This is a genomic window from Vibrio cholerae ATCC 14035 (assembly GCF_000621645.1).
Classification (GTDB): Bacteria; Pseudomonadota; Gammaproteobacteria; order Enterobacterales; family Vibrionaceae; genus Vibrio; species Vibrio cholerae.
Genome location: NZ_KK211323.1, coordinates 1 through 57,671 on the forward strand (window position 1 = coordinate 1; position 57,671 = coordinate 57,671).

A 57,671-nucleotide genomic window follows, 5' to 3' on the forward strand; every position below is an offset into this window, starting at 1 on the left:
TGGTGGAGGGGGACGGATTCGAACCATCGAAGGCGGAGTCGGCAGATTTACAGTCTGCTCCCTTTGGCCACTCGGGAACCCCTCCAGGGTGTTTTCTTTTCATTTTCTGAAAAGCTTAAGTGATGTTTTCCCAACACATCGCTCAAGTGCGGAGCGCATCTTATCAAACTCGCTCTCTCTGTAAACTGTTTTTTTAGCAAATTGAATCGAATGATGGCTTTTTGGGCAAAGACGCAAATAATTGACCATTTTAGCTGCTTAAGTCACAGCGAACCTTACACTTTTACTGGCAATCTTTACGTTCCTTGACGTTTCAGTTGCGTATAACTCGCTACAATATAAACGGATTTTTTAGACACTAAGCCAAATCATGAACAAAAACACTGTACTTTCATTGACCTTACTGACCCTGCTAATGAACAGCGCTGTGCTATCGGCCAAAGAGCCGAACCAGCCGCCCGCGATTTCTGTTGTGACAGAGTCGGTTCAATCTCAGCAAATTTCTCAATCTCTTTCTGTTGTGGGTAAGCTTAAAGCCGAGCAATCGGTCGACATTGCCGCTGAAGTGGCGGGTAAAGTGGACATGATTGCGGTGCAAGCCAATCAGCAAGTTAAAAAAGGTCAGATTCTGATCAAATTGGATGATGACAAAGCTCAAGCGGCCTTGGTGGAAGCTAAAGCTTATTTACAAGATGAGCAGCGTAAACTGACGGAATACGAGCGCTTGCTAAAACGTAATGCGATTACGCCCACGGAAATTGATGCACAGCGCGCCCGAGTGGAGATTGGTCAAGCGAGATTGAATGCCGCTCAGGCCAATTTGGCCGATTTACACATTACTGCTCCTTTTGATGGCACGGTTGGGTTTATCGATTTTAGCCGCGGTAAGTGGGTGAGTGCGGGCTCTGAATTACTGACGCTGGATAATCTTTCCTTGATGCGGCTCGACCTGCAAATTCCAGAACGTTATCTGCCACAGTTAAGCAAGGGCATGAAGGTGCAAGGCAGTAGCGAAGCGTGGCCAAACGTGCAGTTTGAAGGTTCGGTGGTGGCTGTGGATTCGCGTATCAATCAAGAAACCTTAAATTTACGAGTGCGCGTGCATTTCCCCAATCCAGATCAGCGCCTCAAGCCGGGCATGTTGATGTCGGCACGCATCCATTTCCCCGCTATTAGTGCGCCGATTATTCCTGTGCAGGCCCTTGAGTACTCCGGCACCAAACGTTTTGTTTACGTGATTGGTGAAGACAATGTAGCCAAACGACGTGAAGTGAGCCTGGGCGCTCGGGTTGAAAATCAGGTCGTGATTGAGAAAGGCTTACAGATTGGCGAGAAAATTGTCGTTCAAGGCATAGTCAATATGCGTGACAACGCGCGTGTTAGCGAAGTCACCGTAGAAGGGCGTCCGCTGAAGAAGGATGACAAATAATGTGGTTGTCAGATGTATCGGTAAAGCGCCCTGTCGCAGCGTTAGTACTGAGTATGTTGCTGTGCGTGTTTGGTGTGGTCTCTTTCACTAAACTTGCAGTACGTGAAATGCCGGATATTGAAAGCCCTGTGGTATCGGTTTCCACCCGTTATCAAGGCGCTTCGGCCACCATTATTGAAAGTCAGATCACCAGCGTGCTAGAGGATCAATTAGCGGGCATCAGTGGGATTGATGAGATTACCTCAGTTAGCCGCAACGGAATGTCTCGTATCACGGTGACCTTCGAGCTTGGTTATGATCTCAATACCGGTGTGAGTGACATTCGTGATGCGGTGGCTCGGGCGCAGCGTTCACTGCCTGAAGAAGCGGACGATCCGCAGGTGTTCAAGAATAATGGCTCTGGTCAGGCGTCGGTCTATATCAATCTCAGCTCCTCAGAAATGGATCGCACTCAGTTGACCGATTACATCGAGCGGGTGTTGCTCGATCGGTTTAGCTTGATCTCCGGTGTGAGTTCGGTGGATGTCTCTGGCGGCCTCTATAAAGTGATGTATGTACGCATCAAGCCAGAACTGATGGCGGGGCGCGGCGTTGCGACCAGCGATATTTCTGATGCACTCAACAAAGAGAACCTCGAAAGTCCCGGAGGTCAGGTTCGCAACGATTCGACCGTGATGTCGGTGCGTACCGCGCGCGGTTATCAATCTGCTGAAGATTTTGAGTATCTGGTGGTGAAACGTGCCAGTGATGGTACCCCCATCTACCTCAAAGATGTCGCGGATGTGTTTATTGGGGCGGAAAACGAAAACTCGACCTTTAAAAGTGATGGCATCGTCAACGTGAGCATGGGGATTGTGCCGCAATCCGACGCGAACCCGCTGGAAGTGGCGAAGCGCGTGCATGAAGAAGTGGATAAGGTTCAGCAGTTTTTACCCAAGGGTACCCGTTTAGCCATTGACTATGACTCAACGGTGTTTATTGAGCGCTCAATAAGCGAGGTGTATAGCACACTCTTTATCACGGGTGGCTTAGTGATTTTGGTGTTGTACATTTTTATCGGCCAGTTGCGAGCCACCTTAATTCCTGCGGTAACGGTTCCGGTTTCGCTGATCTCGGCCTTTATGGCTGCGTACTACTTCGGATTTTCTATTAACCTCATCACCTTAATGGCGCTGATCTTATCGATTGGTCTGGTGGTCGATGATGCCATCGTGGTCGTTGAAAATATTTTTCACCACATTGAACGGGGCGAAAAACCTCTTTTAGCCGCCTACAAAGGTACACGAGAAGTTGGCTTTGCCGTGATAGCCACGACTTTGGTACTGGTGATGGTGTTTCTGCCGATCTCGTTTATGGACGGGATGGTCGGACTCCTGTTTACTGAATTCTCCGTACTACTGGCGATGGCAGTGATTTTCTCTTCTCTGATCGCGTTAACGCTGACGCCAGTGCTTGGCAGTAAGCTTTTAAAAGCCAATGTAAAACCGGGACGCTTTAATCAGTTGATTGATAGGCTGTTCGCACGACTGGAATCGGGCTATCGCCAAGTGGTAAGCCGAGCCATTCGTTGGCGTTGGGCGGCGCCGGTTGTGATTGCGGCTTGTATTGGTGGTAGTTATGGTTTGATGCAACTGGTGCCAGCTCAGCTAACCCCTTCCGAAGATCGCGGTGTGATTTTCTCTTTTGTGCGTGGTGCTGATGCCACCAGTTATAACCGCATGGCGGCTAATATGGATTTGGTTGAGCAGCGGTTGATGCCCTTATTGGGTCAAGGCTTTTTGAAATCGTTTAGTATTCAATCACCTGCTTTTGGTGGTAACGCCGGTGACCAAACCGGTTTCGTGATCATGATCCTTGAGGATTGGAATGATCGCACCGTTACTGCTCAGGAAGCATTAAGCCAAGTACGTAAAGCCTTAGCGGGCATTCCTGATGTGCGGGTATTCCCATTCATGCCCGGTTTTCGTGGGGGCTCTAATGAGCCTGTACAGTTTGTGCTTGGTGGCTCGGATTATAGCGAGCTCAAAACGTGGGCTGAGAAGTTAGAAGAGGAAGCGGAGAAGTCACCGTTTATGACGGGGGCTGATATCGATTACTCAGAAAAAACGCCAGAGTTGGTGGTGACGATTGATAAGCAGCGCGCGGCGGAATTAGGAATCAGCGTAAAATCGATCTCCGATACACTAGAGGTGATGCTGGGTGGCAAAAAAGTGACGACCTTCGTTGAGCGTGGTGAAGAGTATGATGTGTATCTGCGTGGGGATGAAAACAGCTTCAACAATGCGGCGGATTTAAGCCAAATCTATATGCGAACCGCAACCGGTGAACTGGTGACACTGGATACGGTGACGCGTATTGATGAAGTGGCGTCAGCGATTCGTTTGGCGCACTACAATAAACAGAAATCCGTTACCATTACCGCAAACCTAGAAGCTGGGTACACGTTAGGGCAAGCGCTCGATTTTCTTGACCAAAAAGCGCAAGAGATACTGCCAAATGATATCTCCGTTAGCTACTCGGGGGAGTCGAAAGATTTCAAAGAGAACCAATCAAGCGTAGCCATTGTGTTTGCTCTGGCGCTGCTGGTTGCTTATTTGGTGCTGGCTGCTCAGTTTGAAAGCTTTATCAACCCGCTGGTGGTAATGCTGACGGTACCTATGGGAGTATTTGGCGGTTTCCTTGGGCTGTTTGTTATGGGACAAGGGATGAACATTTACAGCCAGATTAGCATGATCATGCTGATTGGTATGGTCACCAAAAATGGCATTTTGATTGTCGAATTTGCTAACCAACTGCGTGATCGCGGTGTTGAGTTTGAAAAGGCGATCATTGATGCATCGGCGCGCCGTTTGCGTCCAATCCTGATGACGGCTTTTACGACACTGGCTGGCTCTATTCCTTTGATCGTCTCAACAGGTGCAGGCTATGAGAGCCGAATTGCGGTCGGTACGGTGATTTTCTTTGGGATGGGGTTTGCAACCTTAGTGACCTTGTTGGTGATTCCTGCCATGTATCGCTTGATTTCCGGTTCAACCCAAGCCCCCGGTCATGTTGAAGCAGAGCTCAACCATGAGCTGCAACAAGATGTGAAAGGCCGCGCTCAACACTAAAATTGGTTATCCCATCGCTTTGTACGGTGGGAAGATTTATATCTGCTGCAATGGATGGATATTGTTGTATTAGCAATATCCATCCATTTTTTGTTTTCCTATCCTTATCCTATTGATGCAGCCGTGTTATTTACGTTGATGATTATGCACTCGATGACCACCTAGCTGCAACTTTAAGTCTTTTGGGCATTTAACGAAGATGTCAACCTTCATTTATTAGTAAATATGCCCTGTCGTATTATTGATTCAAATCGATGGCTTTTAATACTAATACAATAAATAAAACTACTTTCATTTTACTGCTTTAGTTCTAATTAATATCCAGCTCAATTATGAGACAGACATTATTGGTAAGCTTGGGATACTCTGATAATGAGTAGATTGCGTATTACTTTAACAATATTAAATCATGTGCGTAGTTAGGGTATGAAGGTTAAAGGTTTATCAGTATTAGTCGTGTGTACAGGTAATTTGTGTCGTTCGCCAATGGCAGAGATTATTTTACGCGATAAGATTCGGCAAAAACGCTTGAATATCCAAGTGCGTAGTGCTGGCACGCTAAAGACAGGAAAAACAATGCCTGATGATAAAGCGTTACAAGCGTTACAGGATTATGGGTATCACCCTATGGTCAACCCAGTCCAGCAAGTGACTCAACAAGACTTTATCGAGCATGATTTTATCTATGCAATGGATAGGACCAATCTTGCTGATTTACTCGATATTTGTCCTGCTGAGCATAAAAACAAGCTGGCTCTTTTTCTTAGCAAGGCGAATCGACAAGAAAAAGAAGTACCCGATCCTTATCGGCGTAGTAGTGAATTTTTCCAACGTACAGCTTTGTTGATTGAATCTGGAGCGGTGGCTTTGGTTGATTCTTGGCAAGAGCAGGGGATAAATGCGTGCAACGAAAATTTATCTCAATAACTTAGTCGCTTTTGGGTGTGTCTAAAAGATAAGTTGGAATGAAAATAAACTAAAGTTTATATCGCGCTTAAACTATATGTTTATTTTTCTGTTCCTTTAAGAAGGCCATAAATTTTCAAGTAAATAAGATTGTTTATAACGACGAATTTAAATAATAAGCTGACATACATGGGTAATCTCCCTCGTTGAGATTTAATACAACAACACGAAATAATTCAGTGTTCGCTTATGTATATGTTCCTCATTTAAGGAGCAGTGGGACTTTATTGCTTGAATTTTGTGAAATTTCTTTTTTAAAGAGGATGTGGGGAAGTGAAAAAAGTTCTCATCGTATTTGGTACGCGCCCAGAGGCAATCAAAATGGCACCTCTGGTGCAGCAACTCTGTCAAGACAATCGTTTTGTCGCCAAGGTATGTGTAACGGGCCAACACCGTGAGATGTTAGATCAGGTATTAGAGCTGTTTTCGATTACGCCTGATTTTGATCTCAACATCATGGAGCCTGGGCAAACACTCAATGGCGTGACCAGCAAAATTTTGCTCGGTATGCAGCAAGTGTTGAGTAGTGAACAGCCAGATGTGGTTTTAGTGCATGGTGATACCGCTACCACGTTTGCTGCCTCTTTAGCCGCGTATTATCAACAAATTCCGGTAGGTCATGTTGAAGCGGGTTTGAGAACGGGCAATATCTATTCCCCTTGGCCTGAAGAGGGCAACCGCAAACTCACGGCCGCACTCACGCAGTACCACTTTGCACCTACAGATACTTCGCGTGCCAATCTGCTGCAAGAAAACTACAACGCAGAGAATATTTTCGTCACTGGTAATACGGTGATTGATGCGTTGTTGGCTGTGCGTGAAAAGATCCATACCGATATGGATCTGCAAGCCACTCTAGAGAGTCAGTTTCCAATGCTTGATGCGAGCAAAAAGCTGATTCTGGTAACAGGACACCGCCGTGAAAGTTTTGGTGGTGGCTTTGAGCGTATTTGCCAAGCGCTGATCACTACCGCAGAGCAGCATCCCGAATGCCAAATTTTGTATCCCGTGCATCTCAATCCGAATGTGCGTGAACCGGTCAATAAGCTCCTAAAAGGTGTCAGCAATATTGTCTTGATTGAACCGCAGCAGTATTTGCCTTTCGTTTACTTGATGGATCGCGCACACATTATTTTGACTGACTCTGGCGGCATTCAAGAAGAGGCGCCCTCGCTGGGTAAGCCAGTGCTGGTGATGCGTGAAACGACTGAGCGCCCTGAAGCGGTGGCTGCGGGCACGGTGAAATTAGTCGGTACCAACCAACAACAAATTTGTGATGCGTTAAGCTTACTACTGACTGACCCACAGGCTTATCAAGCCATGAGTCAGGCACACAACCCTTATGGGGATGGTAAAGCCTGTCAACGTATTGCGGACATTTTAGCGAAATAGACTCATCAGGGGATGACAGATGTTTAATAAAGTTTCAGTGATTGGCCTAGGTTATATTGGTCTGCCAACAGCAGCCGTTTTGGCCTCTCGTGGTTTGGATGTGGTCGGTGTTGATGTCAACGCCCATGCAGTGGATACCATCAACAAAGGCGAGATTCACATTGTGGAGCCGGATCTTGATATCGTGGTACGCAGTGCTGTCATGACCGGGAAACTCAAAGCGACATTAACAGCTGAGCCTGCCGATGCGTTTTTGGTGGCCGTTCCTACACCTTTTAAAGGGGATAACCACGAACCTGATCTTAGCTACATTGAAGCGGCGGCAAAAACCATCGCTCCCGTTCTTGCTAAAGGGAACTTGGTGGTTCTAGAGAGTACTTCCCCAGTAGGCACAACCGAAAAATTGGCGCAATGGCTTGCAGAAGCGCGTCCGGATCTGACGTTTCCTCAGCAAAAAGGCATCGCTGCGGATGTGAAGATTGCGTACTGCCCAGAGCGTGTGTTGCCGGGTTATGTCCTACAAGAGCTTGTGAGTAATGACCGCGTGATTGGTGGCGTGAGTAAGGCTTGTAGCGAAAAGGCTGTTGCCCTGTACAAAACCTTTGTAAAAGGTGAGTGCATTGTCACCAATGCGCGTACGGCGGAAATGGCTAAATTAACCGAAAACTCATTCCGTGATGTCAACATTGCCTTTGCCAATGAACTCTCTTTGGTGTGCAACAAATTGAAAATCAATGTATGGGAATTGATCCGCTTAGCCAACCGCCATCCTCGTGTGAGTATTCTTAACCCAGGTCCTGGTGTCGGTGGCCACTGTATTGCGGTTGATCCGTGGTTTATCGTTAATAGTTGTCCAGATGAAGCGCAATTGATCCGTACTGCACGTGAAGTCAATGATGGCAAACCTCATTGGGTTGTGGATCAAGTTAAACAAGCGGCTGACCAATTCAAAAAGCCAATCATTGCTTGCCTAGGCTTAGCGTTTAAAGCGGATATTGATGATCTGCGTGAAAGTCCAGCCTTGGATATCACTAAACATCTGGCTGAAAGCAAAGTGGGTCAGTTGTTGGCGGTTGAACCAAATATTACTGAACTACCTAGCAAACTTGCGAAGCAAGGTATCGAGTTGGTTTCTCTAGAGCGCGCGCTTGAGCTCGCCAATATCGTTGTCGTGCTGGTCGATCACAAAGAATTTAAAGCGGCGGATAAAACCGAGTTTGCTAAGAAAGTGGTGATTGATACTCGCGGAGTGGTGGCATGAGTTCACCTTGGGAGCTGATTAAAGCTGATCTTTATCGGCATACTGGGCAGGTAAGTATTGGGTTAGTCGTAAAGCACCTACTACTCAATGCGGGTTTCGCCTACATGTTCTGGTTTCGGTTATGTCGTAGTAAGAATGTGTTGATCCGCACTGTAGCTCGTCTTATGCATCGCATTCTGTCAGTGCGTTATCAGATCCAACTCCCAAAAGAGACTCAAGTCGGCCCGGGGTTATACCTCGGGCATGCCACTGGGGTCATTGTTAATAGTACCGCTAAGATTGGTGCCAATTGTAATTTGAGTCCCTTTACTGTGATTGGCTCAAATCAAGGACAAGCCGCAACGGTAGGGGACTGTGTATATATTGGTCCGCATGTCTCGATCGTTGAAGATATCACGATTGGCGATGGTTCTATCATTGGTGCGGGGAGCGTCGTCATTCGTGATGTTCCCCCAAACTCGGTAGTCGTGGGTAACCCCGGACGCGTACTAACAAGACCAAGCCATAAAACCTATATTCGCCACCCCGCGCCATTGGAAAGTAAGTCATGAGTAAAATATTGCTTATCATGCCACTCTCTACGCTCAATTGGGGGGAGAAAAATCTTGGTGGTGTGGATTCAGTATGCCAAATGTTGGTACGTCAACTCGCTCAGCAAGAGCGTCCATACCATTACCGAGTGTTAGCGTTTGATCCGCTCAACAATCACTCTTATTCAGGCGAGATTATCCAGTTGTCAAAACATCTGGAAGTGGTGATTTGTCCGTTGCGGGAAAAGCGATTTGGGCTGCCTTTGCCTAGCTTATTATCCAATTGGCTCCGCATCCAAGAGCAACTGAAAGACTATCAGCCAGATTTGGTTCACTCTCATCTCAACAGTTGGATGATGGGACTTGGGCAGAAAACTCGTAATGTGTTGACCTTGCATTCTTATCGCAAGATTGGGCGTAAGCCAGTTTCAAAACTCAATGATTTTGTTTATGAACAAATCATTCCATGGGTAAGTCATTTTTCCGTCGATTTTTATACTTGTGTTGGCGAAGAGTTGCGTCAAGCGTTATCTCTGGAGACGAATAAGTCAATTCAAGTGATTGGCAATCCAGTCGATCCTGACTATTTCTCTGCCAACTCTGCGAACCAGAATCTGCCCCAGAATGAAGTCAATTTAGTCACTTGTGCATTGATTACTCGACGCAAGCGTATTGATCGAGCCATTGTATTACTGCGTGAGCTAAAACAGCGAGGGCAAGCGGCTACTTTACGTATTATCGGACTCAATATGGATTCTGCTTATTACGCGCAATTGCAGCAATTGATCAAAGAGTATGAGCTTGAACAAGATGTCATTTTTCTTGGCAAACTTAATCAGCGTGAAATTGTACAACAGTACCAACAAGCGAATATTGGAATATTTACGTCACAACAAGAAACGTTCGGCTTAGCGCCATTGGAAATGATGGCGGCGGGCTTGCCATTAATTAGTACTCCTGTCGGGATTTTAGGTGAACGGCAAGCAACGTTTGACCAGTTAGGGGTGGTTTTTATGCAAGAAGGGCAGGAAGCGATGATTGCTGAGCGAATCAGTCAGATAAAAATAACGGATACTCAAGCGATTCAAACCTATTTGCGCGATCAATTCGCAGTAGAAAATGTGATTGAACATTACCAGAATCTATATCGAGAGGTACTGAGTTGATTGCTAGTCTACTCAAATATGCTCCTGTTCAGGTCTTTTCCGCTCTGAGTGTCTTTGCTCTGATCGCTGTACAAACTCGCTTTCTCTCTCCGGAACATTATGGTGTGTTGGCGGTAGCGATGGTGGTGCTCGAACTCGTGCGTGCTTTTAGTGCTCAGTGGCTCAACACGTCGATGTTACGTCTTTACCCTGGGTATTCAGATAGGGAGCAAGTCCAACTCGTTCAAAGCATTTCACTGCTGGTCATCATCGGATCTTTGCTTGGCTTTATTGTTATTGCCGCGACTTTATTTATCAGCAATTGAATTGGGAACGATTATTGGTACTGAGTGCTTTATTGTCGGTTAAATCGATATTTCAATACCAGTTAGAATTAAGTCGCTTAAATGAGCGATTGAGCGTTTATCGTCAAGCGACCGTATTGCAGTCAATTTCAGCGGTAGTGCTCTCCATCCTTTCGCTCTCTTGGGCGGCGACTATTGAGTCTGCGTTATTTGCTTTAACCTTGAGCTTTGGCATTGGGGCTTTGTGTCTGGGTTTACCTCAGCGGCCTAAATGGCATATTGCAATGTTAAAGCGTTTGCTTGCTTATGGTATTCCGATCATGTTGGCTGGGGGAATTGGTGTACTGGGTGGACGAATCGATCGTTTATTTATCGCTCATTTTGTTGGGATGAATGAAACCGGTGTTTATGCTGCGCAAGCTAACTTATTGATGGGGGTTTTGGGGCTCGTTTTTATGGTGATTTCTATGCCTCTCTACCCTAACTTAGCCAAACATGCGGAAGATAAAATCGCTCTTGTGAGTCAGCATAAAACCTATCTGCATTTACTGGTTACCCTTACTTTTCCAGCTTTACTTGGTCTTGGCATATTACAAGATGAGATCATTAGGCTCTTTTTGGGTGAGCAATATCTGAGTCGTTCTAGCGAACTATTCTGGGTGTTAGCGATCGCTGTTTATCTGATTAATTTTAAAGGTCATTACCTTGATCATGGTTTACAGTTTCTATTACAGACTCGCAAGCTGCTATGGGTTTCTCTCTCGGGCTTAATCGCGAGCATTTTCCTACTACCTTTGATGCTCAATCAATTTGGCATGTTCGGCGCGGCTATCACCTTGCTTATAGTGAGTGGCTTAGTCGCAATACTCTCTTTTATTAGCTCATGGCGATCGGGGTATCGTTATGCTATCGGCATGGATGGCATCAAAGTGATCATTTCGGCACTGCTGATGGGTGGCTACTTATACCTAGTGAAACAGTGGCCATTGGCGATCCATTCGTTATTCGCTCTAGCCTTTTATGTCACTACCTCATTGTTGTTTTATGGTATCTGTTTGTGGTGCTTGAATGCTTTTAATGCACGTCAGCGTTTATTCTCAATCTGGAGGCCTAATTGAGCGAACGTAATCTCAATCGATGGATGATTCTGATTATCCTCAGTGCGTTTCTGTTGGGGGCTTTTTTACTCGAAAATATGGGTATTCAGTACGTTTCAGAAGGCGGAAGCCCCATACTCAAAATTCATGTCTATTCCTATTTGACTATGGGGATTTTTGCCCTGTTGATATTATGGGTAGGACTTTTCAATCTTATTAAGCCTTTGAATGAGCTTAAAAAGGCATGGTGGCTGGCCATGGTATCGATGCTGGCCGTTATTTTATACGGCTTTATGCGATTCGGTACGTCGGGACTCGCTTATCTTATCGATACGATTTTTATCCCTTTGGTTTTGGTTCCTATTGTATACGGGTTATCCGATACAGCTAAAAATCGATTACTTGCTCTACTCGGCTATCTTCTATTTCTTAATGCTTGTATTGCTATTATTGAGCTTATATTGGCGCAGAGTATTGTGGCGGTAGAGATTGGAAGTTTTTCAACTTTCCGTTCGACCGCCTTTTTGGCGCATCCACTGAACAATGCGCTCATTACGGCGTCATTAACGCCGATTGTGATGCGTTATACACGAATTCCGGTGGCTTTGTATGTCTCTGTTATCGTGCTAGCCCTGTTTGCTTTTGGAGGGCGAGCTGCGTTGGGGATTTTCCTATTGGGGAATTTTCTGATGCTGTTGCCTAAATTACGTGACTTTTTAGGCCAAGGCATTCGTTACCATAAGTTGAAATTCGCTTATCTGCAGGCCTTAGTCTATTTCTCTGTAATTGCCGTTATTTTGACCCTGGTGTTAAGTCCTATAGGTGAGCGAATACTGTCTAAATTGTATCTCGACAAAAGCGCCGAAGCGCGATTCGATGTTTTTATTTTGCTTGAACAGCTTTCACCTTCGGAGTGGGTATTTGGAGCCTCTCATGGATTACTGAGTGATATTGCCTTTTATATCGGGATCAATGTCGTGGAAAATTATTTAATTGGCTGGGTTCTTAACTTTGGCTTACTAGGGGCGATCGGCTTATTACTGGCAACTTACACTGTTCCAGTGCGCTTGATTTACCGACAAGAACTTCCTGCTCAAGTTGCTTTACTCAGTTTTATGTTGATATCACTGACTAACAATGCGCTAACGGTGAAGACTCCTGCACTCGTGTTATTCGTTGTCGCTTTAGTTTGTCGTTATCGTTCATCTGATCGTTCGTTGGCGAGCAAGAGTCATTAGGAGATAAGAAATGTGGTTGTACCGTGTTGGCCATTTCTTCCATAAGCGCCGCATACCTCTATTACCTCAGGTCTGTAATGGTTTGATTCGTTTGGTTCATAATTGTGCCGTCTATAGTCAGTCTGAAATTGGTAAAGGGACTGTCTTTGGCTATGGAGGGATTGCAGTTGTAATTCATAAGCGCTGTGTAATCGGTAAAGAGTGTGTGATTGGGAGTAATGTGACTATTGGTGGCCGTTCTCGTTCACACAATGTTCCAGTGATCGGTAATTATGTCTATATCGCCACTGGGGCAAAAGTACTGGGTGATATTCGAGTCGGTGATGGAGCCGTGATTGGTGCGAATGCTGTGGTACTTGAAGATGTCCCGCCTTACAGCGTTGTAGTCGGAATGCCCGCCAAAGTGATCAAAACAAATATTAATCCCAAGGACTTTTACTGATGTTTACCAGTTCACTTTATGTTAAAGCACCAATCTGGCTGCAAAATGTCATGCTTTCTGTGCGGGCGCTGTCACGCCAAATGGTCAGAGAAAATGGTGAGATGCGTGCGGTGTTGCAAGAGATCCAAGCTAACGAGTTTTCACGTACTCATTTAGCGGATTATCAACACAAGCAGCTAAAAAAAACCTTGGAGAATGCTCGTAACCATGTGCCGTTTTATCAGGATTTAGAGGTGCCTAATCTTGAGCTTGAGGCCTTCCCTTATCTGGATAAATCCGTATTACGCCGTGATCACAAACAGTTTATCTCACAAAATAAACCGTCAGTGGTGGTGAAAGGGGCGACCAGTGGCACAACGGGTACACCTCTGACTATTTTGCAAGATAGGCATTCGGTTATTCGTGAACAAGCCTTTGTCGCAAGACAGTTGGCTTGGGCGGGATATCGTAAAGGGGATAAACGAGCGTGGATCCGTGGCGATATGGTGGTGCCATTAAGTCAAAAGCAAGGACCATTCTGGCGCTACTCTTGGTTTGAGCAGATGATAGTGTTGTCCTCTTTCCATCTGACACCGAAAACGATGTCGAGTTACCTGCAAGCCATGGTCGATTTTGGGGTTGAAGTGATTCAGGCATACCCTTCTTCGATTGCTACGTTAGCCCGCTATTTAGAAGCCAACCAAAGTTATTATCCGGCGAAGCTCAAATCGATTATGACTTCATCAGAATCGTTGTCAGCAGAAGATAGACAGGTGATTGAGACACGCTTTGGCTGCAAAGTTTTTGACTGGTATGGCCTATTTGAGCGAGTGGCTGCGATAGGGCAGTGTGAGCATGGTCGCTACCATTTGCTCTCCGACTATTCACATGTGGAATTGTTAGCCGCAGGCGACGGGCGTTACGAGTTGGTCGGCACTAACTTTAATAATCAATATTTCCCTTTGATCCGCTATAAGACCGGTGATCATGTGCATTTATCTGAAAACGAGGCTTGTCCTTGTGGTCGAGTCTTTCCTGTGATCGAGCGTATTGAGGGAAGGATTGGTGATTATCTCGTCGGTGAAGATGGTCAAAAAGTGCATATTCTTAACCATATACCCAAAGGTATCGCTGGGATTATGGCATGCCAATTTGTGCAGAGTGAACGAGGGCAGATTGTGGTGAAAGTGGTGGCTGATGCAGAGCAATTTAATCAAGAGCAGCAAAAACAGTTAATCAGCAATACTCAAGCTCGCTTAGGAAGCTCGCTCAATGTCACGATAGACATAGTGTCAGCACTTGAGCGCACTGCAAACGGTAAGATTCGCCAAGCGATTTGTACCATCAAGGATGTACAGTGAGAAAAAACATTAATCTAATGATCGCCACAGATCTGAAAGGACAAGGTGGTGTGGCAACAGTGGTCTCAACCTACGCTGATTGTGGTTTTCTAGAAGAAAACCACATCAAGTTGATTGCCTCACACTCAAGTTTGGACCACGGGCAGAAATGGCGAATGACATTGCGCTTTATGCTTGCACTCTGCCAATTGTTGTACTGCTTTATGCGTTACCGAGTCGGCATAGTACATATTCACATGTCATCAAGGGGAAGCTATCGACGTAAGTCTGTGATTATTCGTCTAGTTAAGCTTTTGAAAGGAAAGGTTATTCTGCACTTACATGGCGCCGAGTTTCGTGATTTCTATCGAGATGAGTGCAATATGGTTCAGCAAAGGCATATTCGACACACTTTTGCTTTGGCGGATCATGTGCTGGTTCTTTCAACTCAATGGCTCGCATGGCTACAAGAGGTCATAGGTAGAACACAAGGCGTTTCTGTTCTGTATAACGCCGTACCCAGTTTGGCTTTAGATCGCCACCTTGCTCAACCTGGCCGTATTGCCTTCCTTGGTCGTTTGGGGACGCGCAAAGGAGTCGGTGATTTGATTCAAGCCTTTGCGTTAGTTAAGCAGCGCTGCCCAGAAGCACAGCTGTATCTTGCTGGCGATGGTGAGATTGAAACCTATCAAGCGATGGCTGAGCAGCTTGGCTTGAACGGGTCCGTTCACTGTTTAGGCTGGATAGCTGGCGAAGCTAAGCTCAAATTATTGACCCAAACTGATATTTACTGCTTACCCAGTTATAACGAAGGTTTTCCTATGGGCGTTATAGAAGCTATGTCGGCAGGGATTCCCGTCGTCGCAAGTCGAGCGGGCGGAATTCCTGATGCGATCAGTGATGGTGAGCAAGGTCGTTTAATTGAGGCCGGTGATGTGGTTGCTTTAGCGCAAGCACTCGGAGATCTGATTGAACAGCGTGCCGAAAATCAACGTATTGCGACCGCGGCGAAGCAAAAGTTTGCTGAAAACTTCTCTTTGCAAGCGGTGATCCCGCGTCTACAAACACTTTACGATGAGCTTTTAAAATCATGAAATCAACGACTGTAGCTGACATTAGCCAATGCTTATTGAATAAAGCTCGTACAGAACAATTCGCAGGATACGATCCTTTTGATGGGCTCAATTCAAGCTGGTTCAAGCGCTTACCGATAAGCAAAGATTCGACTCTTGGTTTAGCGTGGATCCAGTTGTTCAAACGCTCACCGATTAATCTTCGCCCATGGCTAGGTGTGCCCAAAGCGCGAAACCCTAAAGGCGTGGCCCTGTTTATCCTCGGATTAATCGAAGAGTATCAAGTGACAAAAGATCCCGCTTTGCTCACAGAAGCGGAGCAACTGGCGCAGTGGCTAGTGACTCAGCGTTGTGATGAGCAAATCTGGCATGGTGCCTGTTGGGGATATCATTTTGATTGGAAAGCGCGAGCATTCTTTGTTCCTAAGGGGAAGCCGAATGTGATCACGACAGTCTATGTCAGTCGTGCCTTACACCAATTGGGGCAACTGACGGGGCGAGCTGACTGGGTCGACTTGGCGCTGCGCAGTGGTGATTTTATTGCTGGCCATTTATTGACTCAAAATGAGAGCGGGGAATTTTTTGCGTATATCCCCGGTGAAACGGCATTTGTACACAACGCCAGTTTGTGGGCGGCTGCATGGCTGGCTGTGGTTGGCCGCGAAACGTCTTGCCCTGATTACACCGAGTTGGCATTACGCATTGCGCGTAACAGCGCTCAAGCTCAAGCTGCCGATGGCAGTTGGGCCTATGGCACTCGTCATCATCATGGATTTATTGACGGATTTCATACGGGCTACAACTTAGAAGCGCTACATCTTATACGAACGACTTTAGCGACAAACGAATTTGATGAGGCGATTGCACGCGGTTTTCATTTTTACAAGCAGCATCTATTTGAAGCCGATGGAACGGCGAAGTATTACCACAACAATCCTTATCCACTGGATCCGCACTCAGTATCACAGGCCATTATTACCTTACTCAGTGTTGGTGGTGAGGAGAGTGATGTTGTTTTGGTTAAACGAGTCATTCAGCGTGCTATTCAAACGCTATACATGCCTGAGCGGGATCAGTTTGTCTATCAACGTAACAAACGTTGGGTTAACCGAATTCACTACGCGCGCTGGACACAGGCGTGGATGTACCTTTCATTTCGTTTTTATTTAAGAATTACCAATGAGGAATAACCGATTGAAACGCATTAATTTTCTGGGTAGCCCGATGGATGTGGCTTCGATGAGTGAAACGGTTGCGCTGATCCGCGATCGCATTTTGCGCCAAGAGTTTACCCAGCACGTGGTGGTCAATGTCGCTAAGTTGGTCAATATGCGTAAGGATCCTGAATTGGCTCAGTCCGTGACCGAGTGTGACATTATCAATATCGATGGTATGGGGGTGGTTTGGGGGGCACGCTTTTTAGGTCACCAGGTTCCCGAACGAGTGGCGGGCGTTGACTTATTTCTTGAGCTCAATGCAATGGCCGCACAAGAACAAATGCCCGTATTCTACCTCGGTGCAAAGCCGGAGATTGTTGAAAAAACGGCAGCAGTGATGCAGGCAAAGCACCCACAATTAGTGATCGCTGGTTATCACCACGGTTATTTTTGGGATGATGAGCAAGCGATAGTTGAAAAAATCCGTCAGTCAGGTGCAAAACTTCTGTTTGTGGCGATCACATCCCCGAAAAAAGAGAACTTTATCAACCGCTGGCAAGAGCAGTTAGGGGTGTTATTTGTGATGGGGGTTGGCGGGACATTTGATGTTGTCGCTGGTCATGTTTCTCGGGCTCCCTTATGGATGCAAAAAGCCGGATTGGAATGGCTATATCGTGTGTTACAAGAACCCGGAAGAATGTGGAAGCGTTATTTAATTACTAATAGCCGCTATGCTTGGTTATTGCTCAATGAAAAAATAAAACCAAAGAATTAACCTTTGGGTGAAAAAATAAACTTTGGTTTATTTTTGCTTTCTGGTTTTTATTCGTTGAATCAAGTTTTTTTAATATTATTAATGCTTAGCCAATGCAATTGTCTTAGATTTGATAAAGGTAGATCCTTTAATAAAAAGCGGATGTATTTTCTATAGTTATGAATTAGCCTTAGCGCCAGTTGTAAAAACAAATGGTTGTCTAACTTTAAAGGATCTATCATGAACAAACGTCATTATTATCTGGCCTCATGCTTGGCATTGTTATTTTCAACGGCTTCTTATGCGGAAGTGGATTGTGAGTTACAGCCAGTGATTGAAGCAAATCTTTCATTAAATCAAAACCAGTTGGCAAGTAACGGTGGATACATCTCTAGTCAGCTAGGGATCCGTAATGAAAGCTGTGAAACAGTGAAGTTCAAATACTGGCTATCGATTAAAGGTCCAGAAGGTATCTACTTCCCAGCCAAAGCGGTAGTTGGAGTTGATACAGCGCAGCAAGAGTCTGATGCTCTTACTGATGGTCGTATGTTGAACGTTACACGTGGTTTCTGGGTTCCAGAGTATATGGCTGATGGTAAATATACTGTTTCTCTTCAAGTCGTTGCAGAAAATGGAAAAGTATTTAAAGCCAACCAAGAATTTGTGAAAGGAGTCGATTTAAATAGCCTACCTGAACTCAATGGTTTGACTATTGATATCAAAAATCAATTTGGCATTAATAGTGTGGAAAGTACCGGCGGTTTTGTTCCATTCACCGTTGATTTAAATAATGGCCGCGAGGGAGAAGCTAACGTCGAGTTCTGGATGACTGCGGTAGGTCCTGATGGTTTGATTATTCCTGTCAATGCGAGAGAGAAATGGGTTATTGCTTCAGGTGATACTTATTCAAAAGTGCGTGGTATTAATTTTGATAAAAGCTATCCAGCGGGCGAATACACAATTAATGCTCAAGTGGTAGACATTGTTTCTGGTGAGCGAGTGGAACAGTCAATGACAGTGGTAAAAAAATAAATTTACCTAGTCACTTAGTCGTATGTATAAAAAACCGCCTATGGCGGTTTTTATTTTCTTATTTAAATTATAGTGAATGATGTGATGAGGCATTTTAGGGGGGGGAGTTTACCGCTTTCCTCATTAATCATACCGATGATCTATTCTTCTTCCATTCACTCACTGTCTCTCTCTCTACCTATCAATCCAAGTCATTAGCTATATATCAATCTTTAATAAAGTGCTGTATATAATAATGGTCGCTATAAATTCTTTCATTGTTTTGAATATTGATTAACTTGCTTTTATGATCAATTGAAATGAATTTACTATAAGGCGTTAATTGATATTGATTACCAGTTATATTGACATGTTCGAAAGAAACGAGATTATCTTGGCTATTGGTTCTAATAATGGCTTTATATTGACTTTCAATTTCATTTCCAAAGTAAATATTTTCAAATGTGTTATCACTAATTTGAATGTTTTTGATGGATTGGTTGTTTGGGTCATTGATGCTAAAGCTTTGCAAACGTATACCTTGTTGGATGGCATCAAAAGTGTTACCTATAATGGAGATGTTTCCCCACTGAACATTTTGTTCCGTTCTAGAGTTTGGGTAAATGTTGATAGCGAACCCATTGATATTTAAAAATGTGTTTCCTGAGTAATAAACGTCAGAATAATAACTGACTTCATTTGAAGTACCATTAATATTTTCAAATTGATTATTAATGACCTTAGCTCCTCTAGTATCTGCGCGTGCAGATAATTTTAATTTACAAGCATTAAATTGATTGTTATCAATAATAATATCCTGTGTACCGTGCATTTCTGTTCCTGCTGTCGCTTGTGTTGTAGTGACTTGAGCGCAGTCTTCGAAGTGATTATGACTCACTTTTATTGCCATAGAGCCTGGTGGTATCGAGTGGTCCTGACTTGCCGTCGTCATGCGCAATGCGGCGTCACCAAAGCGAGCGAATTGATTTTGAACCACTAAGGTACCTTTAGTGCTGCCAAGGTAGACACCTTGCTCTCCCCACAAAGGTTTGAGGTCACCATTATTCAGTCCTTCAAAACTGAGGCCTTGTATCTTCAGATTTTGTGTGTAGGTGATATGGAGTAAGTATTCCCCATTAAATGAACGGCACTTCTTTAATTTACTGTTTATAGAACCAATAATTTCAATGTTATTCTTTTCTTTTAAATAAAGCGTTTTGCAAATTTGATATTCTCCTGTAGGGATAATTAAGGCATCACCATTGTTTAATTGATTGAGTGCATGTTGAAATGCGTTCGAATCATCCTCTCCATCATTCGCGATGGCGCCATATTCTATGACATTGTGAGAGTTAACCTCTGAAAAAATAGCTGGGCTAAACAGAACAAGTGAAATAAATATGTAACGCAAGATGCCACCCTCTTTATTGAATTGATTTAAGTATAACAGCACCTAGAAAATGCTTCTTGAAAAAGAGAAAGAGATTCATTGTATTCGGCTTATTTCTCAACTTTGAGATGTCTCATTACTGAGGCGTGAAAATAGGTGTGCTGTGTTGAAATGGCTCTTTCAGGTATTGATAATTCCGTCAGGTTGTTATTAGCAATCCGCGATACCAGTTCCTAGGTTTTAAAATAATAATTACAACGATCAACCGGATGCATATTGTTTCTGGCTTTGAATAAAATTAACACAAGGTAAAGGGAGTCTTACAAATGACGTCTCACTATATTGCACTTGCTGTCGGTCTTTTGTCGTTGAGTAGTAACGTGGTTCAAGCCACAACGAATGAAGCCGAAGGGTGTATTATCAGCCGCCTGAATGGCGAAAAATATTGTTTAAAAGTGGGAGAGCGCTCGGGCTATTCCCTCCCTAGCTGGATTTATGCTCATCCAGTAGATGTTCAGGCTCCGAGTGGTGTCTCTGTCATGCTAAGTGATTGGGATAACCTGTCTTATAACCGTTTGGCGGTGTTCGATCGTTATACTGGTAACGAAGATCTTAAGAATGTCAAAGCCTACAACGGTGCTTATTTAGATTTTTCTAAACCACGTTCAATGCGAGTACTGGCTTCTGAAACTTATCCTGAGGCTTGTATTGTGAGTCGTCAAACGGGTGAACGTTTCTGTTTAAAAGAGGGTGAGCGCTCTGGTTACTCGCTACCAGCGTACATTTATGGCCATGAGGTTGATGTTGAAGCACCTCTAGGTTTGGGGGTCATGCTGAGTGATTGGGATAACCTTTCATACAACCGTCTTGCGGTGTTTGGTGGTAACACCCAGAACGAGCAAATGCGTGCAGTCAAAGCCTACAATGGCGAAACGCTTGATTTCTCAAAGCCACGCTCAATGCGCGTTGTCCCTTATGACGGTGACAGCTCGGCACTCAATATGAAGCTTAAGTGGTCTTGGCAAGGCAGTGCTTTCCAACCTAACTCTAACCAAGTGATGGTAACGCCTATTGTCGCGCAACTGAACGATGACAATGGTGATGGCAAGATTGATGAAAAAGATGTCGCAGATTTGATCGTAGTGACGTTTGAAGGAAACAAATACGCCAATGGCGGCTTAGTGCGTGCTTTAAGTGGTGTGGATGGTTCTGAGCTATGGAGCTATGCGAATGGTGGTGTGATCGCGGATGCGCGTTATTCGCCAGCGGTAGGCGATCTGGACGGTGACGGAATCGTTGAGATTGTGACTACCAACAATCGCGATCAATTCATCACGATTTTGGATAACCAAGGCAACATTAAAAAACAGATCCCAACGACAGAAAGTGGCTGGCGTATTGTCGGTGATATCACGTTGGCGGATTTAGACCACGATGGCAGTGTAGAAATTCTGGCTGCAGATGGTGTGTATAACTACCACAGCGGATTGGTCTTTAATCATCCTTGGGCGCCGTCCTCGATCAACGTTGATGTCGATGGCGATCAGCAACAAGAAGTTTTTTCGGGTGGTACTCTGTTTCAAAATAACGGTGCGATCAATTGGCAGTATCAAGCGAACGATGCGGTTTGGTTCTCTTCGCTAGTTAACTTAGATAATGATGCTGAGCCTGAGATTGTGGCCTCTGTACCTGCCACTTTTGCGACAGGCGATAACGCACGTTTTGCTGTGCTAGAACACGATGGCACCATTAAATGGGAAATCAACAACACAGCAAACCCTGGTGGTGGTGTGCAGGCGGTATCTAACTTTTTAGGTAAAGCTCAAGCCGTTGAAACGAGTGAGTTCTCAAAAGTCTATGGTTATCAGCCTAATAACAATCCTGCTTCGATTGCTTTGGCCGTCGATGGCAAGATCTCGGTTCGTTCAGGATTTGCGATTGATGCGATTGGTGCTTCTGCTTCGACGTTAGTCGGTGGTACGGGAGGCAATCTTAATGCTGCGGTTAACGTCAAAGATATTAAGGCGATTGACCTGACTTGGGGTAAATACTATTGGGGTGGTTATCATCTATTAGCGCTCGATTTTAGAATGAGCAATGGTAGCGTGATTTCTATGGGCTCTAAAAACTATGCTTACTCCAAGCAGACCGAGCGCTTTACTGTGCCAGCAGGTAGCCGCATTAAAGGCATCAAAGCTTGGACCGCGGGTTGGTTGTTGGACGGTGTTCAATTTGAGTTAGCTACGCAAAATGGTACCAATGATCTGGATGTAAAAGGGATTGTTTACGCAGGCTATGCCGCTGTCGATATGTATAACAGCAAAGGCGAGCGTGTTTGGTCTGTGGCGAATGACGACACTGGCAGCGGTAAAATTGGTGTCTCTGCGTATGACTTTGATAACGATGGTATCGATGAAGTACTCGTGCAAGATCATGCACGCGTGCGTGTATTAGATGGCAAAACGGGCAAAGAACGTGCGTCGCTAGCGCACTCCACGGCAACACTTTGGGAATACCCTATCGTGGTCGATCTGGAAGGTGATAACAACGCAGAGTTGATCGTGGCAGCGAACGATTTCGATCGCCAATATTCGATTAACCACGGGGTTTATGTTTACCAATCAGCGGACAGTTCGAAACCTTGGAAGAATGCGACTCGTATTTGGAACCAGCATGCTTTCCATCTCACCAACATCAATCAAGATGGTACTTTGCCGACTTTTGTTGAGCCAAGTTGGTTGAGCCATAATACCTACCGTTCAAGCACATTACGCGCTGCAGTGGGTGGTGAGTCTCCAATTTTCGGTTACTCAAATACTCAACAATCGCAACGTGTCGTGACGGCGGATAACCAGATGTATCTGCGTTCAGGTTTTGCGATCGATGCCATTGGTACTACCGTCAACAACTTAGTCGGCGGGCCGGTGCAAGGCACTAACGGTGGTGTGTTAAGAGCACCGATTGCACTTGATCAATTGCAATCAGTGGAGGTCACCTCTGGCCTTTATAACTGGGGTGGTTACCACATCGTGGCGATTAAATTCACGATGAAGGATGGCTCTAGCGTGTTATTGGGCTCAACCCACTATGCGAGCAATAAGAAAGTGGAAACATACACTGTGCCGCAAGGTAAACGTATCAAGCAGATTAATGTATGGACCGGCGGTTGGTTAGTTGAAGGCTTCCAGTTTGTCTACTAACGACTCATCGCTTTACTGAACTGCGAATAAAAACACCCCGATGCTTCGGGGTGTTTTTTTATTGTCATCCCTAAACTCCGCTTTGAACGTAAGTGATTGTTTCTACTCTATAAGTCATCAATTTCGCAGTGTTCATGCAGGAGATGAAGAGCAATCAGGTTCTGGATGAGCGGTATTTCGGGGTAGGAAGCGTCATGCTCCAATTGGCGATTAATAGACAAAATAGAAAGTAGAGCGCCGTGGCTGGGGCTTGCAGTGGAAAATCCACACTCATGTGTAACAGCATCCCGATGATCGCCATTAAACTGCCAAGGCCAATGCCACGCATAGTTTTATTGGTTCGATTGCGAAAGGCTGACAAAGCCCGCCATGCACAAAACAAAACCATGATGCCAAATACGCTGGTGGCAATCAGGCCTGACTCCAAGGTGAACTGCACATAATCGTTGTGTGCATGGTCATAAAAAAGCGCCACTTCGCCTTGATTGTAAGAGGGGAAAGTGGAGTAAAACGTGCCATTGCCAAAACCGGTAAGGGGACGTTCTTGAATGGCGTTCAAGGCATCACGAACCACATCATCCCGCGATTCATTTTGCAAACTGGTTTCAGCTAAACGTTGGCGAACCTTATCTAAGCCAAACCAGTTACTGACAACCAAAGCATCCACAATAAATAAGCTCACGATCAACAGATAGAGGCTTTTCGGCTTCGATTTATAGAAGAGAAGGATGAGCAAGCTTCCGATACTGAGTGCGACAAAAAAGGCGATATTGCCCATTCTTGAGCGGGTGAGTACTAGAGCGATCACCATAATGACCAAGCCCAGACGAATAAATGCTTTGTCAGAGAGGAGTATCGCCAATAATTTTTTTAGGGTGTTTCTCCAACCTTGTGTTGTTTGGTGATTGAGCTCAGCAATCAACAAACCAAAACCAAGACAGAGATTGAGCATTAGAAAATTGGCTAAATGGTTATGATAGACAAAACTTCCCGAGGCTCGTTGGTTTAACGGTAAGGAAAAAAACGGTGAGGTTTGCAATTCGAGCAGCAGGATTACGCCAGCATAGAAGGCCTGACAGATACCACTTGCGATCATAGTGGTCGCCAGCATTTTGAGCTTATGAGGGGTATCGACCAATAACGCGGCAACCAAGCAGATTTGTAGGTAATGTAAGGATTTAACGGCAGAGATAAACACCAAAGTTTGATCGGATGATAGCCCCAAACTTGGCCAACTTTGCATCCAAGACCATAGAGTAAAAAGCGCCACTGGGATGAGAATGACTTTCGCTCGTTGTATAGCTAGCCAACACTGTGCTGCGGGGAGCAGAAACAAACAGCCTAATAATAAGAAGGCTACGTAAATTTCATTGAGCGACCATGCCCAAGGACGATTACTGCCAAGAGGGATTGGTAACCAGAAAACAAACAGTAAAAAAGCGAAAAATAGAGTTTTGTGAAACGAAAGCATAAATTCGGTGGCTCAAAATAGCAGTTTACCCACTTAAAGATTTGATCGATTTAAGTGGGTAATGAGAGAAATCCTTCAACTTGCTCCGCCATGCCATGGCCGGCTTATAACACGCGGTCACGTTGATTCGGTGTTTCCGCGCTGTATGCTAGGAATATCAAGTCAGTTATCTGGGTTAGTTCGGTGATGCAGTACCACCACCATTACCGTTACCTGTACCAAAGGTATTGGTTAAGCCCGGAGCCAATGCAATTGGCGGCGGCGTAGCAATACCTGCCGCGGTTGGTTCAGTGATTGAACCTGGGTCGGCACCTCCAGCGATGGCAGCGATGATAATCTCGGTTGGGTCCATCAACCCAGCTTCGGCAACGGCATCTACGATCGCTTGAGCAAGCTCTTGTGGCGCACTTTCAATCGCGGCTTGTACCACATCGGCACGTTGTTCTTGAACGATACTGCGCACTGCGTCAACGGCGAGTTGTACTCGTTGGTCATCCACAACATCACTAAAAAGCACGAGATAAATTTCTCGTGTTAGTGACGGATTTAGGTTGCTCGCAAGGGCTGCGATTTGCACGGCATTCTCAGGACATGTCACCATGAGTGATGCCACCGTTGTCAGTAGATCGGTAGTTTGATTTAAAGCGCTGTTCAACTGACTCTCTTGTGTACATAGAGCAGGATCAAATGAAGCGGTAGTGTTTATTTCAGATTCTGCGAATGCATTCATGCTAGGAAAAAATGCAATCAATAGCACTAGTGGTAATGGTACGGGTTTCATATTGTTCTGTTTTTCCTTTCGATAAACGATACATATTATTTCTTTATGGTATTTTAAATCACGGCTGGTCTATGTGGCTTGTTAAATAATTTGTTTTTTACTTTTCTCAAAAATAATTCAATGTAAATCCAAAATGTAATACAAATCTTATTTTTATTTAAATTGGTTCTTTCGTTTTTATTTATCTGTTTTGATTAACCTATTAACCATCATAAAAGTAAACTAAAGTTTATTTTCATGGTGGTTAATAAGTGAGTCTCAAGGTTTTATTTGATTAAGTGTTTGTTTTATATTTATTTTTTTAATTTAATGCCAACACTAGATTATATGAAACTTGGTTGTTTTCAATTGGTTTCATCATGTTTTTTATTTTTATTCAGTCTTAGAATTGATGCAGATATTTCTATTGATAAAGATGTAGTCTTTAAAAAAGAATTTAATACATTCCAATTATTCTTCGGGAAATCTTACATCGGTTAGGAGCGTCTAGTGATGAAGGAAAAAAGCAGAATACGCATTACTAACTATCACGGTAAATTTTTCTACCGATTAATTGATAGCATTTTTATATTAGTAATTATGTATATATCGATTAAGTCGAATCAGCATGTTGTTACCATGTCTTATATTTCGGTTGCCTTGCTAGGGGTGCTTTTTTACTCCTACATTGCAGAAAGTTTAGATATTTACAGTGGTTGGCGAACAGCAAAGCTGCGTTCACTTTCTTTACATACGGCATTCTGTTGGGCTGCGACCATCGCTAGCTTGACCCTATTGGCTTACTTCTCCAAAACGGGGATCGAGTTTTCTCGCATGGTGATGGGCGCTTGGTTTGTCGGTTCTTTTATTGGCTTGATTGGTTGGCGTGTATTGGCATTTGCGACCATTCACTACATGCACAAAAAGGGTCTGCATACCAAGAACGCGGTCATTATCGGTATGACTACTCAAGGGCAAGAGTTATCAAATAATCTGCTCAAAAACCCTGAACTAGGGATTGTGATGCAAGGTTTTTATGATGACCGTGCGCCTGAGCGCCTTAAAGAGGGGGCGCCTGTGCTGGGCAATATCAATGATGCATTAAGCCTTGCGAAAACTGGGCAGGTGCAAAATGTCTATATTGCTTTGCCGATGCAAGCGCAGCGCCGTATCAACCAAATTTTGGATGCGTTTTCGGACAGTACGGTCAATACCTACATAGTGCCTGACTTTTTTACTTTTAATTTACTGCACTCACGTTGGTACACGATTGGTGATGTCAACGCGTTTAGCATTTTTGATACCCCCTTTAATGGTTTGCTCAACTGGGTGAAACGCTTTGAAGATCTGGTGCTGAGCAGCTTGATTTTGCTCTTGATCAGCCCAGTGTTATTGGCCGTCGCTATTGGCGTTAAGCTGAGCTCGCCTGGCCCCATCATTTTTAAACAAAACCGCTATGGTTTAGATGGCAAGCCAATCCAAGTTTGGAAATTTCGCAGTATGCGAGTGATGGATAATGGCAGTCATGTGCAGCAAGCCACCAAAGGCGATCCACGAGTTACACGATTTGGTGCGTTCATTCGTCGAACATCGCTGGATGAGTTACCGCAGTTTTTCAATGTGTTGCAAGGAAGTATGTCGATCGTGGGGCCAAGGCCACATGCCGTTGCGCACAACGAGCAATATCGCACCATAGTGAATCGCTACATGCTGCGTCACAAAGTGAAGCCCGGCATTACTGGATGGGCACAGATCAATGGTTGGCGTGGTGAAACCGATACGCTCGACAAGATGGAGAAGCGAGTGCAGTTCGATCTGGACTACATCCATCGCTGGTCGCTGTGGTTTGATCTGAAAATCGTCTTCCTGACTATTTTCAAAGGATTTGTTGGAAAAAACGCGTATTAAGACAGGGCACTTGCGTCGTAAGTGCGAGTGCTACTCTTGAATAAATATCGATTTAAATAAGTGCAGGCAAATGGAACCGATTAAACTGACTTCTCTTTTTTCAGCCAGCTTGGTCACGCTGGGTGTGACTTATGCGCCATTAGGGGTTGCGAAGCCAACGCCGAATCCTATCGTGACGGAATCTGGGATGGCGGTAGTGCCGTTTCTTAATCTTTCGACGGGCTATAACGATAACTTGGCCAAATCAAACCAGCAGCAAGACAGCTCGGCCTTCTCGGTGATTGAATCGGGAGTCGGTTTTATAGTCGAGCCGCAAAGCAGTAAAACCCAATTGGGATACCGTTTTCGCAACGGAACGTATTTTAGTTCTCAACAAGATAACTTTACCGATCACTACCTTGATCTGACCAGTGATTGGGAATTGAACTCCCGCCACCGCATTGGGTTTGAGTATAACTTAGCCTTAGCCCATGAAGGCCGTGGCGAGAACGATACGACACTCGGGCTTGATTACAACCAATATGAGAGCCACAGTGCCAATCTTGGGTATGGTTTTGGTTCAACAGAAGCGATTGGTCGGATTGAAACCAATATCGGTTGGCAAGATTTTACTTATCAAAATAACCGCACCATTACTCAATATCAGGATTGGGATGAGCTGCGCTTTAACTCCACTTTTTATTATCAGGCATTACCGCGCACCTCGTTTATCGCGCAAGTGATTGCTAACTCTCGTCGTTATGACCTGATCGCACCGGGAGCCAGCAGCAAAGATAATAATCACTACTTTGGTTATCTCGGTGCTTCTTGGGATGCCACAGGTAAGTTGCGAGGCAACGCAAAGCTTGGTTACCAGCAAAAAGATTTTGATGCAGCCAGCCGTAAAGACTTTGACTCTTTCTCATGGGATGTGGATGTGACTTATCTGGTTCGCACCTACTCAGCGCTCCAACTGGTGACCAATCGACGTTCGACCGACTCTGATGGCGATGGTGACGCGATTGACGCAGCGACCTATCAAGTCAACTGGTCACACAATTGGAATACCCAATGGACGACTGAAGCCGCATTAACGCGTTTAGAGGAAGACTACACGGCATCGAATCGTGATGATGAAACGACGAATGCGAGTTTACGTGCCAGCTATGATTTTCGCCGTTGGCTGACCTTTGAGTTGGGTGTAGGACGTGAGCGGAAAGACTCCAATATCGACTCGTTAAGCTATAGTCAAAATGTGTATTACCTGTCTGTTCAGGGCGTGATGTAACCCATGATGAAGTACCTACTCTCTTTTTTGCTGTGCCTATTGGTATGGCCGTCATTGGCTGTCGCCAATGACGATTTTTATCGTCTCGGTGTTGGCGATCAGATCCGTATTCAAGTCTATGACGAGCCCGAACTCTCATTTGAGACGCGGGTGAGTGACAACGGCAACATTGATTATCCCTTCCTTGGCCGAATTCGCTTGAAAGGTAAAACCTTGGAAGAAGTCAAAACCACGATTCACGATGGTTTGCTGGATGGTTATTTGATCAACCCTAATGTCTCCGTCTCGATCTTGGAATACCGTCCTTTCTTTGTGAATGGTCAGGTAATGAAGCCTGGAAGTTATCCTTATCATCCCGGTTTGACGGTGAACAAAGCGATCACTATTGCAGGTGGGTTTACTGAGCGTGCCTCAAAAACCAATCTGTTTATCTCCAGTAGTGACGATCCGGAAGCCAAACCGACCAAAGCCACATTGCTGAGTAAACTTCAACCCGGTGACATACTGACAGTCGCCGAAAGCTTCTTTTAATTTTAGGGTGTAACGGTACACAAGATGACAGGCAAACAATTCACTCAAGAAGAAGTGATCGATATTCGTCAGTATTTTAATGTGCTACTTAACTATAAGTGGCGCATCTTACTTTTCTCCGTGATGGTGACGGCGATCACCTTACTGTTCGTACTCTCAATGCGCTCAGAATACACAGCGCGTGCGACTATTTTGATTGAATCGACGCAAGCGAAAGCGGTATCCATTGAAGAAGTGTATGGGCTCGATACCAAAAGTCAGGAGTATTACCTGACCCAAATTGAGATCCTCAAATCCGACACGATCGCTCAAGAAGTCATTGAACGACTTGATTTAGCCTCCGATCCAGAATTCGACTTAAGCCCAGAGAGCGACGCTTCTCCAAGCTTAAAAGAACGCTTGGTAGAGTGGATGCCATTCCTACAGGGATTTAAGCAGGAAGAGACCGTCGCCGATCCTGATTTGGAAGCGTATCGCCAAAATCGACTGATCTTGTATAAGTTCAAACGCGGAATGGAGATTAGCCCGATCCGCAAAACCCAGTTGGTGAATATCTACTACACCGCAGGTGATCCTAAGTTGGCGGCGAAAATCGCGAATGAGATTGCGCGGGTGTATATGGACAGCCATTTGGAAGCCAAGTTAGAGGTAGAGCTAAAGGCGAATACTTGGCTAAATACCCGTATGGAAGAGCTGCGTACTCAATTACGAGAATCGGAAGCTAAGTTACAAGCGTTTTTGCAAGCGGAAGGCTTGGTTGATGTGCAAGGTGTTGAAGGGCTAGCAACGCAAGAGTTGGAAGAGCTGACTTCGCAGATGAACAAAGCGCGTGATCGCCGCGTGGCCGCGGAAACCCTGTATCAAGTGGCGAACAGCTACAGTAAAAATGACAGTGACTTGACGGCTTTGTCGTCGATTCCTGAAATTTCCAATCACCCAACCATCCGTGATTTGAAAGTCGCTGAAGTGGATGCTGAGCGGAAAGTCTCTGAGTTTTCTAAGCGTTACGGCCCTAAACACCCGAAATTGAAATCGGCATCAGCACAGTTAGAAGCGGTGCGTAAAAATCTGCGTGCAGAGCTGAGACAGCTGTTAAATGGTATCAATAACGAGCTGCAAGCGGCCAAACAGTCTGAGCGGTCATTACAAACGGAATTTAATCAGCGTAAATCTGAGTTCCAGACCCTGACGGTAAAAAATGCTAAGTATTCTGAGCTGAAGCGCGAAGTACAAACTAACCGTGAATTGTTTGACCTGTTTTTAGCGCGTCAAAAAGAGACCAGTGCTTCGGGGGATTTTAATACCACGATCGCTCGCTTTACTGACCAAGCCAGTGCACCATTAACGCCGAGTAAACCCAATAAAAAATTGATTGTATTGCTTGCCTTTGTGGTGTCGTTTGGTTTTGCTTGTGTAGTGGCGTTTATCGCTGATGCGATGACTGATACCTTTGCCGACATCAAACAGGTCGAGAAACAGCTGGCACTGAGTTTATTGGGCGTTGTTCCTGTGGTGCGTAAACAGCGTGGCAAACTGGATGCGAAAGCCTATTTTGATGAGAAACTGCGTGAGCTAACCGAAGCGGTGCGTACGATACGGACCAGCTATTTGCTTGCGCATGTCAATCAAGATCAGCATGTCGTGATGCTCACATCTTGTCTGCCCGGAGAGGGAAAGACGACATCTAGCCTGAACTTGGCCTTGTCGTTGGCGCAAATGGAAAAAACCTTGCTGATTGACTGTGATTTACGCAAACCGGCGATTGCGCACCGTTTTGGCATTTCTGGCTCACAACCGGGCGTCACCAATTTACTCAATGGCACGCAAAGCTTAGAAGATTGCGTCTACCATGATGAGCAATCCGGGCTCGATATTCTCACTGCGGGTGTTTATGCCTCCAACCCGTTAGAGCTGCTCTCTTCAAGCAAATTTAGTGAACTGTTGGCCGATTTACGTACTCGCTATCAACGCATTGTGATTGATACACCACCCTGTCTCGCAGTGAGCGATAGCTTTATGTTGGCGCAATACGTGGACTCGGTGATTTTGGTGATTGATGCCAACCATACTCGAACGCCAGTCGTGCGGGAAGTGGTGGGTAAATTGACTCAGCAGGGCAGTCGTATTGATGGTGTGATACTCAATCGTCTTAATGCGAAAAAGGCTTCACGCTACAGCGGCTATTATCACTACCAAGCTTACTATGGCGAAGAGACGAAATCGGGCGCGGCAAAGTGAACGCTTTTTTTCAGTTTGGATGGCGTGTCGGGGTGGCGAGTTCTGCGTTGTGGGTGATCTATTTCGCCTTCCAGCAAGGGATCGCCTCCTTATACGGTGTTACCGCTGAGAAGGCTCTGCTAGCTTGGAATCATTCTCCGGCGACGCTCTCGGCCGTGGATGATGCGCACAAGGCTATCCAGAGTGCGATTGAGTATAGCCCTGAACATCCGCAGTATTATTTTTTACAGGGACGGATTTTTCAGTGGCAAGCGTATCTTGCTCAGGAGCAAGATACGCAGCAAGCGTTGCATGCGGCTAAAACCGCGTTTCTGGAGAGTGCCGAGCGGCGCCCAACTTGGCCTGACACTTGGGCTGAATTGTTAAAGATTGAAGCTCAGTTATCTGCTCATGATGCAACGCAGCCTCATTCGAGCAAGGACTCTCTCGATAAATTTATGCGCAATGCTGACCGGTATGGGCCGTATACACCAGCCGTGAATATTGCCATCTCGCAGGTGGGGTTAGCACACTGGAAACAGTGGGATAGTGAACAAAAGTGGTTGGTGATTGAACATCTGGCGCGCGGACTAGACGGCAAAAACAGTCGACACCTTTTGGCGGATTACCTAAAATCGGCGCATCAGTTCAAACTGGCTTGCACTTTAGCCTCACGCCGTGAGCCCAAATTAGAGATTTCCATTTGCAACAGCGTCCAGTTTCTTTGGTGTTGTTTGGCTTGTTAGCCTTGTCAACGGCTTTGGCTTCTTGGTTGAAATCTTCCGGCTGGCATGCCGATTATGTTTACCAATTAGAAAGAGCAGTGGGTGGAGATACCCATTTGCATGGCCTATTAGCCATGTTGCTGACGTTGGCGCTGTATCGAGTGCTTTCTGCCACGAGCCACAGCTATAAGCTGGTCGTATTCACTGGCTTGTTGGTAGCGATTTGCTGTTTGATTGATGAAGGTATGCAAGCCTTCACACCACTTCGCACTTTTTCTATTCAAGACATCTTAGCCAGTTTCATTGGGGTGACACTGGCGAGTGTGATCAACACTATGCTCGCGGGTTTACTGCAACGTAAGCAAAGAGAGCATTATTAGGCTCTCTTTTCACTATACCCTTCCTACTTGAAGCTGCAGCGGTGTTGGTTGTGTTCGTTCACCCCAATCACATAGTCTGTCTATGCTGATGGGGATTCACTCTCTTGCCGCCTACCTGCAACTCCAAGTAGTTTTGGTATAACTAGCAGAACAGACTAATAGATGACGCGATAACGGCTCGGTTTGTGATTCATTGCCAGCACGATATTGAGTAAAAACGCCCCCAAAATCGATAAACCTATGGTCAGTGGAGAAACAAAAAAGAACGAGGCGAGCAAGATTAAACCGTCAATCGCCATCTGGCTTTTCCCGACTGAGATGCCAAATCTGTCTTGAATAAAGAGGCACAGCACATTAAAGCCGCCAAGGCTTGAGCGATGACGAAACAAAATCAGCATCCCTAAGCCCATCAATAGCCCTCCGGCTATCGCGCAATAAACCACATTCACTTTTTCAAGAGTAATCAACATGGCCAGATGATCGGCAAAGATCGAGACTAAAGCGCCGGAAATCGCGCTATTAAACGCAAAACGAGCACCAAAGCGCTTCCAAGCCAACAGATAAAATGGACAATTCGAGAGAAAATAGAGCACGCCAAAAGTCAGTGGCAAAAATTGGGTCATTAACAGCGCTAATCCTGTGGTTCCTCCGGTTAGCAGTTGCCCCGCTTGTAGAAAATAGACGCCCTGTGCGACAAGAAATGTCCCAGTCAGAATCGCGATCCAATCTTCTTTATGTGAATGTTTTTCCATAAATTCCGTTATCAGGAGAGAGAATGGCGCGGATGTTAATGAAAAGCGGATATTTTCGGTAGCTAGGGATGGAAAATTGAGGTAAACCTATGTCACATCCGCTTTACAGGGTGTAAAGCAAAAAATTGACAGTTTTGTTGTTTAGATAGGTTTTATACCTAGAGCATGAATACTGTCGTAGTGGTTATGAAAACACTGCATGATAAATTCATGAATTTGGGCTTTATGATAAAGATCAAATTATGTAGAATGCGCGCCATAAAGTGATGACGAAAACGTTTGCGTGGAGTCATTGTGTGGTTTTTTTGCAATTTCAGTCAATCTGAGTCAGGAGATACAGATGCTTAAGCGTGATATGAACATCGCTGATTACGATCCGGAGCTATACGCTGCCATTCAGGAAGAGACGCTTCGTCAAGAAGAACATATTGAACTTATTGCTTCAGAAAACTACACCAGCCCGCGTGTAATGCAAGCACAAGGTTCTCAACTGACCAACAAGTACGCCGAAGGTTATCCAGGTAAGCGTTACTATGGTGGTTGTGAGTACGTGGACAAAGCAGAAGCTTTAGCGATTGATCGTGCTTGCCAACTGTTTGGCTGTGAATACGCGAACGTTCAGCCGCACTCTGGATCTCAAGCGAACAGCGCTGTGTACATGGCGCTGCTCAACCCAAGTGACACCGTGCTAGGTATGAGCCTTGCTCACGGTGGTCATTTGACTCACGGTTCACCGGTTAACTTCTCGGGCAAGCACTACAATGTGATCCCTTACGGTATCGATGAAGCGGGTCAAATTAACTACGATGAAATGGAAGCCTTAGCACTGGAGCATAAGCCAAAGATGATCATCGGTGGCTTCTCGGCTTACTCACAAATCGTGGATTGGAAACGCATGCGTGAAATTGCCGATAAAGTGGGTGCTTACCTGTTTGTTGACATGGCGCACGTTGCGGGTCTGATTGCGGCGGGTGTTTACCCAAGCCCAGTGCCTTTTGCACACGTTGTCACGACCACCACGCATAAAACACTGGCAGGTCCACGCGGTGGCTTGATCTTGTCAAATGCCGGTGAGGAGATGTACAAGAAGCTGAACTCTGCAGTATTCCCTGGCGGCCAAGGCGGTCCTTTGATGCACGTGATTGCGGCAAAAGCGGTGGCGTTCAAAGAAGCGATGGAGCCTGAGTTTAAAGAGTATCAAGCGCGTGTGGTGAAAAACGCCAAAGCCATGGTGGCGCAGTTCCAAGAGCGTGGTTACAAGATCGTCTCTAACAGCACGGAAAACCATTTGTTCCTTGTTGATCTGATTGATAAAAACATCACAGGTAAAGAAGCAGATGCCGCTCTGGGCGCTGCCAATATCACGGTTAACAAGAACTCGGTACCAAATGACCCACGCAGCCCGTTTGTGACTTCAGGTATCCGTGTCGGTACACCTGCAATCACTCGCCGTGGTTTTACTGAGCAAGACGCAAAAGATCTCGCCAACTGGATGTGTGATGTTCTAGACAACATCAATGATCAAGGTGTGATTGAAGCGACGAAACAAAAAGTATTGGCGATCTGTCAACGTCTGCCTGTTTACGCTTAAGCGCTAAAACCCCAGCCATGTGAAGTTGCAACGCTATGGTTGCAACTTTCTTTGGTTAGGTTGTCCTGATAAAAAAGCCTGCGAAGTTCGCAGGCTTTTTTTGTTTGTCATCCCTAAACCACCGCTTTTAGTGGCGGTGATTGTTTGGTCAATCGCATCAGTATTTACTTACTGACGCTGATCATGGTGCCGGATTTACACTTGAACATGTAGTACTTGTTGCTTTCGGTAAACTTACCTAAGCCTTCCCCATCACAATAATCCACGTTGATATCGCGCATGATATCGAGAGTTTTCTCAGTTTTCAGGGCAAACTTCGCGCCATCAGCGCACACAATGCGTACTTGGCCATCATCGCTGACTGAGTAAATGTTCACTTCGGTATTACACAGCTCAAAAGAGGCTTCACGATAGTTATCTTGCTGGGTATTCGATGAACAACCAGCCAATAGCGCTGCAGCAGTGAGGGCAAATAAGCCGATATGATTCATTATTATTTCCTTGTGGTCAGGATTCACTCAAAAGCACCATCGGGCGAGCGAAAATTAATCGAAACTTTAGCCTAAGCCTATAGAAGCCAAGCGTAGGATTCAAGGTTAAATCAGGGAATTGGTTGAGATTATGGTGAAGGATCTCATCCCCGTGAAAAGCATCAAGCCTGCGAGGTGCAGGCTTGATGAGGAGGCTTATTTGACTTCTAAACCCTTGGCTTGTAAGTCAGCATGGTAAGAGGAACGTACAAAGGGTCCACAGGCTGCATGAGTAAAGCCGAGTTCTAGAGCAATCTCTTTCAGCTCATCAAACTCTGCGGGTGGCACGTAGCGTTCAACCGGCAGATGGTGGCGACTTGGTGCGAGATATTGGCCAAGAGTCAGCATGGTGACGCCATGAGCACGGAGATCTTTCAATACTTCGACGATCTCTTCTTTAGTTTCACCCAAACCCATCATCAAACCGGATTTAGTCGGTACATGAGGATGTTGCTCTTTAAATTGACGCAGTAGTTCTAACGACCACTTATAGTTAGCGCCTGGGCGCACTTTACGATACAAGCGTGGTGCGGTTTCCAAATTGTGGTTGAACACATCGGGTGGATTGTCTTTTAAGGCCTCAAGAGCCACTTCCATACGACCACGGAAATCAGGCACTAAGGTTTCAATCTTGATGTGCGGATTCAAAGCGCGAATTTCACGGTTACAATCGGCGAAATGTTGTGCACCACCATCACGCAAGTCATCGCGGTCCACCGAAGTAATTACCACGTACTTGAGCTTCATATCGTGAATGGTTTGCGCAAGCTTTTTCGGCTCTTCCGCTTCTGGTGCATTGGGGCGGCCATGGGCAACGTCACAGAATGGGCAGCGACGGGTACAGATAGCACCTAAAATCATAAAGGTCGCCGTACCATGGTTAAAACACTCAGCCAAGTTAGGGCAGGAGGCTTCTTCACAGACTGAGTGAAGATTATTTTTACGCATGGCGGCCTTGATGTCTTGAATGCGCTGGCTATCCGCAGGTAGCTTTATCTTCATCCATTCTGGTTTGCGCAGAACTTCTTTCTGCTCTGTCGGCATGTTCTTGATGGGAATCAAAGCCATTTTGTCGGCGTCACGATATTTAACGCCGCGTTCCATCTGAATTGGTTTACTCATGATTGTATGCTTCTGTGCTGAATTCGACTTGCTCGTAGTCCAGTAGAGTAACGAGTTCTTGGATTAATACTTTTTCAACCTGTTCCATGCTGACCGGATGCAGGTCACTCAATTGAATCATCTCCATTCCAGCATACCCACAAGGGTTAATACGTAAAAATGGAGCAAGATCCATCTGAATATTGAGTGCGAGTCCGTGGAAAGAGCATCCCTTACGGATACGCAAACCTAAAGAGCAGATTTTTCTATTTTGTACGTAAACTCCGGGGGCATCGGGTCGTGCGGCTGACTCAATTTGATAATGTTTTAAGGTGTGAATAACCAAATTTTCAATGTGTGTCACTAATTCACGGACGCCGAGCTTTTTACGGCGTAGGTCAATCAGAAAATAGGCGACTAATTGCCCCGGTCCGTGGTAGGTGACTTGCCCACCCCGATCACTTTGTACAACAGGAATATCTCCAGTATTGAGGAGGTGCTCAGCTTTGCCGGCTTGTCCTTGAGTAAACACGGGGTTGTGTTCGACAAGCCACACTTCATCACGCGTTGTGGAGTCACGTTGATCAGTGAATTGATGCATTGCCTGCCAAACGGGAGTGTAGTCCTGTCTGCCAAGGCGTCTCACCAACAGCTGGTTTTCCATTATTGTCATCCGCCAGAGATATATAAAGTTTTTCGATTATAAACTGCTTACCTGTAATGAACTACACATCAGGGGGAACTTTTTGACCCTGATAAAATGATGGTTTTGTTAATTTTTTGAAAAATAAAGAAAAAGCAGCCGAAGCTGCTTTCAAAAATATTTGAATAAATAAAATAATAGCGTGGTTTTACAGAACCATACGCACGATATCGATTTCACCGAGCTCTTTATAAAGGATCTCTACTTGTTCAATTGAGGTCGCGTGAATGGTTACCGACACCGAATGGTAGTTACCCTTAGCGCTGGGTTTAACGCGCGGGCTGTAGTCACCAGGAGCATGACGTTGAATCACTTCCAACACACGTTCTGGCAGCTCAGGCTTAGCGTGTCCCATCACTTTGTAGGTAAAGGAGCATGGGAATTCGAGCAGATCTTTTAATTTCGCATCAGAGTTGATGTTCAGCATGGTGAAACTCCAGTTTGAGCATTGGAAAAACGGGACGAAATACTACAGCCATTCGGGCGTGATCTCAAGCTCACAAAAAAGCCGCATGAAGCGGCTTTTGGGGAGATCAATCTCTTTAGACAGTATTGGCTTTACTGGCTGAACGGTTTAAAACCAGCTTTTGAACAGCAGAACCAAGTAATCCCATAGGCGGCTAAATAGGCTGCCTTCTTGCACATCTTCCAGTGCGAGCAATGGGTATTGAGCAATATCGTTACCAGCTAATTGATAGTAAAGTGTGCCGACGACATCGCCTTTCTTCAGCGGTGCTTTCAATTGTTTTTCAAGTACAAAGCTGGCGGTGAGATCTTTGGCCTGTCCGCGTGGCAAAGTTACGTAAGTATCTTTATCAACACCGAGTGCAATCGTGTCTTTATCGCCCATCCAGATGGTTTCATTTACGAAAGTCTCACCCGCTTTGTGTGGTGCCACGGTTTCAAAGAAGCGGAAACCGTAGCTCAATAGCTTCTTACTTTCCGCTTTACGCGCGTTTTCGTTGTCAGTACCCATCACCACCGCAACCAAGCGCATGTTGCCTTCTGTAGCAGAGCTCACGAGGTTATAGCCAGCACCACTCGTATGTCCGGTTTTAATGCCGTCCACATTCATGCTTTTATCCCAAAGCAAACCGTTACGGTTGTATTGAGTGATGCCGTTGTAGGTGAATTTTTGCTCGGAGTAGATCGCGTACTCTTCAGGCACATCACGGATCAGAGCTTGGCCAAGTAGAGCCAGATCGTATGGCGTAGAGTAAAGATTAGGATCGTCCAAACCGTGAGAGTTAGTGAAGTGCGAATTCTTCATCCCAAGTGAGCTTGCCCAAGCGTTCATCAGGTCAACAAACGCATCTTCCGTCCCTGCGACGTGCTCTGCCATCGCTACACACGCATCATTACCCGATTGGATGATGATGCCGCGGTTGAGATCGCTGACCTTAACCGTGGTACCGACTTCAACGAACATTTTCGAAGAATCAGGGAAGTTTTTCGCCCAAGCATTTTTGCTGATCACTACATCGTCATTCAGCGAGATATTGCCACGCTTTACTTCTTGACCGATCACGTAACTGGTCATCATCTTGGTTAGGCTGGCAGGAGAGAGTTTGGTATCCATCTCTTTTTCAGCCAACACTTTTCCTGAATGGTAATCCATCAGTACATAGCCTTTAGCGGCAATTTGTGGTGCGTCTGGTGTCACGATAGGAGAGGCGAAAGCAGTGCTGCTTAGCGTGATAGAAAGCGTAATAGAAGACGCTAACACAGATTTGAGGATTGATTTTTTCATGGTGAATGCTTAGTTCTACTTAAGTGTCCGTAATCTTAACAAAAATAACGTCTCAAACCAGACCAGATAGACTCAGGTCAGGTTTGAGTGGTCATTTAGCACGTTTATTAATCGTCTTGATAAATGCGCTGTCATAGCCTGCGGATTTTACTTGTTCAAGTAAAGTCTGCGTCAGGTCATCGTCAGTAAATGGCCCGAGGAATAAGCGATGCGTATTATTTGTACTCTCGACGAAGCTCGGTGCCGATAAGTTCTGACCGAGGTTTTGCGCTAAAGTTCGCACGCGTTCGATATGTTGTGATGAAACCACCTGAATCACATATTCGAGGGCGTTGTTTTTACTTTTCGGGCGCGGTTTAGTGGGTTTATCGACGGTAATCACTTCAATGCGCACATTGGCGGTTCCTGCTTGGACCACCCCAATTTTATAGGCGGCTGCATAGCTAAGGTCGATGATTCTTCCATCATGGAAAGGCCCACGGTCATTGACTCTTACCACGGTCGATTTGCCATTGTCCGTATTGGTCACTTTGACATAACTGGGAATCGGTAGCGTTTTATGCGCTGCCGTCATCGAGTACATGTCGTAAATCTCACCGTTTGAGGTGAGGTGGCCATGGAATTTTTTGCCGTACCAAGAGGCTTTGCCACTTTCGGTAAACCCTTTAGGGTTTTTAATGATGCGATAGCTCTTACCACGCAGATTGTAATCTTTATTACCCCCGAAGCTGTACGGTTCATATTGCGGATGTGCATCTTCAATATGTTCGACAGACAGTGGTGTATCGGGTGCTTGATCGTCAGACATATCATAGCGCCCCCCAGGAGAGCTACATCCAGCGAGGATTAAAACGAGCAGTAAGTATAAATAAATTCGGTTCATTAAATCGTCTTCGAAAACGCTTTGCGGTGAGTATGGATGGACATCAAAATACCGAAACCGGCCATCAGTGTCACCATCGACGTTCCACCATAACTAATCAGTGGTAGTGGAACACCCACCACGGGTAAAATTCCGCTCACCATGCCTATGTTCACAAACACATAAACAAAGAAGCTCAATACGATACTGCCAGCCATCATACGCCCAAAGGACGTTTGTGCATGGCTAGCGAGATAAAGTCCACGACCAATAATAAATAAATAGAGGCTTAGTAGGACTAAGATGCCGATCATACCCCATTCTTCGGCAATGACTGCAAAGATAAAGTCAGTATGTCGTTCAGGAAGAAATTCAAGTTGTGATTGTGTGCCGTGTAACCAGCCTTTTCCTGACAAGCCACCTGAACCAATCGCAATTTTACTTTGGATGATGTGATAGCCAGCGCCAAGAGGGTCAGATTCAGGATCGAACAAAGTGCGCACGCGGGTTTTTTGGTATTCGTGCATCAGGAAGAACCACAGCACAGGCACAAAAGCGCCGATGGCCACGGCCGCTGCAGTAATCAGCTTCCAGCTAATGCCCGCCAAGAAGATTACAAAAATGCCTGATGCTGCAATCAAAATTGAGGTGCCAAGGTCGGGCTGTTTCGCAATTAAAATGGTTGGAACGAACACCATTACCAACGAGGCGAATAAGGTTTTGAACGAAGGAGGCAGGGCGTGTTTGCCGATGTAACGTGCCACCATCAAAGGTACGGCGAGTTTGAGCAGTTCTGAAGGCTGAAAACGGACAAAACCGAGATCTAGCCAACGTTGCGCGCCTTTGGATATTTCCCCAAACAGCAGTACACACACCAACAATATGACGCCGCAAAAAAATAGGATAGGCGCAGCACTCTCATAGGTACGCGGTGGAATTTGCGCCAGAATCACCATGATGATGAGAGCCATGGCCATGCGCATGGCTTGGCGATCCATCATCGCTAGGCTCTGACCACTGGCGCTGTACATCACCACTAAGCCAAATCCCATTAGGGCAAGAACGCCAAGCAGTAGAGGCAGGTCAATATGAAAACGCTCAAACAGCGCCCGGTTTTGTCCGGTTGCAGGATCCATCTTCATGGCTGTATTACCTCTTCTTTTGATTCTGCTTTTGGCTCTTCTTCTTTTTTGCCCAAAATCACGTGATCGAAAATTTGTCGTACGACTGGCGCACCATTACTGGAGCCGCCGCCGCCATTTTCCAATACGAAGGTGACGATAACTTTGGGATCTTTGACAGGGGCAAAACTTGTAAACAGAGCATGGTCATGTAAGTGCTCTGCTAACTCACTTGCGTTATACTTTTGGCCTTCCGCCAGACCAAATACTTGCGCTGTCCCTGATTTACCCGCACTTTCGTAAGGCATATTCTGGAAGGCGCGACGTGCGGTTCCTTTAGCACCATGGTTAACCAGATACATGCCATGGATAGCCATGTCCCAATACTTTTTCGGCACGCCATCAATCGGCGGGTAAGTGGTGTACTCGGTCTCTTTTTGGGTTGAGAACTGTTCACCGTTATCTATGGTGGCACGCAGCAGATGCGGGGCAATCACTTTACCGTGGTTAACTAAAACCGATGTCGCTTTGGCAATTTGCATCGGTGTGGCAGTCCAATAGCCTTGTCCAATCCCAACCGGAATGGTGTCACCTTGATACCAAGGCACTTTGTGACGTGCCATTTTCCACTCGCGTGTTGGCATATTGGCTTTACTCTCTTCGTAAATATCAATCCCCGTCAGATCCCCAAAGCCAAAGCGCATCATCCAACTGGAGAGTTTATCTATGCCCATGTCATAGGCGATTTGATAGAAGAAGGTATCTACCGATTCTTCGAGAGATTTAATGATGTCTACCCGGCCGTGGCCCCAACGTAGCCAGTCGCGGAAAGGCCGAGTATCGGTATTGGGAATGCGCCAGTAACCCGGATCATTACGGGTAGTATTAGGTGTAATGATCCCATCTTGCAGTGCGGACACCGCAATAAACGGTTTGACGGTTGACCCCGGCGGATAAATGCCAAGCGTGGTGCGGTTTACTAATGGGCGACGTTTGTCATTGAGTAAATCGCTGTAGGCTTTACCTGAAATACCATGCACGAATGCATTGGGATCGTAACTTGGGCTCGATGCCATGGCGAGCACGCCATTATCTTTAGGATCAAGAGCGACAATCGAGCCTCGGCGACCTTTGAGCAGCTTGTAGGCATAGAGCTGAAGTTCGATATCGAGATTGAGCACGATATCTTTTCCCGGAATGGGAGGGACGTATTTTAGGGTGCGAATGACACGGCCACGGCTGTTGACTTCGACTTCCTGATAACCGGCGGTACCGTGCAGTAAGTCTTCGTAGTAGCGTTCAATCCCCAGTTTGCCGATATCTCGGGTAGCTTGGTAGTTGGCTTTTTTACCTTCTTTGTCCAAGCGTTCGAGATCTTTATCGTTAATCCGCGATACGTAACCAATCACGTGGGTCAGCACTTCGCCATAGGGGTAATAGCGTTTGAGGTTAGCGGTGACCGAAACGCCGGGGAATTTATGTTGATTAACGGAAAACTTCGCCACTTCATCGTCGGTAAGCTGAGTCAGCAGCGGTACAGAATTAAAGCGGCGAGTCTGTTTGCGTTCCTTTTCAAAGGCGGCAAGCTTTTCTGGGCTGATCTCAATGAGTTGTTGCAAGCGCGCAATGGTCTCTTCCATATTTGGCACTTTTTCTGGGATCACTTCTAAGTTGAATACCGGACGGTTTTCCGCCAGAAGCACACCGTTACGGTCAAAAATCAGCCCGCGGTTAGGCGCAATCGGAACGACTTTGATGCGGTTATCGTTGGATCGCGTTTTGTAGTCTTGATATTGGTTGATCTGAATATTGTACAAGTTGGTCACCAGCAGACCCATGCAGATCAAGATCCCGACAAAAGAGACGATGGCACGATTACGAAACAGATGCGTCTCGGCTTGATGGTCGCGGATAGGGGTATGCTGGCGTAACATGTCACTCTATTCTCGGTGGTAAGGGTGGTTAGTAGTAATGCTCCACGCACGGTATAAACTTTCTGCCATCACCACGCGCACTAGTGGATGAGGCAAGGTCAGTGGAGAAAGAGACCAACTTTGGTCTGCCGCGGCTTTACAGGCGGGCGCAAGGCCTTCTGGTCCACCAATCAGGATCGACACGTCACGCCCATCCAGTTTCCAGCTTTCCAACTGTACTGCGAGCTCTTCCGTATCCCAACGTTTGCCGGGAATATCTAAGGTGACGATTCGATTGCCTTTGGGCACTGCGGCCAGCATCGCTTCGCCCTCTTTTTGTAAGATACGCGCAATATCAGCATTTTTACCGCGTTTACCGGCGGTAATTTCTACCAATTCCAAAGGCATATCATGAGGGAAGCGACGACGATACTCTTGGAAGCCTTCTTCGACCCATTTAGGCATCTTAGTACCGACGGCGATCAGTTGAATCTTCACACTTAACCCCAGAGTTTTTCCAATTGATAGAGTTCGCGTGGCGCTTCTTGCATCACATGCAACATTACGCTACCCATATCCAGAACGACCCATTCACCTTCATTTTCGCCGTTCATACCCAGTGGTTGCAGGCCAGAAAGTTTGGCTTCATTGGCCACGTGTTCAGCGATGGAGGCGACATGTCTTTTGGATGTGCCAGTACAGACAATCATGTAATCAGTAACGCTGGATTTCTCTTTTACATCTAGAGTTACGATATCGACCGCCTTCATGTCGTCAGCTTTGTCGAAAAGAAAGTCTTTAAGTGCTTCACCTTGCAAGAGAATGTCCTCTGAAAATCATCAATAAAATACAGCTTTCGCTTAAAAGGGCGCAGTATATCACGCTTTTAGTGAGGCAAAGGTAGGTTTGCCTGAGGATTGCAGCATTCAAGGCTTAGTTGCTGCAAGATTGGCCATACTGGCTGTTCGTATTGCGTTTTTGCCAGTAATTCAGCCTGAGTTAATATTCCAACCAACCGAAGTAGGGCGCGACTCGGTAAGCGCTGTAAAGCGGCAGAGTAGAGTGGTCTTCGATTCTGCCAGACACGATAGCGATCAAAAAGACTCCCCAAATTACCCAGCTGTTGGCGCTCTTGTTGCCATTTAAGCAGTTGAGTGAGCTCTTTTTGCGCGGTGCGGATCAGAATAATCGGCTCACTCTCTTCGAGCATAAGCTGGCGCAAAATACGCTGAGCTCGGTTGGCTTTGCCTTCTAATAGCGCATCCATCCAGTGATAAGGCGTGAAATGGTTATGGCGGCTCAGCGACTCTTCCAAGCGCACTAAAGTCAGTAGACCATCGGGGTAGAGTAACGCTAATTTTTCGAGACTCTGGGCTAATGCAAAGAGATTACCTTCATGCCACTGCGCCAACATTTGTACCGCTTCGGCATCCGGTTTTAAACCGAGGGCAAAACAGCGCTGCTGAACAAACTGAGGTAAACGGCTCAATTCTGGCGTGAGGCAGTTAACCCAACAGGCTTGCTGCGCAAGCGTTTTGAGCCAAGCTGCGTTCTCTTGCGCCTTAGTCAGTTTGGGGCCAATCACCAGCAAGAGAATGTCTTGGTGAAGTTGGCCTACCAGTGCGCTAAGTTCCTTTGCCGTTTGAGCATTGACCCCAGATTCTGGGATCTCAATTTCGATAAGTTGGCGAGATGAAAACAGACTCAGAGCTTGGCAACAGTCATACACCGCGTTCCAATCGAGCCCGGCATCCGCGCTAAATCGGTGTTTTTCCAAAAAACCTTGCGCTTGTGCCGTTTTTTCGATGGCGGTTTTGGCTTCTTGGAGCAGCAGTGGCTCATTACCGAATACGAGGTAAATCGGATAGAGCGTTTTGTGCAGTGATTCAGCCAGTTTTTCAGCGTAAATGCGCATCGAAACTACTCACTGCTGCCTTCTGTTGACACTGGGTTGGCTACTTCTTGCGTATCAACGCGATAGTCAGTGAGCCCTTCGCCTTCAATACTTTCATCATCCAACGTTTTACGTGCAAAGTCTGCTTTTAAACGTGCCATCTGGCGCACAATTTGGCTGGCAGCTAGCTTGCGCATTTCATCTTCAATCATGTCGCGCTCAACGGATTTTGCTAGGGCTGTTAGAGGGTTATCTAAGTAGCTGCGCGTTACGCTAGTGGTAAAGGTGCGACTGCCCAGCTCAGGTACGGTGACGCGATAGCTTGCGACAAAGGTCAGCTCAATTTCGGCTGCACGCGTATTTTGATAAAGCGATAGGGTGCGTTCACCAGTACTTTCACTGAGTAGATGTAGATTAGGTAGATCTTCTGCTGGATCTTGCAGATCGATTTTATTCAAACGTAACTGACGGTGCACCATACGAGTAAAGGTGCTGTATTGGTCATAGCTGGTCAGTGACATACGAGAGAGTTCTTGGGGAATATCGTAATCACCGCGCAAGTGGAAACCACAAGCCGTGAGTAAGCTTGTCATCAGAACCAAGAGTGACCATTTCAAAGTAGGGAAAAGAGTGTTACGCATGGATGCTTCAGTCTCGTTATTAGGCAAAATACTTATCTCAGCTCACCAAGAGCGAAAACTTGCTGTGCGATAAGCTGAGATAAGTAAACAGGGCGAACCCTGTTTACTGACATTAAAATAAGCCATCAGTTCAGCGAGTGTTCTCATGGCTTAGTGACTCATCGATAAAATGTGAGTTAATTGGCAACGATGTTCAGCAGTTTGCCCGGTACGTAAATCACTTTACGTACGGTGAGGCCATCAATGAACTTCTGTACGTTTTCATCTTGCATACCGAGCGCTTCAACCTGTTGTTGAGTAGCATCGGCAGCGACAGTGAGTTTACCGCGCAGTTTGCCGTTGACTTGCAGCACGATCAGCTTTTCATCTTCGACCAGTGCGGCTTCATCGTACGTCGGCCAGCTTGCCGTATCGATATTGCTTTGACCCAGTGCCACCCACATTTCGAAACAGATATGCGGTGTGATTGGGTAAAGCATGAGCGTGATGGCTTTGAGTGCTTCATCCAGGATCGCGCGATCTTGTGCTTCGGTCATCGGCGCTTTCGTCAGCTTGTTCATCAGCTCCATGATTGCCGCAATCGCCGTGTTGAACGTTTGGCGACGTGCTACGTCATCCGTCACTTTAGCGATGGTTTTGTGCACATCGCGGCGCAGCGCTTTTTGGTCTGCATTCAGTGCTGAAGCATCTAAAGCGGGAGCTTGGCCGAGCTCAGTGTGCTCACGCACCAGTTTCCATACGCGGCGCAGGAAGCGGTTTGCACCTTCAACACCAGACTCTTGCCATTCCAGCGTCATGTCCGCTGGTGAAGCGAACATCATGAACAGACGTACTGTGTCAGCGCCGTATTTATCGACCATCTCTTGTGGGTCGATACCGTTGTTTTTCGACTTAGACATTTTGATCATGCCTGAGTGCTCAACTTGACGGCCTGTGGCATCCACCGCAGAAACTATGCGGCCTTTACCATCACGTTCTACTTTAACCTCAGTTGGCGACACCCACTCTTTACCACCTTTGTCATTGGTGTAGTAGAATGCATCTGCCAGTACCATGCCTTGACACAGCAGCTTTTTGAACGGTTCATCACTCTTCACATAACCAGCATCACGCAGCAGTTTGTAGAAGAAGCGTGAATAGAGCAAGTGCATACACGCGTGTTCAATACCACCGATGTACTGATCAACCGGCAGCCAGTAGTTGGCTTTCTCTGGATCTAAAATGTCATCCGCTTGTGGTGAGCAGTAACGCGCGTAGTACCATGAAGACTCCATAAAGGTGTCGAAGGTATCGGTTTCACGCAGTGCTGGCTCACCGTTAAAGGTGGTTTTTGCCCATTCTTTATCGGCTTTGATTGGGCTAGTCACGCCATCCATCACCACATCTTCTGGTAGGATAACGGGCAGCTGGTCTGCTGGTACTGGGTGTACTTGACCATCTTCAGTGGTCACCATTGGGATTGGAGCACCCCAGTAACGTTGACGAGACACGCCCCAGTCACGTAGACGGAAGTTAACGGTTTTCTTACCTTTGCCTTCTGCTTCCAATTTGGCAGCAATCGCATTAAAGGCAGCTTGGAAATCCAAACCATCAAATTCGCCAGAAGCGAAAAGAACACCTTTTTCAGTGTAAGCCGCTTCAGACACATCCAGCTCGCTGCCATCGGCAGGCTTAATCACAGGGATGATGTCTAGGCCATATTTGGTCGCGAATTCAAAGTCACGTTGGTCGTGCGCAGGCACAGCCATTACCGCACCAGTACCGTAATCCATCAACACGAAGTTCGCGATATAGATAGGTACTTCACGGCCGTTGAGAGGATGGATCGCCGTCAGGCCTGTCGCCATGCCTTTCTTTTCCATGGTCGCGATTTCAGCTTCTGCAACCTTGGTGTTTTTACATTCATCGATGAAGGCGGCGAGGGCTGGGTTATTCGCTGCCGCTTTTGTCGCTAGAGGGTGGCCTGCAGCGATACCTACATAAGTAACCCCCATCAGAGTATCTGGACGCGTGGTGTACACTTCAAGATCGGTGTTTTCACCTTTAACTGCAAATTTCAGTTCTACACCTTCAGAGCGGCCAATCCAGTTGCGCTGCATGGTTTTGACCATTTCAGGCCAACCGTCTAGGTTATCCAGATCGTCAAGCAGCTCTTGAGCGTAGGCGGTGATCTTAATAAACCACTGTGGGATCTCTTTTTGCTCAACCGGAGTGTCACAACGCCAGCAGCAACCATCTTCCACTTGTTCGTTAGCCAGAACCGTTTGGTCGTTTGGACACCAGTTGACTGATGAGGTTTTTTTGTACACTAAGCCTTTTGCAAACAGCTTAGTGAAAAACTCTTGTTCCCAGCGGTAGTACTCAGGGCGACAAGTTGCGAATTCACGATTCCAGTCATAACCAAAACCCAGTAGCTTGAGCTGGTTTTTCATGTATTCGATATTTTCGTATGTCCAAGGTGCTGGCGCAGTATTGTTTTTTACCGCTGCGTTTTCAGCAGGCAGACCAAAAGCATCCCAACCAATAGGTTGCAGTACGTTTTTGCCTTGCAGACGTTGGAAACGAGAGACTACATCACCGATGGTGTAGTTACGCACGTGACCCATGTGCAGTCGGCCACTTGGATAAGGGAACATGGAAAGACAGTAGAATTTTTCTTTATTTGGGTCTTCACTTACAACGAAGGTTTTGTTGTTGTCCCAGTGCTGTTGAACTTTGTGTTCAATATCTTGCGGGTTGTATTGCTCTTGCATCGATGACATCCATCTTGGAATTTGTGAGTTCAGTAGGAACGAAGTCTTTCGGTTCGGCATAGAATACAGAAAGCAGGGGGTTACAACAATAGCTAATCCGGCAGCCATCAGGCTTGAGAGAGGTGAGAGATGCCAAAACAGAAAGCAAGTTATGAAGCCTTACTGGAAGAGGTGGTAGAAACGCTCAAACACAGCCCAGATGGCGTGAATGAGATCGTTGAATCCTCTACGAAATACGTCGATGCGGCGAATGATTTGACCAAGGATGAGCTTGCGCTGATCTCCGCTTATGTAAAAGCTGACCTTAAAGAGTTCTCGCAAAGTTTTGAGCAAAGCAAAAGCAGCCCATTCTATCTGATGATCACTAATTCCATCTGGCAGGGGCTACTGGATATTACCGACCGCACCAAAGTGGAATGGGTCGAACTGTTTGCTGATTTAGAACACCAAGGCTTGTATCAGGCGGGAGAAATGATTGGTTTGGGCGTGTTGATCTGTGATCAGTGCGGTCATAAAACCGAATTTAATCACCCAACGGAAATTGAACCCTGTTCGCAATGTGGGGGTAAAGCGTTTAGCCGCCAACCACTGAAACCTTAGTTGGATAAAGCGTTGCAATAAAAAACGGGAAGATAACTTCCCGTTTTACTTTTACTTATCTAGCCCGGCGCTGGCGCCAGAAAGCGAACCCAATCGCTAAGCCTACCCAGAGGTAGAGTGGCGTTGTGCCCCATAGGAAGTAAGGTGTACTACCGCGAGTTGGGGTGACCGTTGCTTTTAGCACGCCAGTTTCAAATTGTGGCAACTGAGCTACGATGCGTCCTCGCTCGTCAGTGACGGCCGTCACTCCATTGTTGGTGGCGCGGATCAGCGGCTTGCCCAATTCTAAGGCGCGCATGCGAGCGATTTCCATGTGTTGCAATGGGCCTATCGAACGACCAAACCAAGCATCATTCGAAAGCGTCAGTAGGAAGTCGGTTTCCGGCGTCACATTATCGCGTACTTGCTCATTGAAGATGATTTCGTAGCAGAGTGCGGTGACAAATGCGAAGCCCTTTGCAATCAAATTCGGTTGCACGTAAGCCCCTTGGCTAAAGGAGGACATCGGCAAATTAAAGAATGGAGCTAATGGACGCAGGATCTCTTCAAACGGCACGAATTCGCCAAAAGGCAACAAGTGGTACTTATGGTAGCGCAGGGTCAGATCATAACGGTATTCGCCATGAGGCGTATCACCGACTGTCAGCACGCTATTGAAGTACTGCTTATCTTCACTTTGATTGATGATGCCAGTAATCACCGCGCTTTGGTTCATACGTGCCGCAGCATCAAGATTATGCAGAAATGAGGAGATTTCATATTCAAAAGCGGGGATCGCCGCTTCTGGCCAAATGATTACATCGGCATCCCAGTTTTCGCGAGTAAGATCGGTGTATTTCATGATGGTTGGCCAGCGCTGGCTAGGCAGCCATTTCAATCCCTGTTCGATATTGCCTTGAATCAAGGCCAGTGAGGCTGTGCGATCCGTTTGTGGGGTGACCCACTGCATGGCTTGGAGGCCATAACCCGTTGCGTAAACCACAAGAGGGATGCAAGCCATCAACCAACGGTGATTAAGCACTGCATAAGCTAAGCTACCAGCACAAAACAGCAGTAACAGAGTGATGAGCTCTACGCCACCGACGGGGGCAAAGTTGGCAAGAGGGCTATCAATTTGACTGTAACCGAGCCATAGCCAAGGAAAACCCGTCATCACCCAACCACGTAGCCAATCGGTAATCAGCCACAAAGCTGGGGCAGCACATAACCATTTACTGCGTGAGTTGTTCGGAAAAAAGCGATTGAGTAGCCAGCCGAAAAGGCTTGGATAAAGTGCCAGATAGCCGACCAATAGAGTCATTAAAAACAGGCTGGCAATTTTGGGCATGCCGCCAAACGTATCAATACTGACGTGTACCCAACTGATACCCACCGCAAATTGACCAATCCCCCAGAGATAAGCAATCAAAGCCGCTCGCTTGGCGCTTTGTTGGTGGAGCAAAAGCAGTAGGATAAATGGGCTGAGTAGAGCCAAAGGCCAAAATTGATACGGGGCAAAAGCCAGAGGAGTTATGACGCCAACAAAAGCGGCCGTAAGCGGCCGCATTAGGCGATGAGATAATACGCTGTTCATCGTCTCTTTTCTTTACTCTTACTTAGTAAGAGAGTGGGGACTACTCTTCCGCAACGTGCGAAAGGGCTTCCAGATCGGGAACGGTCACTTGAAGAGCCACCACTCGGCGACTATCCGCCGCTGTCACTTTGAAGTTGTAGCCTGCAATGTCTACGACTTCACCGCGCGCGGGTAAGTGGCCGAATGCCGTCATCACCAAACCACCGACCGTATCCACTTCTTCATCACTGAATTTGGTGCCGAAAGTGTGGTTAAAGTCTTCAATTGTGGTGAGCGCTTTCACCGAAAAGGTGTGTTTGCTCAGTTGGCGAATGTCTTTTTGCTCTTCGTCGTCGAATTCATCTTCGATGTCGCCGACGATCTCTTCCAGAATATCTTCAATGGTGACTAGGCCAGATACGCCGCCAAACTCATCCACCACAATTGCCATGTGGTAACGCTCTTCACGGAATTCTTTGAGCAGACGGTCAACCCGTTTGCTTTCCGGAACCACGACCGCAGGGCGGATCACTTCTTGGATGTTGAATGGGGCACAGTTAGAGCCTAGATATTTGAGTAAGTCCTTCGCAAGCAGAATGCCTTCCACATGGTCTTTATCTTCGCTGATCACTGGATAACGTGAGTGCTGCGCATCCGTCATGATGGCAACCAAAGCATCTAGGTTATGAGTACGATCGATAGTGACCATTTGTGAGCGTGGGATCATGATATCGCGCACGCGCATTTCGGCGATTTCCATCACACCTTCGAGCATGTCGCGGGTGTCATGGTCAATCAAGTCATTGACTTCAGAGTCGCGAATCACATCGACCAGCTCTTGGCGATCTTTCGGCTCTCCCTGAAAAAGTTGACTTAGGCGTTCAAAGAAGGACTTTCTACTCGGACCTTCCGAATTCTGAGAATTGTCTTCGTTCATTATGTCTCAATTCACTAACGCTATCAGATGTGTGATAGCTCACATAGGCCTTATCTAAAAGGATAAGGGTTACTCTTTTTCTGCCAGATATGGGTCGGTAAAACCCATCTCTTGCATAATTTCGGTTTCGAGAGATTCCATCTCTTCGGCTTCATCATCCTCGATGTGGTCATAACCTAGCAGATGCAGGCTGCCATGTACAACCATATGCGCCCAATGTGCTTGCAAAGGCTTATTTTGCTCAATTGCTTCACGCTCAACGACTTGGCGGCAAATCACCAAGTCGCCAAGCAGATCCATTTCCATCCCCGGAGGAGCTTCAAATGGAAAAGACAGCACATTGGTCGGTTTATCTTTACCACGGTAGTTCAAATTCAGCGCATGGCTTTCTGCTTCATCGACAATGCGAACCGTCACCTCAGCTTGTGGCTGAAACGGCGTGATGGTTCGAGAGAGCCACAACGCAAACTCCGCTTCACTTGGTAGCCCATGTTCATTTTCGACTGCCAATTGCAAATCCAGTTCAATACTCATGAGGGATCCGACTCATTGTTGTGGCTTAGCGTCATTTCTGCGCGCTGCATTTCGAGTAATTTATTTTCACGTTCTTCACGACGACGCTGCTCATACTCTTTGCGCTCTTTTTGATCTTGCGCTTCCCACTTTTCATAAGCGTTAACGATACGAGCAACCACTGGGTGGCGCACCACATCGTCAGCTTGGAAGAAGTTAAAGCTGATCTCATCGACTTCATTGAGCACTTCAATCGCATGGCGCAGACCGGATTTCGCGCCGCGCGGTAAGTCGATTTGCGTCACGTCACCAGTAATGACGGCGCGCGAATTAAAACCAATCCGCGTCAGGAACATTTTCATCTGTTCAACGGTCGTGTTTTGGCTTTCATCGAGAATAATAAACGCGTCGTTTAAGGTACGACCACGCATGTACGCCAGCGGAGCGACCTCAATCACATTGCGCTCAATCAGCTTTTCTACCCGCTCAAAACCAAGCATTTCGAATAGAGCATCGTAAAGTGGGCGCAAATAAGGGTCGACTTTTTGGCTTAGATCGCCCGGCAGAAAACCGAGCTTTTCGCCCGCTTCAACCGCTGGACGAGTCAATAGAATTCGGCGAATTTCTTGGCGCTCAAGCGCATCCACAGCAGCCGCGACCGCAAGGTAAGTTTTACCGGTACCAGCAGGGCCAACACCAAAGGTGATGTCATGGGTCACCATATTCATCAAGTATTGAGCTTGATTCGGTGTCCGCGGTTTGATCACGCCTTTTTTGGTTTTGACAAACACTTCTTTGCCGTGAGCAATGCTGGATTCGCTGTGTTGTTCAAGCACGCCGGATTCTTTGATGGCAAGATGAATTTGCTCAGGTTCAATATCGGTAATCTGACCACGCACCGGAGCCGTTTCAACGTAAAGTGTTTTGATGATGTCGAGTGCAGCAGCGGCAGTATGAGGTTGACCCACGATAGTGAAGAAGTTGCCGCGGTAGTTGATTTCGACACCCAAGCGACGTTCAAGGTGCTTGATGTTGTCATCAAAAGGACCGCATAGGCTGGCGAGTCGGTGGTTATCGGATGGTTCTAAATTAATTTCTAAGGTTATGATTTTATTGCTCAAATTTGCCTCTCAGTATGTCAATAAACGTCCGATTGTGACCGGACGCTTATTGACAGTGTATACGAGATTAAGGAGTAAATGTAGCAACCCCAAGCTCATCCTCGCGGCGAGTCTTCGCTTTCATTTCAGAGGGAGAGGTCGCGATACGCAGATTCATCTCTTGTTCGGTACGCAGCAGTTCACCGCGCAGTGAGTTCGGGAAAACGTCGACGATCTTCACATCAACAAATTGACCGATCAGATCCGGTGAGCCTTCGAAGTTCACTACACGGTTATTTTCAGTACGGCCACGCAGCTCCATCAGATCTTTTTTCGATGGACCTTCAACCAAAATACGCTGTTCAGTACCCAGCATCAGGCGTGAATAACGCATAGCTTGGCTGTTGATCTGCTGCTGCAGTTCGTACAGGCGTTCTTTCTTCACTTCTTCCGACAGATCGCAAGGATAGTCAGCGGCGGGTGTGCCTGGACGAGGTGAGAAAATAAAGCTAAAGCTCATGTCGAAATCGACATCGCGGATCAGCTTCATGGTGTCTTGGAAATCTTTGTCGGTTTCCCCAGGGAAGCCAACGATAAAATCAGAGCTGATTTGAATATCTGGGCGCGCTTTACGTAGCTTACGGATGATGGATTTGTACTCAATCGCCGTATGTGGACGCTTCATCATAGTCAGAATGCGATCGCTCCCACTTTGTACTGGCAAGTGCAGGAAGCTCACGAGCTCAGGCGTGTCTTCGTACACTGCAATAATGTCATCCGTAAATTCGAGTGGGTGGCTAGTGGTAAAGCGGATACGATCGATGCCGTCAATGGTGGCGACCAAACGCAGTAATTCAGCGAAAGAGCAAATGCCGCCATCGTGAGTGGCACCACGGTAAGCGTTGACGTTTTGACCCAGCAGGTTAACTTCACGCACCCCTTGCTCGGCAAGCTGAGCGATCTCGAACAGGACATCGTCCATAGGACGGCTGACTTCTTCACCACGAGTGTAAGGCACTACGCAGTAAGTACAGTATTTTGAGCAGCCTTCCATGATAGAAACGAACGCAGTTGGGCCTTCCGCACGTGGCTCAGGCAGGCGGTCGAATTTTTCAATCTCAGGGAAAGAGATATCCATCACGGGCGCGTCGCTGGTTTGCGATTGTTTAATCATTTCAGGCAGACGATGAAGTGTCTGTGGGCCGAAGATGACATCCACATAAGGTGCACGATCGCGAATCGAGTCACCTTCTTGAGTGGCAACACAGCCACCAACACCGATCACGACTCCGGGTTTTTTGTCTTTCAGGGTTTTCCAACGGCCGAGTTGGTGGAAGACTTTTTCCTGCGCCTTTTCACGAATCGAACAGGTGTTTAGGAGTAAAACGTCAGCTTCCTCGGGTATCTCTGTCAGCTCATAGCCGTTTGCAGCATTAAGCAGGTCAGCCATTTTCGATGAATCGTACTCGTTCATCTGGCAGCCCCAAGTTTTAATTAGCAGTTTCTTACTCATCTCACTTTCGCTCGTTCAATAGTTCTTCAATCATTTGAGCTGTAGCTCACATTCTAGCCGCCCTCTCGGCGGTAAGCGGCGTATTGTACTGCTTTAAAAACCGACTGACTAGTAATTGGCGGAATTCTCTTGTAACCCTTGCTGTGATTGGCTTTTTACCTTATTACGAGCAAGGTTTTAACGTAAAAAATGTCGCAATATTTCCCTTACTCCGTACAATGCCGTGAAGAGAAAATACTGGGTGGGAAAAGGTATGAGTAGCAACAAATTTGACATCCTCGTGGTGGGGGGCGGCATGGTGGGCGCGGCTGCTGCACTGGGCTTTGCACGCCAAGGACGCAAGGTTGCGGTAATTGATTCTGGCGCGCCGCACGCTTTTGAGCCCAGTCAGCCTATGGATGTGCGTGTCTCTGCGATTTCGCAAACCTCGGTAGCACTGCTAGAAGAACTGGGTGCTTGGTCAAGTGTTGTTGGTATGCGCGCTTGTCCTTATCGTCACTTAGAAACGTGGGAACACCCAGAATGTCGAACGCGTTTTTCTTGTGAGTCGCTCGGGTTGCCACAATTAGGTTACATGGTAGAAAACCGAGTCATTCAATTAGCACTATGGCAGCAATTTGCGGCTTATCCGCAGTTGACTTTAATGTGTCCCGAACAATTGGCGCAGTTGAATGTGAGTGCAGAGGGATGCCGTGTTACCTTGCAATCGGGCGCTGAAATTGAGTGTGATTGGGTAATCGGTGCGGATGGCGCAAATTCCCAGGTGCGCAATCTGGTGCGTATCGGCGTAACGGCGTGGGATTATCGTCAACACTGTATGTTGATTAATGTGCAGACGGAGCAGATCCAACAAGAAACCACGTGGCAGCAATTTTTTCCAACAGGTCCGCGCTCCTACTTACCTTTGGGCGGCAATCAGGCGTCTTTGGTGTGGTATGACACACCGCAGCGTATTCGCAAGCTCAGCGGTCTTAATCCGGAGCAATTGCGTAGCGAAATTCTGCAGTATTTCCCGGCCGAGTTGGGGAATATTAAAGTGTTGCAACACGGTGCTTTCCCATTAACGCGCCGTCATGCTCAGCAGTATGTGAAAAATCGCTGTATTTTGATTGGGGATGCAGCACACACCATAAACCCATTAGCAGGGCAGGGCGTCAATTTGGGCTTTAAAGATGTGGCCGTGTTGCTGGCGCAAACTCAAGAGCAGGCGTTAAATCAGGCATCTTTTGAACGCTATGAACGCTGCCGTCGTCCCGATAATTTACTGATGCAAACAGGGATGGACTTGTTCTACAAAACCTTCAGTAACTCAATCACACCAGTGAAGTTTCTGCGTAATGCTGCGTTGGCATTGGCTGAGCGTTCTGGCCCACTGAAAACGCAAGTGCTGCGTTATGCCCTTGGTTTTACGAATTGAATGTTGTTTGAGATGAGCGCTAGTTAGGCGCTATTGGCTATGTCAAAAAACTCGGCCGTAAAAACAAAAAACGCTGCACTCGGCAGCGTTTTTTACATCGAACGTTTTAAATCGAACCAAGCGATTACTTGGTCACGCGTAGGATCGGTGTTTCACCTACGGTCACTGAACCAGAAAGTTTGTTCAGCTCTTTGATTTCATCCATGTTAGAGATAACAACAGGAGTCAGAGTTGATTTCGCTTTCTCTTCGAGCAGTGCCAAATCGAATTCGATGATAGTATCGCCGATTTTCACTGATTGGCCTTCTTCTGCAATACGCTTGAAGCCTTCACCTTTCAGCTCAACCGTGTCGATACCGAAGTGAACAAACAGCTCAACGCCTTCATCTGATTCGATAGAAAACGCGTGGTTGGTTTCGAAGATTTTGCCGATAGTACCGTTAACAGGAGCTACCATTTTGTTACCAGCAGGCTTGATCGCGATACCGTCGCCAACGATTTTCTCAGCGAAAACCACATCTGGTACATCTTCGATGTTTACAATTTCACCAGAAAGAGGTGCGATGATGTCGATTGCACCTGCGTTAGCGCTGTCGTCAGAGACTAGCTTCTTAAGTTTGTCAAACAGACCCATTGTGTCATGCTCCTAACGTTTTAAATTTGTTCTGTCGAAGTATAGTATACCAATCGCTAAAGATAGACGACTATTTTCATCGCCTATCTCCTTGGTATCAACCGATAATTACGCTTTCGCTGCGATGAATTTATCTACGCAAGCTTCAATTTCTGCAGCCGTTGGCAGGGCAAGCGCCTCTTCAGCCATCGCTTTGATTTCCGCATAATTGGCGTTACGGATCACTTTCTTCACTTTTGGAATCGAGATGCCGCTCATTGAGAACTCATCCAGACCCATACCGAGTAGGAGTAGCGTTGCACGCTCGTCACCCGCTAATTCACCACACATACCAGTCCATTTGCCTTCTGCGTGAGAAGCATCAATCACCTGCTTGATCACGGTCAGAACCGCTGGAGAGAGTGGGTTGTAGAGGTGAGAGATCATCTCGTTACCACGGTCTACCGCTAGGGTATACTGAGTTAAATCGTTGGTACCGATAGAGAAGAAAGAGACTTCTTTTGCCAAGTGATGAGCAATCGCTGCTGCAGCTGGCGTTTCTACCATCACACCGATTTCGATGTTTTCATCAAAAGCATGACCTTCGGTGCGCAGTTCAGCTTTGTACTCTTCAATCGCATTTTTCAGTTCACGAATTTCTTCTACTGAAATGATCATTGGGAACATAACGCGAAGTTTGCCGTGTGCAGAGGCACGCAGAATACCGCGTAGCTGGTCACGTAGAATTTCACGGCGATCTAAGCTGATACGAACGGCACGCCAACCCAAGAATGGGTTCATCTCTTTTGGCAGATCCATATACGGCAGGTCTTTGTCGCCGCCGATGTCCATGGTGCGGATGATAACCGCTTGGCCATTCATCGCTTCCGCGACTTCTTTGTAGGCTTGGTACTGTTCTTCTTCTGTTGGCAGGGCATCACGATCCATAAACAGGAATTCAGTACGGTATAGGCCGACACCTTCACCACCGTTACGGATGATACCGTCACAGTCTTTCACGGTACCGATGTTGCCACACACTTCAACGCGATGGCCGTCTAGCGTTTCTGCTGGAAGATCTTTCAGCTTAGCGAGCTCTTCTTTTTCCGCTAGGAAAGCCGCTTTAACCGCTTTGGCTTCTTCAATTTGGGCTTGAGTTGGATTCACAATGATCTTGTTGTTCATTGCGTCCAGAATCAATGTGTCGCCATTTTTCACTTTCTTAGTGATGTCGTTAGTACCGACAATCGCTGGTAGCTCTAGAGAGCGAGCCATGATAGAAGTGTGAGAGGTACGGCCGCCAATATCACATGCAAAACCGAGAACGTAGTTCAGGTTAATCTGCGCAGTTTCAGAAGGCGTTAAATCGTAAGCAACAAGGACAACTTCTTGATCGATTTCGCTCAGCGATACGATGTGCATGCCCAGAGCATTTTTTACAAAACGTGTACCGATATCACGGATATCTGTTGCACGTTCTTTGAGATATTCATCGTCTAAAGATTCAAGCGCAGTGGCTTGCTCTTCGATAACGGTATGAATTGCGTTATCGGCAGACATTTTTTCTTTTTTGATGAGGGCTAAAATCTCTTCTTCTAGCTCTTCATCTTCAAGCAACATGATATGGCCTTCAAAGATGGCTTCTTTTTCTTCACCAAAAGTTTCAAGTGCTTTTTGTTTGATCACTTCTAACTGCGCAGAAGATTTGTCACGCGCAGTGTAAAAGCGCTCAACTTC

The 57,671-nt window shown here is 46.4% G+C and carries 48 protein-coding genes, 1 tRNA gene and 1 pseudogene (1 of these 50 running past the window's edge); 25 read left to right on the forward strand and 25 right to left on the reverse strand.

Going from position 1 to position 57,671, the window contains the following annotated elements:
• Positions 1-85, reverse strand: a tRNA-Tyr gene (locus T411_RS0116720).
• A 285-nt stretch (positions 86-370) separates the two neighbouring features.
• Here T411_RS0116720 and vexG point away from each other — a divergent pair.
• From vexG to T411_RS0116800, 15 genes and pseudogenes are all read left to right on the forward strand, one after another.
• The gene (gene vexG, locus T411_RS0116725) at positions 371-1,429 is read left to right on the forward strand and encodes a vibriobactin export RND transporter periplasmic adaptor subunit VexG (RefSeq protein ID WP_001039257.1); all 1,059 of its coding nucleotides are present in this window, start codon (positions 371-373) and stop codon (positions 1,427-1,429) included.
• Positions 1,429-4,539, forward strand: a complete 3,111-nt coding sequence (vexH, locus tag T411_RS0116730; protein WP_000266717.1) for a vibriobactin export RND transporter permease subunit VexH — start codon at positions 1,429-1,431, stop codon at positions 4,537-4,539. The genes vexG and vexH overlap by 1 nt, the downstream gene beginning before the upstream one ends.
• A gap of 426 nt (positions 4,540-4,965) precedes the next feature.
• Positions 4,966-5,466, forward strand: coding sequence for an exopolysaccharide regulatory protein-tyrosine phosphatase VpsU (gene vpsU, locus T411_RS0116735; protein WP_001880745.1), 501 nt, complete (start codon positions 4,966-4,968; stop codon positions 5,464-5,466).
• Between the two features lie 312 nt (positions 5,467-5,778).
• Positions 5,779-6,897 (forward strand): UDP-N-acetylglucosamine 2-epimerase (non-hydrolyzing) VpsA, encoded by a 1,119-nt coding sequence (vpsA, locus tag T411_RS0116740; RefSeq protein WP_000756756.1) that lies wholly within the window; start codon positions 5,779-5,781, stop codon positions 6,895-6,897.
• A 19-nt stretch (positions 6,898-6,916) separates the two neighbouring features.
• Positions 6,917-8,158, forward strand: coding sequence for a UDP-N-acetyl-D-mannosamine dehydrogenase VpsB (vpsB, locus tag T411_RS0116745; protein ID WP_000482531.1), 1,242 nt, complete (start codon positions 6,917-6,919; stop codon positions 8,156-8,158).
• A complete protein-coding gene (vpsC, locus tag T411_RS0116750; RefSeq protein WP_000098186.1) occupies positions 8,155-8,709 on the forward strand; it encodes an exopolysaccharide biosynthesis acetyltransferase VpsC in 555 nt (184 codons plus the stop codon). The genes vpsB and vpsC overlap by 4 nt, the downstream gene beginning before the upstream one ends.
• Complete coding sequence (gene vpsD / locus T411_RS0116755; RefSeq protein ID WP_000034986.1) at positions 8,706-9,854, forward strand: exopolysaccharide biosynthesis glycosyltransferase VpsD; 1,149 nt, start codon at positions 8,706-8,708, stop codon at positions 9,852-9,854. The genes vpsC and vpsD overlap by 4 nt, the downstream gene beginning before the upstream one ends.
• Positions 9,851-11,256, forward strand: a pseudogene (gene vpsE / locus T411_RS0116765) (exopolysaccharide biosynthesis flippase VpsE). Before vpsD ends, vpsE begins: the two are co-directional and overlap by 4 nt.
• Positions 11,253-12,473 (forward strand): exopolysaccharide biosynthesis protein VpsF, encoded by a 1,221-nt coding sequence (vpsF, locus tag T411_RS0116770; protein WP_000004104.1) that lies wholly within the window; start codon positions 11,253-11,255, stop codon positions 12,471-12,473. Before vpsE ends, vpsF begins: the two are co-directional and overlap by 4 nt.
• A 10-nt stretch (positions 12,474-12,483) precedes the next feature.
• Positions 12,484-12,915 carry an exopolysaccharide biosynthesis acetyltransferase VpsG gene (gene vpsG / locus T411_RS0116775; protein WP_000266826.1) on the forward strand — a complete coding sequence of 144 codons (432 nt, stop codon included), beginning with the start codon at positions 12,484-12,486 and terminating at the stop codon, positions 12,913-12,915.
• On the forward strand, positions 12,915-14,255 hold the full coding sequence (gene vpsH / locus T411_RS0116780) for an exopolysaccharide biosynthesis protein VpsH (RefSeq protein ID WP_000495305.1): 1,341 nt from the start codon (positions 12,915-12,917) through the stop codon (positions 14,253-14,255). Before vpsG ends, vpsH begins: the two co-directional genes overlap by 1 nt.
• A complete protein-coding gene (gene vpsI / locus T411_RS0116785) occupies positions 14,252-15,328 on the forward strand; it encodes an exopolysaccharide biosynthesis glycosyltransferase VpsI (RefSeq protein ID WP_001909517.1) in 1,077 nt (358 codons plus the stop codon). The genes vpsH and vpsI overlap by 4 nt, the downstream gene beginning before the upstream one ends.
• Complete coding sequence (gene vpsj / locus T411_RS0116790) at positions 15,325-16,497, forward strand: exopolysaccharide biosynthesis protein VpsJ (RefSeq protein WP_000843487.1); 1,173 nt, start codon at positions 15,325-15,327, stop codon at positions 16,495-16,497. The genes vpsI and vpsj overlap by 4 nt, the downstream gene beginning before the upstream one ends.
• Positions 16,487-17,239 (forward strand): exopolysaccharide biosynthesis glycosyltransferase VpsK, encoded by a 753-nt coding sequence (vpsK, locus tag T411_RS0116795; protein WP_001245629.1) that lies wholly within the window; start codon positions 16,487-16,489, stop codon positions 17,237-17,239. Before vpsj ends, vpsK begins: the two co-directional genes overlap by 11 nt.
• Positions 17,240-17,458: 219 nt before the next feature.
• On the forward strand, positions 17,459-18,250 hold the full coding sequence (locus T411_RS0116800) for an RbmA family biofilm matrix protein (protein ID WP_001042216.1): 792 nt from the start codon (positions 17,459-17,461) through the stop codon (positions 18,248-18,250).
• A 205-nt stretch (positions 18,251-18,455) separates the two neighbouring features.
• Here T411_RS0116800 and T411_RS0116805 read toward each other — a convergent pair whose 3' ends face one another.
• Complete coding sequence (locus tag T411_RS0116805) at positions 18,456-19,682, reverse strand: right-handed parallel beta-helix repeat-containing protein (protein ID WP_000928231.1); 1,227 nt, start codon at positions 19,680-19,682, stop codon at positions 18,456-18,458.
• 263 nt (positions 19,683-19,945) lie between these two features.
• Here T411_RS0116805 and T411_RS0116810 point away from each other — a divergent pair, with 263 nt between their 5' ends.
• Positions 19,946-22,819 carry a beta-prism lectin domain-containing protein gene (locus T411_RS0116810; RefSeq protein ID WP_000200581.1) on the forward strand — a complete coding sequence of 958 codons (2,874 nt, stop codon included), beginning with the start codon at positions 19,946-19,948 and terminating at the stop codon, positions 22,817-22,819.
• Positions 22,820-22,973: 154 nt separating this feature from the next.
• Here T411_RS0116810 and T411_RS0116815 read toward each other — a convergent pair whose 3' ends face one another.
• Complete coding sequence (locus T411_RS0116815) at positions 22,974-24,290, reverse strand: O-antigen ligase family protein (protein WP_000947937.1); 1,317 nt, start codon at positions 24,288-24,290, stop codon at positions 22,974-22,976.
• Positions 24,291-24,465: 175 nt separating this feature from the next.
• Complete coding sequence (locus T411_RS0116820; protein WP_000805820.1) at positions 24,466-25,071, reverse strand: hypothetical protein; 606 nt, start codon at positions 25,069-25,071, stop codon at positions 24,466-24,468.
• A gap of 489 nt (positions 25,072-25,560) precedes the next feature.
• On the opposite strand from T411_RS0116820, the gene vpsL reads away from it, so the two are divergent.
• The 6 genes from vpsL to vpsQ all read left to right on the forward strand — a co-directional run bounded on the left by vpsL (position 25,561) and on the right by vpsQ (position 32,078).
• A complete protein-coding gene (gene vpsL, locus T411_RS0116825; RefSeq protein ID WP_001889848.1) occupies positions 25,561-26,958 on the forward strand; it encodes an exopolysaccharide biosynthesis glycosyltransferase VpsL in 1,398 nt (465 codons plus the stop codon).
• 70 nt (positions 26,959-27,028) lie between these two features.
• Positions 27,029-28,225, forward strand: a complete 1,197-nt coding sequence (gene vpsM / locus T411_RS0116830; protein WP_000433346.1) for an exopolysaccharide biosynthesis beta-barrel protein VpsM — start codon at positions 27,029-27,031, stop codon at positions 28,223-28,225.
• Between the two features lie 3 nt (positions 28,226-28,228).
• Positions 28,229-28,756: an exopolysaccharide export protein VpsN gene (gene vpsN, locus T411_RS0116835; protein WP_000978825.1), complete on the forward strand. Its 528-nt coding sequence runs from the start codon at positions 28,229-28,231 to the stop codon at positions 28,754-28,756.
• Positions 28,757-28,780: 24 nt separating this feature from the next.
• Entirely contained in the window at positions 28,781-30,994 is a 2,214-nt protein-coding gene (vpsO, locus tag T411_RS0116840; RefSeq protein ID WP_000147064.1) for an exopolysaccharide regulatory tyrosine autokinase VpsO, read from the forward strand.
• A gap of 32 nt (positions 30,995-31,026) precedes the next feature.
• Entirely contained in the window at positions 31,027-31,719 is a 693-nt protein-coding gene (vpsP, locus tag T411_RS0116845) for an exopolysaccharide biosynthesis protein VpsP (protein ID WP_002033938.1), read from the forward strand.
• A complete protein-coding gene (vpsQ, locus tag T411_RS0116850; RefSeq protein WP_027694914.1) occupies positions 31,677-32,078 on the forward strand; it encodes an exopolysaccharide biosynthesis protein VpsQ in 402 nt (133 codons plus the stop codon). Before vpsP ends, vpsQ begins: the two co-directional genes overlap by 43 nt.
• Before the next feature lie 155 nt (positions 32,079-32,233).
• On the opposite strand, the gene T411_RS0116855 is transcribed toward vpsQ, so the two are convergent.
• Complete coding sequence (locus T411_RS0116855; protein ID WP_000410935.1) at positions 32,234-32,830, reverse strand: YitT family protein; 597 nt, start codon at positions 32,828-32,830, stop codon at positions 32,234-32,236.
• Positions 32,831-33,170: 340 nt separating this feature from the next.
• On the opposite strand from T411_RS0116855, the gene glyA reads away from it, so the two are divergent.
• Complete coding sequence (gene glyA / locus T411_RS0116860) at positions 33,171-34,421, forward strand: serine hydroxymethyltransferase (protein ID WP_000919135.1); 1,251 nt, start codon at positions 33,171-33,173, stop codon at positions 34,419-34,421.
• 164 nt (positions 34,422-34,585) lie between these two features.
• Here glyA and T411_RS0116865 read toward each other — a convergent pair whose 3' ends face one another.
• The 13 genes from T411_RS0116865 to leuS all read right to left on the reverse strand — a co-directional run bounded on the left by T411_RS0116865 (position 34,586) and on the right by leuS (position 47,689).
• Positions 34,586-34,912, reverse strand: a complete 327-nt coding sequence (locus T411_RS0116865; RefSeq protein ID WP_001015526.1) for a hypothetical protein — start codon at positions 34,910-34,912, stop codon at positions 34,586-34,588.
• 195 nt (positions 34,913-35,107) lie between these two features.
• Entirely contained in the window at positions 35,108-36,073 is a 966-nt protein-coding gene (gene lipA, locus T411_RS0116870; RefSeq protein WP_000042590.1) for a lipoyl synthase, read from the reverse strand.
• Complete coding sequence (lipB, locus tag T411_RS0116875; protein WP_000431345.1) at positions 36,066-36,716, reverse strand: lipoyl(octanoyl) transferase LipB; 651 nt, start codon at positions 36,714-36,716, stop codon at positions 36,066-36,068. Before lipB ends, lipA begins: the two co-directional genes overlap by 8 nt.
• Before the next feature lie 187 nt (positions 36,717-36,903).
• Positions 36,904-37,182, reverse strand: a complete 279-nt coding sequence (ybeD, locus tag T411_RS0116880; protein ID WP_000932180.1) for a DUF493 family protein YbeD — start codon at positions 37,180-37,182, stop codon at positions 36,904-36,906.
• Positions 37,183-37,329: 147 nt separating this feature from the next.
• Positions 37,330-38,505, reverse strand: coding sequence for a serine hydrolase (locus T411_RS0116885; protein WP_000748292.1), 1,176 nt, complete (start codon positions 38,503-38,505; stop codon positions 37,330-37,332).
• Between the two features lie 91 nt (positions 38,506-38,596).
• On the reverse strand, positions 38,597-39,388 hold the full coding sequence (gene rlpA / locus T411_RS0116890) for a septal ring lytic transglycosylase RlpA (RefSeq protein ID WP_001080121.1): 792 nt from the start codon (positions 39,386-39,388) through the stop codon (positions 38,597-38,599).
• Positions 39,388-40,509: a peptidoglycan glycosyltransferase MrdB gene (mrdB, locus tag T411_RS0116895; RefSeq protein WP_000781440.1), complete on the reverse strand. Its 1,122-nt coding sequence runs from the start codon at positions 40,507-40,509 to the stop codon at positions 39,388-39,390. Before mrdB ends, rlpA begins: the two co-directional genes overlap by 1 nt.
• A complete protein-coding gene (gene mrdA / locus T411_RS0116900) occupies positions 40,506-42,422 on the reverse strand; it encodes a penicillin-binding protein 2 (RefSeq protein ID WP_000945988.1) in 1,917 nt (638 codons plus the stop codon). The genes mrdB and mrdA overlap by 4 nt, the downstream gene beginning before the upstream one ends.
• 6 nt (positions 42,423-42,428) lie before the next feature.
• Positions 42,429-42,899, reverse strand: coding sequence for a 23S rRNA (pseudouridine(1915)-N(3))-methyltransferase RlmH (gene rlmH / locus T411_RS0116905; RefSeq protein WP_000701620.1), 471 nt, complete (start codon positions 42,897-42,899; stop codon positions 42,429-42,431).
• Between the two features lie 2 nt (positions 42,900-42,901).
• On the reverse strand, positions 42,902-43,219 hold the full coding sequence (gene rsfS, locus T411_RS0116910; protein ID WP_001161137.1) for a ribosome silencing factor: 318 nt from the start codon (positions 43,217-43,219) through the stop codon (positions 42,902-42,904).
• Between the two features lie 68 nt (positions 43,220-43,287).
• Entirely contained in the window at positions 43,288-44,316 is a 1,029-nt protein-coding gene (holA, locus tag T411_RS0116915) for a DNA polymerase III subunit delta (RefSeq protein WP_001223843.1), read from the reverse strand.
• A gap of 5 nt (positions 44,317-44,321) precedes the next feature.
• Positions 44,322-44,936: an LPS-assembly lipoprotein LptE gene (locus T411_RS0116920; protein ID WP_001246450.1), complete on the reverse strand. Its 615-nt coding sequence runs from the start codon at positions 44,934-44,936 to the stop codon at positions 44,322-44,324.
• A gap of 176 nt (positions 44,937-45,112) precedes the next feature.
• The gene (leuS, locus tag T411_RS0116925) at positions 45,113-47,689 is read right to left on the reverse strand and encodes a leucine--tRNA ligase (RefSeq protein ID WP_001157869.1); all 2,577 of its coding nucleotides are present in this window, start codon (positions 47,687-47,689) and stop codon (positions 45,113-45,115) included.
• 129 nt (positions 47,690-47,818) lie between these two features.
• On the opposite strand from leuS, the gene T411_RS0116930 reads away from it, so the two are divergent.
• Positions 47,819-48,289: a zinc ribbon-containing protein gene (locus tag T411_RS0116930; RefSeq protein ID WP_001125921.1), complete on the forward strand. Its 471-nt coding sequence runs from the start codon at positions 47,819-47,821 to the stop codon at positions 48,287-48,289.
• Positions 48,290-48,344: 55 nt separating this feature from the next.
• Here T411_RS0116930 and lnt read toward each other — a convergent pair whose 3' ends face one another.
• From lnt to miaB, 5 genes are all read right to left on the reverse strand, one after another.
• A complete protein-coding gene (gene lnt / locus T411_RS0116935; protein WP_001089654.1) occupies positions 48,345-49,862 on the reverse strand; it encodes an apolipoprotein N-acyltransferase in 1,518 nt (505 codons plus the stop codon).
• 40 nt (positions 49,863-49,902) lie between these two features.
• Complete coding sequence (corC, locus tag T411_RS0116940; protein WP_001001301.1) at positions 49,903-50,778, reverse strand: CNNM family magnesium/cobalt transport protein CorC; 876 nt, start codon at positions 50,776-50,778, stop codon at positions 49,903-49,905.
• Positions 50,779-50,847: 69 nt separating this feature from the next.
• Positions 50,848-51,312, reverse strand: coding sequence for an rRNA maturation RNase YbeY (ybeY, locus tag T411_RS0116945; RefSeq protein ID WP_000021205.1), 465 nt, complete (start codon positions 51,310-51,312; stop codon positions 50,848-50,850).
• Positions 51,309-52,412, reverse strand: coding sequence for a PhoH family protein (locus T411_RS0116950; RefSeq protein ID WP_000066203.1), 1,104 nt, complete (start codon positions 52,410-52,412; stop codon positions 51,309-51,311). Before T411_RS0116950 ends, ybeY begins: the two co-directional genes overlap by 4 nt.
• A 67-nt stretch (positions 52,413-52,479) precedes the next feature.
• Positions 52,480-53,904 (reverse strand): tRNA (N6-isopentenyl adenosine(37)-C2)-methylthiotransferase MiaB, encoded by a 1,425-nt coding sequence (miaB, locus tag T411_RS0116955; RefSeq protein WP_000038553.1) that lies wholly within the window; start codon positions 53,902-53,904, stop codon positions 52,480-52,482.
• Positions 53,905-54,157: 253 nt separating this feature from the next.
• Here miaB and T411_RS0116960 point away from each other — a divergent pair, with 253 nt between their 5' ends.
• On the forward strand, positions 54,158-55,321 hold the full coding sequence (locus tag T411_RS0116960) for a 2-octaprenyl-3-methyl-6-methoxy-1,4-benzoquinol hydroxylase (RefSeq protein WP_000097693.1): 1,164 nt from the start codon (positions 54,158-54,160) through the stop codon (positions 55,319-55,321).
• Positions 55,322-55,445: 124 nt separating this feature from the next.
• Here T411_RS0116960 and crr read toward each other — a convergent pair whose 3' ends face one another.
• Positions 55,446-55,955 carry a PTS glucose transporter subunit IIA gene (crr, locus tag T411_RS0116965; RefSeq protein WP_000522240.1) on the reverse strand — a complete coding sequence of 170 codons (510 nt, stop codon included), beginning with the start codon at positions 55,953-55,955 and terminating at the stop codon, positions 55,446-55,448.
• Between the two features lie 108 nt (positions 55,956-56,063).
• Positions 56,064-57,671, reverse strand: partial view of a phosphoenolpyruvate-protein phosphotransferase PtsI gene (gene ptsI / locus T411_RS0116970; protein WP_000623159.1) — the 3' portion only. 114 nt of this gene lie beyond the right edge of the window; 1,608 of the gene's 1,722 nt are visible here — the last part of the coding sequence; the start codon falls outside the window, past its right edge; its stop codon occupies positions 56,064-56,066.

Coding starts and splice junctions, on each gene's coding strand:
- vpsG (WP_000266826.1), top strand. CDS start 12,484: ATGTGGTTGTACCGTGTTGGCCATTTCTTCCATAAGCGCCGCATACCT.
- vpsO (WP_000147064.1), top strand. CDS start 28,781: ATGACAGGCAAACAATTCACTCAAGAAGAAGTGATCGATATTCGTCAG.
- vpsK (WP_001245629.1), top strand. CDS start 16,487: ATGAGGAATAACCGATTGAAACGCATTAATTTTCTGGGTAGCCCGATG.
- T411_RS0116920 (WP_001246450.1), bottom strand. CDS start 44,936: ATGCGTAACACTCTTTTCCCTACTTTGAAATGGTCACTCTTGGTTCTG.
- mrdB (WP_000781440.1), bottom strand. CDS start 40,509: ATGAAGATGGATCCTGCAACCGGACAAAACCGGGCGCTGTTTGAGCGT.
- corC (WP_001001301.1), bottom strand. CDS start 50,778: ATGAACGAAGACAATTCTCAGAATTCGGAAGGTCCGAGTAGAAAGTCC.
- leuS (WP_001157869.1), bottom strand. CDS start 47,689: ATGCAAGAGCAATACAACCCGCAAGATATTGAACACAAAGTTCAACAG.
- T411_RS0116930 (WP_001125921.1), top strand. CDS start 47,819: ATGCCAAAACAGAAAGCAAGTTATGAAGCCTTACTGGAAGAGGTGGTA.
- T411_RS0116885 (WP_000748292.1), bottom strand. CDS start 38,505: ATGAAAAAATCAATCCTCAAATCTGTGTTAGCGTCTTCTATTACGCTT.
- vexG (WP_001039257.1), top strand. CDS start 371: ATGAACAAAAACACTGTACTTTCATTGACCTTACTGACCCTGCTAATG.
- vexH (WP_000266717.1), top strand. CDS start 1,429: ATGTGGTTGTCAGATGTATCGGTAAAGCGCCCTGTCGCAGCGTTAGTA.
- T411_RS0116800 (WP_001042216.1), top strand. CDS start 17,459: ATGAACAAACGTCATTATTATCTGGCCTCATGCTTGGCATTGTTATTT.
- crr (WP_000522240.1), bottom strand. CDS start 55,955: ATGGGTCTGTTTGACAAACTTAAGAAGCTAGTCTCTGACGACAGCGCT.
- T411_RS0116815 (WP_000947937.1), bottom strand. CDS start 24,290: ATGCTTTCGTTTCACAAAACTCTATTTTTCGCTTTTTTACTGTTTGTT.
- rlpA (WP_001080121.1), bottom strand. CDS start 39,388: ATGAACCGAATTTATTTATACTTACTGCTCGTTTTAATCCTCGCTGGA.
- vpsH (WP_000495305.1), top strand. CDS start 12,915: ATGTTTACCAGTTCACTTTATGTTAAAGCACCAATCTGGCTGCAAAAT.
- T411_RS0116810 (WP_000200581.1), top strand. CDS start 19,946: ATGACGTCTCACTATATTGCACTTGCTGTCGGTCTTTTGTCGTTGAGT.
- vpsU (WP_001880745.1), top strand. CDS start 4,966: ATGAAGGTTAAAGGTTTATCAGTATTAGTCGTGTGTACAGGTAATTTG.
- T411_RS0116855 (WP_000410935.1), bottom strand. CDS start 32,830: ATGGAAAAACATTCACATAAAGAAGATTGGATCGCGATTCTGACTGGG.
- lipB (WP_000431345.1), bottom strand. CDS start 36,716: ATGGAAAACCAGCTGTTGGTGAGACGCCTTGGCAGACAGGACTACACT.
- vpsB (WP_000482531.1), top strand. CDS start 6,917: ATGTTTAATAAAGTTTCAGTGATTGGCCTAGGTTATATTGGTCTGCCA.
- glyA (WP_000919135.1), top strand. CDS start 33,171: ATGCTTAAGCGTGATATGAACATCGCTGATTACGATCCGGAGCTATAC.
- lnt (WP_001089654.1), bottom strand. CDS start 49,862: ATGAACAGCGTATTATCTCATCGCCTAATGCGGCCGCTTACGGCCGCT.
- lipA (WP_000042590.1), bottom strand. CDS start 36,073: ATGAGTAAACCAATTCAGATGGAACGCGGCGTTAAATATCGTGACGCC.
- vpsC (WP_000098186.1), top strand. CDS start 8,155: ATGAGTTCACCTTGGGAGCTGATTAAAGCTGATCTTTATCGGCATACT.
- T411_RS0116820 (WP_000805820.1), bottom strand. CDS start 25,071: ATGAAACCCGTACCATTACCACTAGTGCTATTGATTGCATTTTTTCCT.
- T411_RS0116865 (WP_001015526.1), bottom strand. CDS start 34,912: ATGAATCATATCGGCTTATTTGCCCTCACTGCTGCAGCGCTATTGGCT.
- ybeY (WP_000021205.1), bottom strand. CDS start 51,312: ATGAGTATTGAACTGGATTTGCAATTGGCAGTCGAAAATGAACATGGG.
- vpsj (WP_000843487.1), top strand. CDS start 15,325: ATGAAATCAACGACTGTAGCTGACATTAGCCAATGCTTATTGAATAAA.
- T411_RS0116960 (WP_000097693.1), top strand. CDS start 54,158: ATGAGTAGCAACAAATTTGACATCCTCGTGGTGGGGGGCGGCATGGTG.
- holA (WP_001223843.1), bottom strand. CDS start 44,316: ATGCGCATTTACGCTGAAAAACTGGCTGAATCACTGCACAAAACGCTC.
- ybeD (WP_000932180.1), bottom strand. CDS start 37,182: ATGCTGAACATCAACTCTGATGCGAAATTAAAAGATCTGCTCGAATTC.
- vpsD (WP_000034986.1), top strand. CDS start 8,706: ATGAGTAAAATATTGCTTATCATGCCACTCTCTACGCTCAATTGGGGG.
- miaB (WP_000038553.1), bottom strand. CDS start 53,904: ATGAGTAAGAAACTGCTAATTAAAACTTGGGGCTGCCAGATGAACGAG.
- vpsN (WP_000978825.1), top strand. CDS start 28,229: ATGATGAAGTACCTACTCTCTTTTTTGCTGTGCCTATTGGTATGGCCG.
- mrdA (WP_000945988.1), bottom strand. CDS start 42,422: ATGTTACGCCAGCATACCCCTATCCGCGACCATCAAGCCGAGACGCAT.
- vpsM (WP_000433346.1), top strand. CDS start 27,029: ATGGAACCGATTAAACTGACTTCTCTTTTTTCAGCCAGCTTGGTCACG.